This window comes from Streptomyces sp. NPDC088252, from assembly GCF_044740965.1.
Lineage (GTDB): Bacteria > Actinomycetota > Actinomycetes > Streptomycetales > Streptomycetaceae > Streptomyces.
In genome coordinates, this window is sequence record NZ_JBIURS010000011.1 from 224,181 (window position 1) to 279,952 (window position 55,772).

Sequence of the window (55,772 nt, forward strand, 5' to 3'; positions counted from 1 at the left end):
TCCGGTTGTTCGCGAAGGTCGTCTCGCGGTGGGGCGTGGAGTTCTCCGTCGCCGACACCTCGGACGTGGCGGCGGTGCGGGCGGCGATCACCCCGCGCACCAAGGCGATCTGGGTGGAGACCCCGTCCAACCCGCTGCTCGGCATCACCGACATCGCCGCGATCGCCGGTGTGGCCCGCGCGGCGGGCGCGCGCCTGGTCGTCGACAACACCTTCGCCAGCCCCTACCTCCAGCAGCCGCTCGCCCTGGGCGCCGATGTGGTGGTCCACTCCACCACGAAGTACATGGGCGGTCACTCGGACGTCGTGGGCGGCGCGCTGATCGTCAACGACCCGGAACTGGCCGAGGAGTTGGCCTACCACCAGAACGCGATGGGCGCGGTCGCCGGACCGTTCGACGCGTGGCTGGTGCTGCGCGGCATCAAGACCCTCGCGGTCCGCATGGACCGGCACAGCGAGAACGCCACCAAGATCGCCGATCTGTTGACCCGGCACCCCAAGGTCACCCAGGTCCTCTACCCGGGACTCCCCGAGCACCCCGGCCACGAGGTCGCCGCCAAGCAGATGAAGGCCTTCGGCGGCATGGTTTCCTTCCGAGTCGTGGGCGGCGAGGAGGCCGCCGTCCACGTCTGCAACCGGGCCAAGCTGTTCACCCTCGGCGAGTCGCTGGGCGGTGTCGAGTCCCTCGTGGAGCACCCGGGCCGCATGACGCACGCCTCGGCGGCCGGTTCCCCGCTGGAGGTGCCGGCCGACCTCGTCCGGCTGTCCGTCGGCATCGAGTCCGCCGACGACCTGATCGCGGATCTGACACAGGCGCTCGGCTAGGCGCTTTCGTTCGGATCAGGCCGGGTTCGCGTCCCCGGCGCGATGCCGAGTCCTGCCCCGCGAAGGGCCCCGGGTCCCGCCCGGTGGCGGAGCGACCGGGGACGACCGGGCGGGTTCGAGGAATCGGGCCCGCCATCCGATCCGAGGTCACCCGACAGGCTCTCAGGCGTCGACCTTCTCGTCGTCCAGCGATGCCCGGATCTGTTCGCGCAGTTCCGGGCCGTCGGTGTGCTCGTGGACGGAGACCGCGTGCTCGGCCGCGGCCCGTACGACTTCCTCCTCCTCGCCCGAGATGGTGAGCGAGCAGTTCGTGACGCTCGGATACTTGCGGCAGTCGGCGACTTTCCTGGTCATCGCAGCCTCCTCGGCCGGTTGCCCCTGTCGCCCCGTTCCAGGATAGTTCGCCCCGATCCGGCCCTCACCAGCCGTCCAGCGGCGTCGTCTCGGCGGGCGGCACCTGCCACGGCTGCACCCGCACCGCCCACACCGTGAAGGCGAGCACCGCGGCGAACGCCACCAGCAGCGCCAGCCTGCGGGCCAGGCGCCGTCGGCGCAGCAGCCGGCCGCCGCGCCCGGCGGCGCGCCGTGCCAGGTCGGCGGGCACCTGCGGATGCGGGCCGTCCAGCATGCGCCGGACCTCGTCCTCCCGGTTGCCGCCCCGGCTCACGGCGCCGCCTCCAGCGGGCGTTGCGGCCCCCACCGCGCCGTGGGCCGGCGGGTGCCGAGCATCGTGGCCACCGAGCGGTTGCAGATCGCCCGGATCCGTTCCACCGGAAGTCCCAGCAGGGCCGCGGCCTGCTCCTCCGCGACCCCCTCGTACAGCCGCAGCACGAGAACGAGGCGCTCCTGCGGCGTCAGCCGGTCCAGTGGTCCGCCGCGCGGCCTGTGGTGCCGCCAGACCTCGTGGGCGAACCGCACGGCCAGCTCCCGCCGGGTGCGGTCGTAGGGGTCCTCGCCCCGCAGCCGCCCCCACTGCGCGTAGGTGCGGGCCAGTGCGGCCATGAGCATCCGCTGGGCCCGCGGGTTCGCGCCGGGCGGCAGCAGGGGCTCGGCGGTGAGCAGCGTGGCCGTGTGCAGCAGTCGGCCGGCCGCGCCCGCCACGAAGGCCTCGAACTCCTGGGCGCGGCGCCGCTCCCGGCCCGCCTGGCGCTCTCGCACAGTGCTCATCCGAGCCGCTGCGGGGGCTTGCGGTCAAGAGGCGTGCGTCCAGTGGCCCGTGCGGCCTCGGGTGCCGCGCGTCCGCCGGGCGGGAACCAGGGCCTCCTGTCCGGGGCGGCCGGACCCCACTCGCTGATCCGGCCTGGTCCGAACGGAGGACCCTAACCGGCCGGGGGCGTCTGGTGCGTGGCCTGCCGGGCGGCCAGCGCGGCGTTGAACCGGGTGAGCAGCGCGCAGAACGTCTCGCGCTCCTCGGCGGTCCAGTCGTCCGTCACCTGTGTCATGAGCTCGCGCCGGGAACCGCGGACCTCGTCCAGCCGGGCCTGGCCGCGCGGTGACAGCTGGAGCACGACGGCCCGGCCGTCCTCCGGGTGCGAGGTCCGCTTGACCAGGCCGGTGTCGACGAGGGGTGCGACCTGTCGGGTCACGGTCGAGGAATCGATCCCCATGCCCGCGGCCAGTGCCTTGACGCCCATCGGGCCCTCCCGGTCCAGCCGGTTGAGCAGCAGATAGGCGGCCCGGTCCATCGAATTGCGCACCTGGCCGACGCCGCCGAGGCGGGTCTGCTCGGCACGGCGGGCGAATACCGCGACCTGGTGCTGCAGCGCGTCGAGCACGTGGTCGGAATCCGTGGATGCGGGGGTGGCGCCCCCGGAAGGAGACGCAGCTGTCGTCATGTCCTGAGGGGGCATGGCCGGGGGCTCTCTTCGTGCGGTTTCGGATGGGTGGGGGACAGAGTACGCGGCCACGGGGCAACGCGTACCAGCGCTGCACAAACCTGTGGACAACGGCGCAGGACGGGACCGTACGAGGCGTTCGGCGCCCTGCCGAGCTGCAAGACTTACGGTATGAACTTCCGCGCGTCCGGCCACTTTCCTCCGCTGATCCTCGACGACATCCTCGGGGCGCAGAAGATGCTCTCCGGTGTGGCCCGGGTGACCGCCATGGAAGGCAGCCGCCATCTCACGGAGCTCGTGGGCGCGCCGGTCCACTTCAAGTGCGAGAACCTGCAACGGACCGGTTCGTTCAAACTGCGTGGCGCGTACGTGCGGATCGCCGGTCTGTCACCGGTGGAGCGGGCGGCCGGGGTCGTCGCCGCGAGCGCCGGAAACCATGCGCAGGGGGTCGCGCTGGCCTCCGCGCTGCTCGGTGTGCGGTCGACGGTCTTCATGCCGGTCGGGGCACCGCTGCCGAAGGTGGCCGCCACCCGCCAGTACGGGGCGCAGGTCCGGCTGCACGGCCATGTCGTCGACGAGACGCTGGCCGCCGCCCAGGAGTACGCGCACGAGACCGGCGCGGTCTTCATCCATCCCTTCGACCACCCCGACATCATCGCCGGGCAGGGCACGGTCGGCCTGGAGATCCTCGAACAGTGTCCCGAGGTGCGCACCGTCGTCGTCGGGATCGGCGGCGGGGGTCTCGCCGCGGGGATCGCGGTGGCGGTCAAGGCGATCCGGCCGGACGTGCGGATCGTCGGCGTGCAGGCGGCCGGTGCGGCCTGCTATCCGCCGTCGCTCGCCGCGGGACACCCGGTGTCGATCGGCCCCCTGCAGACGATGGCGGACGGCATCAAGGTGGGGCGTCCGGGCGATGTGCCGTTCGAGCTGGTCCGGGAGCTGGTCGACGAGGTCCGTACGGTCTCCGAGGACGAGTTGTCGAGTGCGCTGCTGCTCTGCCTGGAGCGGGCGAAGCTGGTGGTGGAACCGGCCGGTGCGAGCCCGGTGGCGGCGCTGCTGAGCGACCCGAAGTCATTCCGCGGGCCGGTGGTCGCGCTCCTGTCGGGCGGCAATGTGGATCCGTTGCTGATGCAGCGGATCCTGACCCACGGCATGGTCGCGGCCGGCCGCTATCTGAGCCTGCGGCTGCGGTTGACCGACCGTCCGGGCTCGCTGGCCACACTGCTGGGCGTGCTCTCGGTGGTCGACGCCAATGTGCTCGACATCGGCCATGTGCGGACCGATCCCCGGCTCGGGCTCACCGAGGTGGAGGTGGAGCTGCAGCTGGAGACGAAGGGGCCGGAGCACTGCGAGGAGGTCTCGGCGGCGCTGCGGGACGCGGGCTATCTGGTGATGAGCTGAGCTCGTCCACCGCGTCGGGGCGAAGGCGCCGCCCGGCCCTCGCGGGTGTGTGCGCCGCACATGCGTGTGTGGGATGCCGCACACGCGGGGGAGCCCCCGGCCCGTCGAATTCGCCGTCGGGCCGGGGGCTCCCCCGCGTCAGTGGGGTGCGGTGTCAGCCCGTGTAGGGCTTCGCCGCGAGGATCTTCACGGTGGCGGTCTTGCCGTTCGGCAGCTCGTACTCGGCGTTCTCGCCCATCTTCTTGCCGTTCACGCCGGTGCCGAGCGGCGACTGCGGGGAGAACGTCTCGATGTTCGAGCTCGCGTACTCGCGGGAGGCGAGCAGGAAGGTCATCGTGTCGTCCGGGTCGTCGTCGAAGGCGATCGTCACAACCATGCCGGGCTCGACCACGCCGTCGTCGGCAGGCGCCTCGCCGACCTTCGCGTGCTCCAGGAGCTGGGTGAGCTGGCGCACCCGCAACTCCATCTTGCCCTGCTCCTCCTTGGCCGCGTGGTACCCGCCATTCTCCCGGAGGTCACCCTCCTCACGGGCCGCCGCGATCTTTACGGAGATTTCCGTGCGCGCGGGACCAGACAGGTACTCCAGCTCGGCCTTGAGCTGGTTGTACGCCTCCTGCGTGAGCCAGGTGACGTTTTCGCTGGTCTGGGTCACAGGGTGCTCCTCGTCGGTACTGGGAATACAAAGCATCGCCCTACCCGTAAGCATGTGCCCCTACGGGTGGGCGAAACCACGAGCCTAACAATTCCCCAGGAAAAGGGGGAGAAGGTTTACCGCCGGCACTGCGTTTGCGCAGGTCAGCGGCATCAACAGCGATTCGGTTCCGGCGTGCGGCGGTCAGCGCGCCGCCCCGCCGCCGTCAGTGCGCGGCGCCGCCGTCGTCGGTGCAGCCCAGCAGCTCGACGTTGGTCGCCCTGGATGTCGTGCGCAGCGACAGGACGCGGTCGACACGATCCGTGGGGTCGTCGAAGCGGAAGTCCTTGCGGGCCACTTCGCTGCCGTCCTCGTGCTGCGAGCGGAGGGTGCAGTAGCCCTTGGTGTCCTTGCCCTTGCGCACTTCCAGGTGCACATCGACCCGCTGGTCCGAGACGACCTCGAACTTGATCACCTCGGCGCTGAGGCCCTGGCCGCCGACGTAGTCGTAACCGATCCAGCCGATCACGCCGAGGAGAGCGACGCCCAGCACCGAACCGATGATCTTGAGCTTGCGGTCCGCGCGCTGATCGGCGGAGCGGCCGTAGCGGTTCTCCGGAAGCGCTTCGCGCACCGCGGTCATGATCGTTCCTCCCGTACCGGGGATCGAGGAATTTTCCGCCCCCCGGTTCGGTCACTATAGAAGCCTGCCTCCCGCCTATCGACCGCCACCCCACACCGGCGCCGCTTCGCGACGCACCACTCAATGGCGACCAATCACTGAGGATCGAGTCTTGACTGAGCAGCTGCGACTGATGGCCGTTCACGCCCACCCCGACGACGAGTCGAGCAAGGGCGCGGCCACGATGGCCAAGTATGTGTCCGAGGGGGTGGACGTGCTGGTCGTGACCTGCACGGGCGGCGAGCGCGGCTCCATCCTCAATCCGAAGCTCCAGGGCGACGCCTACATCGAGGAGAACATCCACGAGGTGCGCAGGAAGGAGATGGACGAGGCCCGGGAGATCCTGGGCGTGGGGCAGGAGTGGCTCGGCTTCGTCGACTCGGGTCTGCCCGAGGGCGACCCGTTGCCGCCGCTGCCCGAGGGCTGCTTCGCACTGGAGGACGAGGAGAAGGCGGCGGGGCGTCTCGTCCGCAGCATCCGCGCCCACCGGCCGCAGGTCATCACGACGTACGACGAGAACGGCGGGTACCCGCACCCCGACCACATCATGACCCACAAGATCTCGATGATCGCGTTCGACGGCGCGGCGGACACCGAGACCTTCCCCGAGTCGGAGTTCGGCCCGGCCTGGCAGCCGCAGAAGCTCTACTACAACCAGGGCTTCAACCGGCCCCGCACGGTGGCGCTCCACGAGGCACTGCTCGCCCGTGGACTGGAGTCCCCGTACGGCGAGTGGCTGAAGCGCTGGAAGGAGTTCGAGCGCGACGAGCGCACGCTGACCACGCACGTTCCGTGCGCGGATTTCTTCGAGATCCGCGACAAGGCGCTGATCGCGCACGCGACGCAGATCGACCCCGACGGCGGCTGGTTCCGCGTTCCGATGGAGATCCAGAAGGAGGTCTGGCCGACCGAGGAGTACGAGCTGGCGAAGTCTCTCGTCGATACCTCCCTCCCCGAGAGCGACCTCTTCGCGGGCATCCGCGACAATGCCTGATATGTACGCGACCCAGGCACTGACCCATCTCGTCCCTCTCGCCAAGGAGGTCGACGACAACAAGGTGACTCCCGGCGTTCTCGGCTTCATCGTCTTCGCGGCGCTCGCCGGCGGCGTGTGGCTGCTGATGAAGTCCATGAACCGGCACATGGGCAAGGTCGACTTCGTGGAGGCCCCGGATCCGGAGGCGGTGCCCGACGCCGCCGTGGGAGCGGGTTCCGCGAAGCGGAAGTAGGCGACCGGCGCCCCCGGGGGCCCGGTGGCCGCCCTTCCCCGGGGCGGTCGCCGGGCCCCCGGTGGCGCCCGGTTCCCGGACGGTCACCGAAGGGGCTGAGGACGAGGCGGCGTCCGGTGTGCCGTCATGCCCTCGGCGGGACCGCCACGCCCATGACCTCCCGCGCATGGCGTGTCGGCGTCATGCCCAGGCGCCACGCCTGCCAGCCGTCCTCCAGGTCCACGCCGCGGTTCAGCACCACGGTGAACGCCTCCGCGCAGTCCTCCAGCTTCCCGTCGCGCGTCGGGTGACCGGCCCGGAGCAGGTCGGCCAGTTCCTGCTGGGCCACCACCGAGCCCACCTCACTGCCCCCCGGTGACGCGTAGGGCAGCAGCGTGCAGCGCAGGAAGCGGGCCCAGTCCGCGCCCCGCGTGTCGCCGTAGGAGTCGAACAGCTCCGCCGCCTCGCCGCACAGCTCCAGCGCCTGCGGGGCGCGGTTGTTGCCCGCGTCGATCAGGGCCAGCTCCAGACAGGTCCAGGCCTCGCCGTGGGCGACCCCGATGCGCCGGAAGTCCGCGCGGGCGTCCATCAGGAGCTGCCGGGCGAAGCCGGAGTTGCGCAGGTTCCCGGTCTGGGCGGCACGCTGGTCGCGGGTGACCCGGCCCGAGTGGTGCCGGGCGCACGCCAGCCCGTACACGTCCCGCATCCGGGAGAACATGGTGCGCGCCCGCTCCAGCTGCCGCACCGCCTGGTCGGTGTCGCCGTTCTCCTCCAGGGCCTGGCCCAGGTAGTACAGCGTCCACGCCTCGCCGCGCGCGTCCTCGTTGTCGCGGTGGCGGGCCAGGGCCAGGTGGAGCTCCTCGGCCGCCGCGGCCGGGTCGCCGTCGAGCAGCCGGGCTCGGGCCAGCTGGGTCAGTGCCCAGGCCTCGCCGCGCTCGTCACGGGTGCGGCTGTACAGATCCAGGGCCGTGCGCAGGGCGTCCTTCGCCCGGTCCACGTCGCCCATCCGCAGCAGGGTCTGGCCCAGCTGGAACTGCGTCCAGGCCTCGCCGTGCAGCGACTCGCCCTCACGGTGCAGGATCAGCGCGGAGTCCAGGAGGGTCAGCGCCTCCACCAGACGGGCCCGGTCACGTTCGACGGCGGCCAGGGCATGCAGCGACCAGGCCCGGTCCTCGGCCTGCTCGTCGGAGGACTGGAGCTCGATCGCCTCCCGCAGCCGGGCCGCCGCCTCGGTCAGGTTGCCCTGGTGGTGCAGGGTGATGCCGAGCGAGCAGAGCGCCAGCGCCGTGCCCGCCTCGTTCTGCGCCTCGCGGTACAGCCCGACCACCGACGACAGCGTGGTGCGCGCCTTGTCCAGCTCGCCGAGCTGACGGGCCGCGATGCCGGTGCGCCACTGCACGGACCGCTCCAGCAGCCCCTTGTCCACGGCCTGCGTCAGCTCGCTGATCTCACCCAGCCGGTAGAGGTCGCCGCGCAGCAGGCAGTAGTCGCAGAGCGCGCCCAGCAGATCCAGTACGGCCCCCTGGTCGACGCCCTCCGCGTGCCGCAGCGCCGAGGTGATGAAACTCGACTCGTCGTCCAGCCAGCGCAGCGCCGAGTCCAGCGAACCGAACCCGTGCGAGCCGAACTGTCCGGCCCGGGTCGACATCTTGCCGTCCACCATGCGGATCACGGCACCGGCCAGGTCCGCGTAGTTCCGGATCAGCCGCTCCTGGGCCGCGGTCCGGTCCGCCGCCACCTCCTCGTCCCGCAGCCGGGCCAGGGCGAAGCCCCGTACGAGATCGTGCAGCCGGTAGCGCGAGCCCCGTACATGGTCCAGGAGACCGGCTCCGGCCAGGTCCGTCAGCAGCCGCTCGGCCTCCTGCTCGTCGGTCGAGAGCAGCGCGGCCGCCGCCGCGGCGCCGAGGCTCGCCCGCCCGGCCAGCGCGAGCCGGCGCAGCAGCCGCCGAGCCTGTTCGGACTGGTCGGTGTAGCGCAGCCACAGCGCGCGCTCGACCGGCGCGACCGGCCCGTACGCGGCGAGATCGGTGGCGAGGGCGCTGCGGGTGCGCGGCCCGAGCGAGGAGCCCGCTATGCGCAGCGCCAGCGGCAGCCCGCCGCACAGCTCGGCGACGGTGTCCGTCGACCGGGAGTCGTACGGGCCCGCCTCCTCCGCCTCGGCCGCCTCGCGCAGCAGTTCCTCCGCTCCCGCCGTGTGCAGCGCGCCGACCGGCAGCTGATGGACCCGGGCCGGGATGTCGGCGGGCAGCTCCAGGGGTTCGCGCGAGGTGACGAGGACGAGGCTGTCGGAACGCTCGGGGACCAGGGTGCGGACCTGGGCCGCGTCGCCGGCGTCGTCGAGGACGATCGTCACCGGGGTGCCGGTCAGGTGCTGGTGGTACAGCTCGCTCAGCCGCCGCACCTGCTGCTCGGCGGAGGCCCTCTCACGGAACAGCAGCTGCTCGCGGGGCGCGCCCAGCCGGTTCAGCAGATGGAGCAGCGCGTCCCGGGTGGGCAGCGGCGCCTCCCCGGCCACGTCGCCGCGCAGGTCCACCACGCAGGCGCCCCGGAACTGGTCCTTCAGGCTGTGCGCCGCCCGTACCGCGAGTGTGGTGCGTCCGGCGCCGGGCGCACCGTGCAGGACCACGACCGTCGGTTTGGTCTCCGTCGACGCGCGGGCCTCGCGCACCCACTGCGCGATCTGCGCCAGCTCGGCCCGCCGCCCGGCGAACGGCCCCTTCGCTGCGGGCAGATGGCCGAACGACTGCTCCAGGAGCGCGCGCATGCGGGCCGCGGCGCTGCGGTCCCCGCCCCGCAGCTGCGGGGCGGTCCGCGACTGCGCGGGGACCTTCTTCGCCGGTGTGCGGGACGAGGGGTTGAGCATGCGCTGCTGGTCGAGGAACGGGCGGATGCCCCGCACCTCCAGCGCCGCCAGCCACTGCAGCCGCAGCTGTTCGGCGCCACCGGGCTGTCCGAGCGCACCCGCCCGCCGGTGGGCGGCGGGCCAGTGCGAGGCGGTGACCTTGGCGACCGTCGCCGTGGCCCCCGCGACCGCGACGACGGCGCCCGCGCCGAGGGCCGGCCCCGTCGCCGTACCGAACGCGACGTCCGCGCCGACGGCGGCGACCGCGGCAACTCCGGTGACCAGCAGAGGAGTTCCCAGGGCCGCCCGGCTGAACCGCCGTGACAGCGGCTGCTGTCCGGCCTCCGCCGCGTCCAGCGCCCGCAGATACGCGGCGTACTCGTCGTCCGCGCCCGCCGCCAGGGAATCGAGCGCGGCCCGTCCGCGCGACATCAGCGTTGCGGCGTCGGCCCGCCCGCCCGATCGCCGTACCTCTTCCTCAACGGCGCGTACCAACAGCCGTTCGGCTTCAGCCCGATGGCTGTCCCGCATGTGCGTCCCCCTCCGGATACGACGATTGCAGCTGCCTCGGCCGACAGCGCCGCCCAGTCTCCTGCGTACGGCGCGTCAGCGCGAGAGAGTGAGGCGATCCGTCGGGCCTGAGAGAGGATGTGGGTATGCCGAATCGCCTGGACCGTGAGACTTCCCCGTACCTCCTCCAGCATGCCGACAATCCCGTCGACTGGTGGCCGTGGTCGCCCGAGGTGTTCGAGGAGTCACGCAGGCGGAATGTTCGGGTTCTGCTCCAGCGCTGTCAGATGGCTCTCAGGTCGACAGCGACGGAGAAGGGCGCGGCAGCCTGTTCGACCCGCCAGTGGAAGGGGAGCCTCGGCTACCGCAGTCCCGCCGAATACGAGACCGCCTTGGCAGCCTGACCACCACACCAAAGGTGTCCGTCAAAGCGGAACAAGCTCAACGGTCATCGAGATAGCCCGCCGGTGGCTCGCCTTCGCGGACCGCGAAACGCAGGCTAAGAAGGACGAGGCCCAGAAGGCCCTTGAGGCGGCCCAGCGGCGTGTGAAGAAGCTCGAAGACGACTTTTACGTGTACGGGAAGACGGACGAGGAGCGCTTCGAGGAGCTGAGCGAAGGGCAGCGCGCCGTTATCGACTCCATCACCGCGACCCTTGAGGCGTTGGACGCGCAGGCAGATCTCTCGCCCCTCACACAGGCCGACACTCTGCGTGAGGCGTGGGAAGCGGCGGATATGGCGGACAAGCGGATGCTCCTGAAGTGCGCCCTTGGAAAGAAGGGCATCACGGTCAAGCCGCCGCGCGGCAGGGGGACCACACCCCGATCCTTCAACGGCTCGCGTTCGACTGGCTGTCGAAGTAAGGACACAACCGCCAAGAAGTGAGTTCCGAGCGCAAGGTCGGCCCTTCGGGCCCGGCCTTGTTCTCTTCTCCGAAAGGCAATCTGGTCACCAGTCTCCGAGAGGCAGGTTCACACAGTTGCCGTACCGGCCGCACGAGCGCTGACCCTGCACCCCTCCGCCCCGTTTGTGTGCTGCCGCTGTGGCGCATGAGGGGGACAACGGTTGGGTGCGGAAGGATGGGGGTATGCCCAACCGACTCGCGCAGGCCACGTCCCCGTACCTCCTCCAGCACGCGGACAACCCCGTTGACTGGTGGCCATGGGAGCGCGACGCGTTCGAAGAAGCCCGTCGGCGTGACATCCCCGTGTTCTTGAGTGTCGGCTACAGCGCCTGCCACTGGTGTCACGTCATGGCTCACGAGTCCTTCGAGGACGAGGACACCGCTGCGTACATGAACGAGCACTTCGTGTCCGTCAAGGTGGATCGTGAGGAGCGGCCCGACGTGGACGCCGTCTACATGGAGGCCGTGCAAGCCGCCACGGGGCAGGGCGGCTGGCCCATGTCCGTGTTCATGACGCCTGAGGGGGAGCCCTTCTACCTCGGCACCTACTTCCCCCCAGAGGCTCGCCATGGCATGCCGTCCTTCCATCAGGTACTCCAAGGCGTGCACAACGCCTGGACGAGCCGACGGGACGAGGTGGGAGAAGTCGCGGGGAAGATGACTCGGGACCTTGCCGGCCGGGGGCTGAGCACCGGGGATGCCGGGACGCCCACCGAGGAGATTCAGGCCCTGGCGCTCCTCCAGCTGACCCGGGACATCGACCCCGCGAGCGGCTGGTTCAAGGGAGACACCAAGTTCCCGCCGTCGATGGTGATCGAGTTCCTGTTGCGCCACCACACACGGGCCGGTTCCGCGGCAGCGCTGGAGATGGCAGAAGGGCTGTGCGGCGCGATGGCTCGTTCGAGCCTGTACGACCAGGTGGGAGGCGGGTTCCATCGGTACGTACTCACGCCGAGAATTAGTGGACCTTTGGTACCGCACTTCGAGAAGATGCTCTACGACAATGCGCTGCTCTGCCGCGTCTACGCACACCTGTGGCGGTCGACGGGCTCGGAACTCGCCCGCCGGGTCGCCCTGGAGACCGCCGACTTCATGGTGCGCGAGCTGCGCACGGCGGAGGGCGGTTTCGCCTCCGCGCTCGACGCCGACAGTGAGGACGGAGCCGGCCGGCACGTCGAGGGCGCGTACTACGTGTGGACGCCCGAGCAGTTGAGGGAGGTTCTGGGCGAACAGGACGCGGCCTTCGCCGCCGAGTACTTCGGTGTCACGCAGGAGGGCACGTTCGAGGAGGGCGCCTCGGTCCTCCGGCTCGCACGGACCGGCGCCGCGGTCGACGCGGACCGGGCCGCCGAGGTGCGGGCCAGGCTGCTGGCCGCCCGTGAGCTGCGTCCCCGCCCCGGGCGGGACGACAAGGTGGTCGCCGCCTGGAACGGTCTGGCGATCGCCGCGCTCGCCGAGACGGGGGCGTACTTCGACCGCCCCGACCTGGTCGAACGCGCCACCGAGGCGGCGGATCTGCTGGTCCGGGTCCACATGGGCGACGTCGCCCGGCTGTCCCGCACCTCGAAGGACGGGCGGTCCGGCGGGCACGCCGGGGTCCTGGAGGACTACGGCGATGTCGCGGAGGGCTTTCTCGCCCTGGCCGCGGTCACCGGCGAGGGCGTCTGGCTGGAGTTCGCCGGTTTCCTGCTGGACATCGTGCTTCAGCACTTCACCGGCGAGGGCGGGCAGCTCTACGACACGGCGGACGACGCCGAGCAGCTGATCCGCCGCCCGCAGGACCCCACCGACAGTGCGACCCCGGCGGGCTGGACGGCCGCGGCCGGTGCGCTGCTCTCGTACGCCGCGCACACCGGCTCGGAGGCCCACCGCGCCGCTGCGGAAGGGGCGTTGGGCGTGGTGAAGGCGCTCGGTCCGCGCGTCCCCCGTTTCATCGGCTGGGGGCTCGCGGTCGCCGAGGCGCTGCTCGACGGGCCGCGCGAGGTCGCGGTCGCCGGGCCGGTCGGCGGCGAACTGCACCGTACGGCGCTGCTGGGGCGGGCGCCCGGAGCGGTGGTGGTGGCGGGGGAGACGGCAGGGGCGGAGTTCCCGCTGCTGGCGGACCGGCCGCTGATGGGCGGGGCACCGACGGCGTATGTGTGCAGGCACTTCGTCTGCGATGCGCCGACGACGGACCCGCGGGAGCTGGCGCGGAGCCTCGGATCGAGCCCGTCCGACGACTGAGGACGGAGCCGTCCGACGACTGAGGGCGAAGCCCCGGCTACAGCGTCAGCCCGCCTTCGAGCGTGTCCAGCGCCTGGTTGATCAACACGATCAGGTCGTCCTCCAGATCGTGCTCGCCCCAGTACAGCGTCACCTCGCGCAGCGCCCCCAGCACCGCCGCGATGAACACCCTGACCTCCAGGTCGTCGGGGCTGCGGCCGCTGCGGTCGGCGAGCGCCTGCGCCAGCACCTTCGCCGTGTCCGACATGGTCTCCGTCATCCGTGCCCGGATGGCGGGGACCTCCACCATCAGCCGGGTGCGCTGCCGCAGTTCCTCCTCCTCGCTCGCGAGGAACGCCGTCAGCGCCTTGGCCATGATGAACCGCAGCGACTCAAGCGGCGGTTCGTCGGCCGGCCGGTTGCGCAGCTCGGTCTCCATGATCGGGTCGTACTCGTCGGTGAGGACGATGTCCTCCTTGGTCGCGAAGTACCGGAAGACGGTGCTCGGCGACACCTCGGCCGCCTCGGCGATCTGCTCGATCGTTGTCGCGTCGTACCCCTGCTCGGAGATCAGCCGGTACGTCGCCCGGCGGATCGCGATCCTGGTCCTGAGCTTCTTCCGCTCGCGCAGCCCCATCGCGGGAGGCGTCCCGGGGGCGGAAACGGAAGAGGTACGAGAGGTGGCGGCCATGGTCGCCATTGTCAGGCATCGACGGGCGCTGGGGCCACGTCCGTCCCCTCCCGGGACTCGTTGGGAAGGTACGTCAGGAACGCTCCGACCAGCAGCGACGACACCAGGGATGTGACAGCGACGACGAGCAGCACCACGCTCATGCCGTGCAGATACGCCGCGTCCGCGGAGTCGGCCAGCCGCTGCGCGCCGAGCTTCGCCGCGACGGCATGGGCGGCGACGACCGAGTCCCCGGCCGTGTCGGCCGCGGTGGCGGGTACGCCGGTGGTGTCGAGCCGGCCACTGTACGCACCGGCGAGCAGGCTGCCGAGCAACGCGATCCCGAGGGCGCTGCCCGTCTGCCGCACGGTCATCAGCAGCCCCGACCCGCTGCCCGCACGGTCCGCGGGCAGGGCGGCCAGCGCGGCGTCCATCGCGGGGACGACGGCGAAGCCGAAGCCGACCCCCGCGACGGAGAGCCACAGTGCCGTGAAGCCGTAGCCGCTGTCGATCGTCGTACGGCTGCCGAGGAACGCGGCGAAGGCGAGCACGGCCAGGCCCGCCGTCATCGTGGCGCGCGCCCCGAACCGCTGGGTGACGGGGGCGCCCGTCTTCGCGGCGACGATCAGCCCGCCCATCATCGGCAGCATCCGCACCCCCGTGCCGAAGGCGTCGTGGCCCAGGACCGCCTGGAGGTAGCCGGGCAGGATGAACAGCAGCCCCGACATCACGAACATCACCAGAGTCGCGGCGAGCGTGCTCAGCAGGAACGGCCGCTGCCGCAGCAGGGACATGTCGAGCATCGGGCGCCCGGCGCCGCGTTCCCGTACGACGAGCACGGCGATCAGCGCGACACCGGCGGCCAGCATGCCCAGCACCAGCGGGTCGCCCCAGCCGCGCCCGGGCGCCTCGATGATCGCGTAGATCAGCGTGCCGAGACCGGTCGCGGTCAGGGTGGTGGAGACGGCATCGACCTTCGGGGAAGCCGGGTCGCTGGTCTCCGGGAGCAGGAACACGCAGGCAGCGATGCCGATCGCCACCATTGGGATGTTGATCAGGAAGATCGAGCCCCACCAGAAGTGGTCCAGCAGCCAGCCGCCGAGGATCGGGCCGAGCGGCAGCCCCAGCGCGGAGGCGGCCGAGACGATGCCGATGGCCTTGACCCGGTCCTCGGGCGCGCCGAACAGCGACGGCAGCACGGCCAACGCGAGCGGCATGACGAGCGCCGCACCGATGCCCATGACACAGCGGGCGGTCACGACGGCCGGTACGGCGTCGGCCAGCGATCCGATGAGCGAGCCGATCAGAAAGATGCCGAGGCCGGTGATGAGCATCCGGCGGCGGCCGAACCGGTCCCCGAGCAGTCCGGCCGGGAGCATCAGCGCGGCGAAGACGACGACATAGGCATCGGCCATCCACTGCTGCTCGCCGGTGGTGGCGCCGAGCTGTCCGGCCATGGTCGGCAGCGCCACGTTGAGGATCGTCATGTCGAATCCGAGAACGAGCATGCTCGCGACCAGCGCGCCCAGGGCCCACCAGCGTCGGTTCATGGGAATGCTCCTTTGGGGGTCGATGTCAAATGACAGTAACTCTCAAAAGATTGTTGATGTCAATACGTTGCCCGCGTCGGGGTCCTGACATGGCGAATGGCCGCGGCTTTCGGGCCACGGCCATTGCGGGGGAGGGGGAAGGGGGTGCTCAGCTGTGGTTGTAGGCCACCAGCGAGATGCCGACGTAGTGCACGACGAAGGCCGCCAGGGTCAGCGAGTGGAAGACCTCGTGGAAGCCGAACCATCGCGGTGACGGATTGGGCCGCTTGATGCCGTAGATGACGCCGCCCGCGCTGTAGAGCAGTCCGCCGACGACGACCAGCACCAGCACCGCGATCCCGCCGGTCCGCATGAAGTCCGGCAGGAAGAAGACCGCGGCCCAGCCCATCGCTATGTAGCAGGGCGTGTAGAGCCAGCGCGGCGCGCCGACCCAGAACACCCGGAAGGCGATGCCCGCGGCCGCCGCCGCCCAGACCGCCCACAGGAGCGGCGTCCCGGTCGCCTCGGGGAGCAGGAGAAGGGTCAGTGGGGTATAGGTGCCCGCGATGATCAGGAAGATGTTGGCGTGGTCGAGCCGGCGGAGCACGGCCTCGCCGCGCGGGCCCCAGGTGCCGCGGTGGTAGAGGGCGCTCACGCCGAACAGCAGGCACGCGGTCAGGACGTAGATGCCGCAGGCGATCCGGCCGCGGGCGCTGTCCGTCAGCGCGATCAGCGCGACCCCCGCGACGATCACGGCGGGGAACATCCCGGCGTGCAGCCAGCCACGCATCCGTGGTTTCGGCGGGGCGGTGTCGGACTCGGCTGATTCCATCCCGGCTGGCTCGGGCGCGGCGGCGGCAGCAGTCATTCCCGCATCGTACCTACGGGACCGTAGGTAACGGTCGCGAGTGGTGATGCTCACGTGTGCGGCCCCCTGGACATATGGGTGAAACGGTCGGATGATCAAATGAGTGCGGTCGGCACCGGATGAGCGCCAACGAGATTCGAAGGGGTCGAAGCATCCGGGTCGCAGCCCCCACGGGGCAACTACCAAACAGACACCCTCATCAAGGAGCGATCGTGGCGCGCGACATCGCGGCTCCCCTCACTGCCCCCACCGACCACCAGGAACTCGTTTCCTGGGTGAACGAGATCGCAGCCATCACCCAGCCGGACCGGGTGGTCTGGTGCGACGGCTCCGAGGCCGAGTACGAGCGCCTGTGCGGGGAGCTCGTGGCCAAGGGCACGTTCACGAAGCTGGACGGGACGAAGCGCCCGAACTCGTACTACGCCGCGTCCGACCCGAGCGATGTCGCCCGCGTCGAGGACCGCACGTTCATCTGCTCCGAGAAGGAGGAGGACGCGGGTCCGACGAACCACTGGAAGGCCCCCGCCGAGATGCGGGAGATCTTCACCGGTGAGAAGGGCGTCTTCCGCGGCTCCATGCGCGGTCGCACGATGTACGTCGTGCCGTTCTGCATGGGCCCCGTCGGCTCCCCGCTCTCCGCGATCGGCGTCGAGATCACCGACTCCGCCTACGTCGCCGTCTCGATGCGCACCATGACGCGCATGGGTCAGGCCGTCCTCGACGAGCTGGGCACCGACGGTTTCTTCGTCAAGGCCGTGCACACGCTGGGCGCACCCCTGGAAGAGGGCCAGGAAGACGTTCCGTGGCCGTGCAACAGCACCAAGTACATCTCGCACTTCCCCGAGGACCGCGAGATCTGGTCGTACGGCTCCGGCTACGGCGGCAACGCCCTGCTCGGCAAGAAGTGCTACGCGCTGCGCATCGCCTCCGTCATGGCGCGAGACGAGGGCTGGCTCGCCGAGCACATGCTGATCCTCAAGCTCACGCCGCCGAAGGACGAGGCCGCCGCCCCGACGTACATCGCCGCCGCGTTCCCGAGCGCCTGCGGCAAGACCAACCTCGCCATGCTGGAGCCCACGATCCCGGGCTGGACCGTCGAGACCATCGGTGACGACATCGCCTGGATGCGGTTCGGCGAGGACGGCCGCCTCTACGCGATCAACCCCGAGGCCGGATTCTTCGGCGTCGCGCCCGGCACCGGCGAGCACACCAACGCCAACGCCATGAAGACCATGTGGGGCAACTCCGTCTTCACCAACGTCGCACTCACCGACGACGGCGACGTCTGGTGGGAGGGCATGACGGAGACCGCTCCGGCCCACCTCACCGACTGGAAGGGCAACGACTGGACGCCGGCGTCCGAGACCCCGGCCGCCCACCCCAACGCCCGCTTCACCGTTCCGGCCGGCCAGTGCCCGATCATCGCACCCGAGTGGGAGGACCCGAAGGGCGTGCCGATCTCGGCCATCCTCTTCGGCGGTCGCCGCGCCTCGGCCGTGCCGCTGGTCACCGAGTCCTTCAACTGGCAGCACGGCGTCTTCCTCGGCGCCAACGTGGCCTCCGAGAAGACCGCCGCCGCCGAGGGCAAGGTCGGCGAGCTGCGCCGCGACCCGTTCGCCATGCTGCCGTTCTGCGGCTACAACATGGGCGACTACATGGCCCACTGGGTCAAGGTCGGCGCGGACAAGGCGGACCAGTCGAAGCTTCCGAAGATCTACTACGTGAACTGGTTCCGCAAGAACGAGGCGGGCAAGTTCGTGTGGCCCGGCTTCGGCGAGAACAGTCGCGTCCTGAAGTGGATCGTCGAGCGCCTGAACGGCAGGGCCGAGGGCGTCGAGACCCCGATCGGTGTCCTGCCCGCCAAGGGCGCCCTGGACACCAAGGGCCTGGACCTCTCCGATTCGGACCTGGACTTCCTGCTCAACGTCGACAAGGAGGTCTGGCGCGAGGAGGCGGCGCTGATCCCCGAGCACCTCAACACCTTCGGTGACCACGCGCCGAAGGAGCTGTGGGACGAGTACCGCGCGCTGGTCCGGCGCCTGGGCTGACGCCCCCGGGCGCACCCGCGCGGGTGCGCCCCGCACGCCCCGCGGCCGGGCTCTCGGACATCCGCCCTGACCTGTGGGGTCAACAGCCCGCCGCGGTACGGCCCCCGGAATCCCCTCACGGTTCCGGGGGTCTTCCCATGTTCCGCCCCGTGCTCCGTCCTTTTCCTGCCGGTTTCATGAAGAACAGCCCGGCATCGCCCTGCCCTTGCGCACGGCACCTCCACAAGATCCGATGTCCCTTCACATGCCTCCGGCTCGGTCGGCCGGGGACCAACCGAGCCTGTGGGGGACTCAGTTGAGAAGGAATCAGCACCGCATACGTATCGCGGCGACGCTCGCCGCGCTGACACTCGGCACCGCCGGGCTCACCGCCCTCGCTCCGTCCGCCGCCGTCGCGGCCGACGGCACCGTGCCCGGTGACACCGTGGCCAAGCTGCCGATCTCCTCGTACTCGGCGATGGTCGTCGACTCGGTGCACGAGCGGGTCTACATCACGGACGACCGCCGGAACCCGTACGCGAACCAGGTCCACGTCTACAACTTCCGGGGCCAGAGGGTGGGTTCGCTGCCCACCGCGTCCGCGCCGTCCGGGATGGCCCTGAGCGCGGACAGCGGCACGCTCCACGTCTCGCAGTCCTCGGGCATCCTCGCCTTCGACACCGTGACCCAGGAGCGCACCGGTGTCACGTACACCGCGTACGACGTGCCCTGCCCGCGCGACGTCGCTTTCGCGGGCGGCAAGGAGTGGCACACCGAGACGCCGTACCTCACCACCGAATGCGACAACCGCCAGACCTGGCTGTACGGCACGGCGGGCGACCGGCCCACCAGCACCGGATGGAACGCGACGGGCCGACTGCGGCTGACGAGCGGCCCCGAGGTCCCGGACCGCATCGTGATGGCGCAGGCCCGCAACACCGGCGAGGCCAACCCCTTCCTCACCACGCTCGACGCGAGCGGCGACACGCTCGTGCGCGGCCCGGAACGCCGGTTCGCGGACGCCGGGGGCAAGGGCGCGCTCGACATGAAGGACATGGCCCAGTCCCCCGACGGCCGGTGGATCGCCGTCGCCGACGCCGCCTACGGCACCCGGCTCCTGGACGCCGCCGACCTGTCCGACGCGCCGGCCGGGTACCAGCCGCTGCCCGAGGGGGCGAAGGCGTCCGCCGTCGCCTTCAGCGGCGACGGTATTTACATCGCGCGGGGCGCCGCCGCGACCGGGAGCACGGCCGATCTGCTCGTCCAGCCGGCCGACCCGGCGGCCGGTACCGCCCCGCTGGAGTTCGCTTTCGAGGGCGCGCTCGACGGGGACCGGATCGCGCCGCGCGGACTCGGCTGGTCGAAGGACGGGGCGCACCTCTTCGCGGTCACCACCAGCACGGCCGGCAACGAGTACTGGCTGCATGTCATCCAGCCCCCGGCCGCCCAGTACGACTCCCGCTTCACCGGCGCGCTCTCCACCACCCCGGGACAGCCCGTCGTCGGCGAACCCCTCGGCATCCGGGGCCGGTTGGAGCTGGACGGGCCGGCGCCCACCGAGCCGGTCAGGGTGTCGGCGGTACGGCACGACGCGAACGGCGAGCGCAGGCTCGCCCCCGTCGAGGTCGACGCCGACGGTTCGTTCACCGTTCTCGACGTCCCGTCGCTGGTCGGCGACGCCACCTACACGGTCACCTTCACCGGCGACATCACCCACCGCCCGGCCGAGGAAAGCACCCTCTTTGTCACGGTCGCCAAGGCCCCGACCACCCTTGCGCTCACGGCCCCCGCCGAAGCGACGAAGAGCGGGGGGCTCACGATCACCGGCACCCTGTCGGGCCGGGGCCGCGCCCTCCCCGCCGGGATCACCCTCTCCGTGCAGCGCACCGACAGAAAGGGCACCGGCACGCTGACCTCGGCCGCCGTCGCGGCCGACGGCAGCTTCACGATCAACGACCTGCCCCGGGCCACGGGCCAGGTGACGTACGAGGTCGGCTACGCCGGCGACGCCCTGCACAGCGCGTCGACGGCCTCGGCGACGGTACGGGTCCGCAACTGACGACCACCGTCCCGCTTCCCTGAGCGGCGGTCCGGGGCGTCGCCCGGACCGCCGCCCCATCGCGCTACCCGTTGTGGCCCCGGTCCTCCAGATACCGGGTGTGGGTCTGCTGCCGTCGCGTCTCCGCCTCCCGCAGCGCCGTCGCCAAGGCCTCCGCCTCCCGGTGCAACAGCGCCAGCTGCCGCTCCAGATGACGCTCCGGCGGTTCCGTTCCGGGCGCGATCCGCGTCCACCAGCGGGTCCGTACGAACGTGTCGACCGACTCCGGGATGTCCTGGTGCACGGCGCGCGACAGGGCGTGGACGCCCTCCGGATCGGTGGCCAGTGCCTGGGACACCCAGCCGGGGGCGAGCAACCCCGCCAGCAGCTCCGTCAGTTCGGTGAGCCGGCCGGCCGCGGCGGGCGGCAGCTCCACCTCGTCCAGATACGCCCGCAGGGTCCCGAAGTCGTCCCGCAGCGCGTCCAGCCGGGACGAAGGATCGGGGAAGTCCGGGGCGGGCGGGCGCTCGGGGGGTGCGATCAGCGCGCCCGCGCCGTACAGCCCGGCCACCACCACCGGCCAGTACGCCCCCGCGAGCCCGGTGTAGGTCAGGGCGAGTCCGACGATCCCGCAGGCGCTCCCGGTCAGGTTCTTCCGTGACTCGACGTAGGCCAGGACCCTGTTCGCGGATCTGCCCCGCGCCTCGCCGTCCGGCCTACTGGTAGCCACGGATCTCCTCGAACGCCCCGTCCAGGGAGCCCGGCCCCTGGTCCTTCGTCGCGTCGAAGAGCCGGCCGCCGGTCAGCGTGGCGATCCGGTCCAGCTCGCCCCGGTCCGAGTCGCCGAAGACGACCGGGAAGACCGCAGTGGCCTGCCGCGCGGCGGGCAGCGACCGGTAGTAGGAGGTGAAGCCGTCGGCCGTGGCGCCCGCCGTGTTCTCGCCGTCCGTCATCAGCACCACCGAGGTGAACGCGGACTTCGAGCCGTCGCCGAGATGCTCGTAGGCCGATCGCAGACTCGAATAGATCGCCGTCTCCCCGCTCGCCGTCAGCGCGGCGGTGTCCGCCTCGATCGCCGCCAGGCCCCGCTGCGGATCGGCCGGGTCGACCGTATGCGTACGGACCTGCTTCACGGACGAGCCGAACGGCAGCAGCGTGACCTCCTCCCGCTCCCGGAAGTCCCCGGTCAGCCCGGTCAGCGCCGCCTTCAGCTGCCGAAGCCGCTCCCCCTTCATCGAGCCGGAGGTGTCCAGGACGTACACGGTGCGCGAGGGCCGGCGGAGCTTGTTCTCGTACGAGTGGAGCAGCCCGTCGGCGACCGACCGCGAGCCGGGGAACGGAAGTTCACGGCGTGCCTCGGCGGCGAGCGGTGCGGCGGGCCGTACCGAGGGCACGACCGGGCGGCGGAACGTCTGCCGGGTCAACTGCCGCTGAACGGCCGGGGTGCGGAAGTAGGCCGTCAGCGCGCGCACCGAGTCCTTCGCCTCGGGTGCGGCGGCGGACAGCGTGCTGAGCGGGTAGTCGGCGGTCACCACCCCGTCGCGGGGACGGATCACGGTCAGCCCGGTGCGACGGTCGCGGTTGAGCGAGAGCAGCACCGACTCGTAGTTGATCAGTGCGTCGACCGTGCCGCGCCGGGCGTACGCGGTGGCCAGCCAGCCCGAGGAGCCGGAGGTCAGCCGCTGCCCCGCGAAGAACTCCTTCAGCTTCCCGCTCGCGCCGCGCACATCGGCGTCGGTCAGGGCGGACTGTGCGCCCGAGAGCCCCGAGGCGACCGAAACCAGCGCGGAGAAGCCGGAGTTGGAACGGGCCGGGTCGGTCATTCCATAGGTCAGCCGGCCCTCGGCGACCGCCCGGTGCACCTGCGACCAGGTGACGTCCGAAGGCTTCCAGCCCAGCCGCTGCACGGCGGCCGGGCGGACCCCGAGGGCGACCGGTGAAGCCATCAGCGGGGTCTCCGACGTGATGCGCCGGGCCGCGTCCGGGTGCAGCCGCAGATAGTCGTTCGACGACAGCCACACCGCGTCGTAGGCGCCGTCGGCCTTGCCGGACCCGAGCAGTTCGACGGCGTCGAGCGTGCCGGTCCAGGTGGGCCGCACGGTGATCCCGGTCGCCTTCCGGGCCTGATCCAACAGCGTTTTCATGTCGCTGAGTTCACTGGAGGCGAGGACGCGCAGCGTACCGGGGTGCGGGGCGCCGTCGTCGTTCGTCGGGCCGCCGGACGGTCCGCCGTCCGACGCGGAGCAGGCGGCGAGCGGGCCGAGCGCGGCGACGGCCAGCAGCGAGGCGAACGAGCGCGTGACCCGGCGCCGCAGCCGTCTCAGCCGCCGTCGGGGACGGCCCGTCATCCGAGACCCCCGCCCTCAAGGGCGCCGGCGGCCCGGCTGCGCTCCAAGTGGGCCCCGGCCTGCCGGAGTTCCACGGAGAGCGACTCCACGGTCGCCGCCATCGACTCGGTCGCCTGCACCTTGTACGTGTCGATGGCGTCGAGCGTCCGGTAGATCTGCTGGAACGCCGTGCGCAGCGTCTCCGCGCCCACCGCCGGATCGGCGGCGATGCGCTGGATCTCGCCGCTCTGGCCGGCGAGCATCTCCGCGTTCCCGCGGATCAGGTCCTCGGTCGTGGAGCGCAGCACCTGCACCTGCTCGGTCACCTTGCGCCGGCTCTCCAGCGCCGACGCCAGCATCACGGCGATCCGCAGGGCGGAGACGGTGGTGGTCGCGGCCCGGTCGACGCCCCTGATGAGTTCGTCGTTGTTCCGGCGCACGACATCCATCGCGAGGTACCCCTGCGCGCAGACCGCGAGCTGGGTCAGCAGATCCTGGTGCTTCTGCCGCACGGGGAAGAGCACGTCGGCCCGCAGCGCGTCCGCCTGCACCGGGTCGGTGGCCGCGGTCGCCGCGATGCGCTGCTCGACGGCGCCGTCCAGTGCCTCGGTGAGCACCACGTACTCCTGGAGCTTGCCCATGGTCTCCCAGAGCCGGGTGCGCTCGGTGTGCAGGGCGGCGTTGTCGCGGCGCAGTTCGTCCTGCCCGCCGCGCAGCGATCCCACGATCCTGTTCAGGGTGGACTGGGCGGACGCGTACGTGGCGACGTGGTCGCGGAGCTTGTTGCCGCCCGGGAGCCTGGCCAGGAGCCGACGGGCGCCGCGACCCGGGGTGTCGCGCGGGTCGAGGTCCTCGACCGTGCGGCGCAGCTCGACGAGGGAGGCGCCCACCCGGGTCTGCGCGTCCCCCTCCCCGGAACCGGACAGGGAGCGGACGGTGCGGTCCAGCATCCGGTTGGACTGCTGGGCGGCACCGCGGATGTCGGCCTGCCCGAGGGAGGTGATCTCCCCGATCCGGGTGGAGAACTCGGGCGACCGGGCGTCGACCCCGGCGAGGCCGCCGATGTACTCGGTGGCGCGGCGGGTCATCTCCGCCCGTACCGAATCGTCGACCGGTACGAGACCGGCGGCCTGCTCGGCGCGGACCGGGGCGACCGGCTCCGGCGGGGTGAGGACGAGCGGCGGGGCGGCCTGGTCGGGCGGGGTGAGGGCGGGCGGCTGCGGCTCTTGGGTCATGGGTGGGACCTCCCGGGAGGCGTGGATCGTCAGCCGCGGGTCCGCCGGGCCATCGCGCGCAGCACCGTGGCGGTGGGCACGGGCGCCTGACGGACCCCGGTCAGCTGTTGGTCGATGTAGTCGGTGTGGCCCTTGGTGGCGGCGGTGAACTCGGCCGCGGCACCCTGGGGCCGGAACCCGTGCCGCACGGCGAGCCTGCGCAGCTCCGGGTCGCTGGAGAGCAGTTCGCCCAGCCGCCGGCCGGTGCCGGTCAGCGGGACGAGGGTGTGGTCGCTGGAGACGGTCGTGTCGGGGTAGAGGAGAACCAGGTCCCCGGCCTCCTGCTTCTGCATCAGCAGCGAGGCGACCTGCGACTCGTACACCAGGACCAGCGGATTGCCGACGCCGCTGATGAAGTCCCTGAACGGGGCGTCGCTGCTGGTCTGCTGCGCGCCCTGCACCCGGATCAGCTTCTTCAGCAGCGGCGCGGTGCGGTCGATCGCGGCCTCGTCCGCGGCGACCCGGCCGCCGTCGGCGACGTACGAGGCCGCGGCGAGGTAGAGCGCGCCGGAGTTGGACGAGACGGGATCGGTGCTGGTGATGAAGACCGTACCGGTCAACTCGGCGTGCTTTCCCGAGCCCTTGAGCTGCTGCCAGGACCGGTCCGCCCGCGCGGCCTCGAGGTACGGGCCCATGAGCAGCTTCCCGCCGGCCTTTCCGTTCAGCGTCGCGAGTCCGTTGTCCGCCAGCACCCGAGCGGCGCCGCGGTGCGCGACGACGACCAGCGGCGAGTAGAACGGCCTGAGCGGTCCGCCCTCGACGGAGAACCTGCGCCGCAGCTCGTCGGCCGGGGCCTGCGAGCCGGGGAAGGCGAAGTCATACCCCTTGAGGGGGAGTCGATCCATGGCCCAGGAACCGGACGTCTCCGCCTTGACGGTGAACCCCTTGGCGGCCAGGGCCTTCACCACGTCGGGATCGGCGAAGAACTCGGCCTTCTCCGATCCGATCACTCCACGCACGGTCTTCGTTGCCGTGCTCGTGTCCCCGGTGTCGCGGCCCACTGCGACGGCTACTGCCACTCCGCCGATCAGCAGCACCGCCAGGACGATTCCCACGATGCGTCTCACACCCGAAGCCTGCTCGCGGAAACCCACATTCCAGGCGGAGTTGGGTGGACGGGAGGTGAAGTAAGCATCCCAGTACGCAACGGAGGCGGCACGGGAGCGGGTCGCTCCGGTGTCCTGCCTCCGGGGCACGGATGGGTGGCACCCGGTCCACGCGCCTCGACGGCCCGTGGACCGGGGCCGTCAGAGGGCGCCGACCAGTCGCGACGGGGCGGCGGTGGCGGCGTCGACCGCCGCCGTGTGCGCGTCCATGCGCTCCGCCGCGAGGATCGCGACGGCCGTGTCGGCACGGGACGCGGCCACCACCAGTGCCCGGCCCGCGAGGGCGTGCGCACGGCGGTGGAGCGTGAGCGCGGGTGCATCGGTTCGACCGGCGTGCCGGGCGGGCGGCGCGCCGCGCAGCCTGGCGACCTGCTCGGCGATGCGGTCGCCCGCCACGCCGAGGTCCAGCTCGTCGGTGACCGCGAGAAGCGCGGCCAGGTGTCCGGCGAGCTGGATGTCCAGCTCTTCCTCGCGGGAACGGTGCGGGAAGTCGTCGGCGTGGTCGGCCGGTGTGTGGACCGATTTGGTGCGGATCGGTTCGTACATGGATGGCCTCCTGGTGGTGCTGTGGAACCATCCTAGCTTGGATTCAGTCTAAAGTTGTCCGTAATCGATTCCGAGATGGCTCAGGGAACGACAGGCCACCCGTTACGGCTGCCCGTACCCGTCCAGGAAGTGCGCGATCCGGGTCACCGCGTCCGTCAGATCCTCGGTCGAGGGCAGCGTCACGACGCGGAAGTGATCGGGCTCCGGCCAGTTGAACCCGGTGCCGTGCACGACCATGATCTTTTCGGCCCGCAGCAGGTCGAGGACCATCTGCCGGTCGTCCTTGATCTTGTAGACCTTGGGGTCGAGGCGCGGGAAGAGATACAGCGCCCCCTTCGGCTTCACGCAGGTCACACCCGGAATGGAGGTCAGCAGGTCGTACGCGACATCGCGCTGCTCCAGGATGCGGCCGCCCGGCAGCACCAGCTCGTCGATCGACTGCCGGCCGCCGAGCGCGGTGGCCACGGCGTGCTGCGACGGCATATTGGCGCAGAGCCGCATGTTGGCGAGGATCGTCAGCCCCTCGATGTACGAGGAGGCGTGCGCCTTGGGGCCGCAGACCGCCAGCCAGCCGGACCGGTACCCGGCCACCCGGTAGTTCTTGGAGAGCCCGTTGAAGGTGAGCACCATCAGATCGGGGGCGATCGTCGCGGTCGGGGTGTGGGTCGCTCCGTCGTACAGGATCCGGTCGTAGATCTCGTCGGAGCAGACGACCAGGTTGTGGCGCCGGGCGATCTCCGTCAGCCCGCGCAGCATCTCGTCGTCGTAGACCGCACCCGTCGGATTGTTCGGATTGATGATCACGATCGCCTTGGTGCGGTCGGTGATCCTCCGCTCGATGTCGGCGAGGTCCGGCATCCAGTCGGCCTGCTCGTCGCACCGGTAGTGCACGGCCGTACCGCCGGCCAGCGACACCGACGCGGTCCACAGCGGATAGTCCGGAGCCGGTACGAGGACCTCGTCGCCGTCGTCGAGCAGCGCCTGCATCGACATCTGGATCAGCTCGGAGACGCCGTTGCCCAGGTAGATGTCCTCGACGTCGAGGTCGATCCCCTTGGTCTGGTAGTGCTGCATCACCGCCCGCCGCGCGGACAGCAGCCCCTTCGCGTCGCCGTAACCGTGCGCCCCGGCGAGGTTGCGCAGTATGTCTTCGAGGATCTCGGGCGGGCACTCGAAACCGAACGCGGCAGGGTTGCCGGTGTTGAGCTTGAGGATGCGGTGACCGGCAGCTTCCAGCCGCATCGCCTCCTCCAGCACGGGGCCCCGGATTTCGTAACAGACATTGGCGAGCTTCGTGGACTGGATGACCTGCATGTCTGGGAGCTTACGACCGTGTTTCGCGCGCCGCCCGGCCTTCCGTCCCCGGTTGCCCCACCCGGGTGCTCGGCGCGTCGTCGCCCGACTTCCATAGCCATGCGTCCACCGTCCCCGGACCGTGGGAACGCCGGTGGGGGACGGGGCGGGGCTTGGAAAGGGCCGGAACGGGGACGTGACGGAGACGGACGGGTGAGATGCGCCACGTGAGCGCAAGTGTTCGAGGGGTGAGCGCCGTGAAGAGGGCGCGCCCTGGCCCGTGCGCCCCCGGCCCGTGCGCCCCCGGCCCGTGAGCCCCCGGCCCGTGAGGGAGGCGCGTCCCCGAAGGGGCACACTCCCGTGCTCATCGCGTCACTCGGACAGGCGTGCGCCCCGTGGCGTCACTCCGGCGGTCGTGTGCCCCGGGGCAGCTGGACACCGAAGTCGGCCGCCAGCACGTGGAGCACCCTCGAACGGGATGCCCAGCGCGTGGGCACGGTGCACGGAGCGCAGTACCTCCGCGGTCGGCCGACGTTCCCCGGTCGAGCCGATGCGGGCGAGACAGGCGTCGAGATCGATGCCGGGGCCGGGGCGTCGGCCGTGATCGGCCGCGTGATCGGACGTCATGCGCCGACCGTACGCAAACGGGTGACTCAGCGGACCAGCAGGTCCACCACACCCGTCGTGCTCTCGTTGCCCCGCCCGTCCGCGAGAAGACGTTCCATCAGGGCCAGATACGGGGTCAGCAGCTCGCTGCTGACCCCCTGTTCCTCCGCCGTGCGCAGCAGCGTGGTACTGCCCGCGACCTGCATGGCGAGGTTGGACACGACCCCCCGTGCGTAGTCGCCGTCGGCCAGCTGGGCGGCGGACGCGCGCACGGAGGGCGTCATGGCGACGAGCCAGTCGGCGAGCAGCGGGGCGAGAGTCGTCGGATCGATGTTCTCCTTGCGGACCAGGGCGAACGCGTGGGAGATGCCGGCGAACATCCCGTACATCGCACTCAGCAGCGCCACGTCGTGCAGGGCGGCGAAACCGGCGTCCTCGCCGACGTAGGAGGTGCCGGCCGGTACGGCCAGGACGTCGTGGTGGGCGTCGAAGAGGGGGCGGGAGCCGCTGTAGAAGACGTACGCGCCGGAGCCCGGGGCGCCGATCATCGGCGGGACCGCCATGATCCCGCCGTCCAGGAAACGGGCCCCGCGCTCGCGGGCCCAGGCGGCGCGGGCGCGGGCCTGGGCGGGGGTGGATGTGGTGAGGTCGACCAGATCCTTTCCGGCCAGGTCGACGCCGGTCAGGGTCTCGTCGACCGAGGCGTCGTCGAGCAGGCACACGACGACGAGCCCGCTCGCCGCCACCGCCTCGGCGGCGGTCGGGGCGACGAGGGCCCCTTCTGCGGCGAGCGGTTCGGCCCGGCCCGGCCCGCGGTTCCAGACGGTGAGCGGATGCCCGGCGGCGAGCCAGGCGCGGGCGAGCGCGGTACCCATGGCACCGAGCCCGAGGAGAGTGAGCGGCGACTTCTCGAATGCGTTGTCGGTCATGCCGATTAGGCTTGTCGCAGGCCCGGAAGTGATCAAGTACGCACTTCGAAGTGGGTGGTTACCGCCGGGTGAGCGAGCAGGTGGGAGGGCTGGGCCATGGGGACGGTACGGAGGCCGGGGGCGTACGTCTGCGGGATCGACGCCGCGATGGACGTGATCGGCGGCAAGTGGAAGGTGCTGATCCTCTGGGCGCTCAACGAGCGGGTGTGCCGCTTCGGCGAGCTGCGCAGGATGGTGCCGGGGGTGACGGAGAAGGTGCTCACGTCACATCTGCGGGAGCTTGAGGAGGACGGCATCGTGCACCGGGAGGTGCATGCGGAGGTGCCGCCGCGCGTCGAGTACTCACTGACCCCGCTGGGCTCCGGGCTCAACGAGGCACTGGCGCCGCTCGGCGCCTGGGGAAGGGAGAACATCCTCGTGGACGCCGAGCGGCCGCAGCACTGACGGGCGCCCGCGGTTACGGCCTGGTGCGCGACAGCGAGCGGGCTCCCGGCGTTATGCGACTTCGCCTCCGGCGTTGTCGTCGGTCGACGACGCTCCGCGTCGCCTCCCTCCTCCGCCTCGGATCCGAAGCCGTATGACGCCGCTCGCCGATCCACTCCCCATCGTGCACCAGGCCGTTACGCGCCCTTGTCCTCGGCGAGCGTGTGCGCGACCAGGGCGTTGGCGTGTCCGTGCCCCAAACCGTGTTCGGACTTGAGCCAGTTGACGATCTCCATGTGCTTGGTCAGCGGGGAGGAGCGGATGAGGTCCTTCCACTCCGTGATCGGGCGGCCGTACTTCTTCTCGATCGACGGGAAATAGCTCGCGGGGCCCTTCACGGCATCAGTCATGGCGGGCATTCTGCCATCGTCGGCGGTGACCGTCCGGGCGATATCCGGCGGCCGGGCGGGCCGGACCGTGCTCCCGCCGCCATCGGCCGAGCGCAATCCGAGTGCGGCGGTGGACCGCGCTCCGGCACACTGCGCCGGTGACCGCAGTTCCTTCCCCGTCGCCCCAGGCGCGGGCCCTGAGCCATGTCGCGTCCCGGTCCACGGGCCGGCCGCTCGACCCCGGCCTGCCCCTCACACTGAACTTCCACCCCGACCGGCTGGTGGGCGGTCGGCCGATTCTGGACCGGCTGGCCGAGGACGGTGTGTACCGGTCGCAGTTCGTCACCGGTACCAGCAACGGCGGCCTGACCGCGCACCCGGGCGGCGACCGGTGGCGCTGGGAGAGCCGGATCTTCGGCGGCGCGTACGACGAAGCGCCCGCCGAACAGCGTCCGGTGTACGGCGCGTTGAACTTCCGTCGGAAGGCTGTCGGCGCGGCGCCGAGGTTCGGTTCCTCGTACTTCCGGCTGACCGCGGACACCCTGCCTCGGGCCACGTTCTGCTACCCGGACAGCGCCGCCGAGCCGACGGACTTCGGCGTCGCCTCCGGTACACACCTCATCGAACTGGCCGAGGCCGACGACCGGGACGCGCTCGACGACTACATCGAGGCGCAGATACATGGCCCGGTCGTCCTCGACCGCCATGTCGAGGCCCTGGTGCTGGACCCCGGCTACCGGTCCACGCCGGTCGAGGAGGCGGCCGGCCGGCTCCCCTGCCGCACGGAGTGGCACGAGGGGTTCCGGCTGACCGTAGAGCAGTTGCGGCGCCGTCCCGGCTATCGGGGCGCGGAGATCGTCGAGCTCGGCACCGAGATCGCGCAGGACGGCGTGCTCGACGCGCGCATCATCGGGGACGCCGTCCGCGGCGGCCGGTACGACGCGCAGTCGCTCAAGAGGGTCTGGCACTGCCTCGCCCGCTTCGGCGCCCCGCCGCACCGCCCGGCCGATCCGACCGATCCGGGCACGGATGGTCGGGTCCGGCAGGGCACGCGCTTCCTGACGTGAGTGCTCAAGGCCTGAGAACGGACGGCCCGAATCCGGACGGCCCGGTATCGGGCGGTCCGAGGCCGGGTGGCTGGAAACCTCCCCTTGTGGGGGCCCCTCGCGTACGCCAACATGCGCATGTCAAAACCGAAAGAACTTCGGTCGCAGGGGCCGTTCGGGCCCTGCACAGGTCACTAGAGGGGACCCCCACATGAAGAAGCCTCTCGTCGGCGCGCTTTTCACCGTTCTGCTCCTCGGGACGGGAATCGCACCCGCGACCGCGGCCACCGGCCACGACGCGGCAGCGACCGGCACGGTCAAGGCACAGATCCAGCCCAAGGAACAGATCAAGCCGAAGGCGGTCAACTTCGCCGGGACCGTCGCGCTCAGCAACTGTTCCGGTTCCGTCGTCCGCACGCCCGACTCCCAGCCCAACGACCCCGCGCTCGTGCTCTCCAACGGGCACTGCATGGAGTCGGGTTTCCCGGGACCGGGCGAGGTGGTGTTCGACCAGCCGTCCACCCGTAGCTTCACCCTGCTGAACGCCGCCGGCAGCGGTGTCGGCACCCTGCGGGCGAGCAAGATCGCGTACGGGACGATGACCGACACCGACATATCGGTGTACCAACTCACCCGCACCTACGCGCAGATCGAGAGCAGTTACGGCATCAAGGCGCTGGAGCTGAACACCGCGCACCCCGTCCAGGGCACCGCGATCACTGTCGTCTCCGGCTACTGGAAGCGCACGTACGCCTGCAACGTGGACGGATTCGTCTACCGTCTCAAGGAAGGTTCGTGGACCTGGAAGGACTCGGTCCGCTACACCTCCGCCTGCCAGACCATCGGCGGCACGTCCGGTTCCCCGGTGATCGACAACGCGACCGGCAAGGTCGTCGCCGTCAACAACACCGGCAACGAGGACGGCCAGCGGTGCACGGACAACAATCCGTGCGAGGTCGACGAGAGCGGCAATGTGACGGTGCGCCAGGGCATCAACTACGCCCAGGAGACCTACGGCATCGTGCCGTGCATCGGCACCGGCAACAAGTTCGACCTCAGCCGGCCGGGGTGTGCCCTGCCCAAGCCGTGAGTGTGTGACCCCGTAGTTGCCGCCTTCGCCGCCGCTCGGGCATCGACGGCGGTGACGCGCCGCACCGCGGAGAACCGGATCGCACCGCGCGCGGAAGAGCCCGCCGGATTCCGGCGGGCTCTTCCGTGGTCTCTGCACGGCGTCGCGCCCACGACGTCCGGGCGTGACCGGCCGGACACGGCGCCGGAGCTCGTCGAGCGCGTTGCCCGCGCGCTCGACGACGCGGACGGCATCGGGCGCCGCGACCGCTTCGCGCGGCTCGTCACGGATCCCCTTGCGATACTCGCGCAACGAGCACGCCGGTCGGGATCGCGGGTGACGTCGAGGACGTGCATGCTCTCCGTACCGGACAACTCATCGGTCCGGGCGTACCACGACGCGCCAGGACCACACACGCAGTGACGCGGGAGCACACATGCAGTGACGCGCGAAGCCATCTCCCGGTGCAGGCGCCCGATGCCGCCGGCCCGGGAGGCCTTGCTCCGTCCCGCCCTCGCGCCGCTCCGTGGATCCGGACTCCGCGAGAGGGCTCACCCGGGCTCGTCCGGAGGAGCCAAAAAAATTTCGGGCGGCGATGTCGAGAACCCGTGCCCGGCTTCGTCCCAGCAGTGAACGCGGCCAAGATGGGTCGCACCAGCACCGAGGAGAAACACGATGGCCAAGTACCTGCTGCTCAAGCACTACCGCGGCGCTCCGGCTCCGGTCAACGACGTGTGCATGGACCAGTGGACGCCGGAGGAGATCTCGGCCCACGTGCAGTACATGGAGGACTTCGCGGCCCGGCTTGAGCGGACCGGCGAGTTCGTCGACGGGCAGGCGCTCTCCCCGGAGGGGACGTTCGTGCGGTACGACGGCGAGGGCCGCCCGCCCGTCACCGACGGTCCGTTCGCCGAGACCAAGGACCTCATCGCCGGCTGGATGGTGATCGACGTCGACAGCTACGAGCGCGCCGTCGAGCTGGCCGGGGAGCTGTCCGCCGCCCCTGGGGCGGGCGGGAAGCCGATCCACGAGTGGCTCGAAGTGCGCCCGTTCCTGGCCACGCGGCCCACCATCACGGAGTGACCTCGTCGATGGACGAGGCCCTGCTCCGGAGCCTCACGCCGAGCGTGCTCGGGATCCTCGTCCGCCGCGGAGCCGACTTCGCGGCGGCCGAGGACTCCGTGCAGGACGCGCTGGTCGAGGCGGTCCGCGTCTGGCCGGCCGACCCACCGCGGGACCCGAAGGGCTGGCTGGTCACCGTGGCCTGGCGCCGGTTCCTCGACGCGACCCGGTCGGAGGCCGCCCGCCGCCGGCGTGAGGACCTCGTCGACGAGGAGCCGGAGCCCGGACCCGCACCCGCGGTGGACGACACGCTCCAGCTCTACTTCCTTTGCGCCCACCCGTCGCTGACCCCGTCGTCCGCGGTCGCGCTCACGCTGCGCGCCGTCGGCGGACTGACCACCCGCCAGATCGCACGGGCCTACCTGGTGCCGGAGGCGACCATGGCGCAGCGCATCAGCCGGGCCAAGCGCACCGTCTCGGGCGTGAGGCTCGACCGGCCCGGCGACGTCGCCACCGTGCTGCGCGTCCTCTACCTGGTCTTCAACGAGGGCTACTCCGGCGACGTCGACCTCGCCGCCGAGGCCGTCCGGCTCACCCGGCAGCTCGCGGCCGCGATCGACCACCCCGAGGTGGCGGGGCTGCTCGCCCTCATGCTGCTCCACCACGCCCGGCGCGCCGCCCGGACCGCGCCCGACGGCAGTCTGGTGCCGCTCGCCGAGCAGGACCGCGGCCGGTGGGACACCGGGGCGATCGCCGAGGGCGTCGAGATCCTGCAGGCGGCCCTCGCCCGCGACCGGCTGGGGGAGTTCCAGGCCCAGGCCGCCATCGCGGCACTCCACGCCGACGCGCCCACCGCCGAGGAGACCGACTGGGTGCAGATCGTCGAGTGGTACGACGAGCTCGCGCGCCTCACCGACAGCCCGGTCGTCCGGCTCAACCGCGCGGTGGCCGTCGGCGAGGCCGACGGACCGCGCGCCGGCCTGGCGGCGCTCGCGGCGCTGAACGACTCACTGCCCCGCCACACCGCGGTGGCGGCGTACCTCCACGAGCGCGACGGCGACCTGGTGACGGCGGCACGGCTGTACGCCGAGGCGGCCCGGAAGGCCCCCAACCTCGCCGAGCGCGACCATCTGACGCGCCAGGCCGCCCGGCTCAACGCCCTCGGGCGCGGCTGACGGGTCGCCCGGATCCCGCAGCACCCGCCGGCCGAGTGCGCGGTGCCGCTGGTGCGGGTCATCCGCGGCCGGTGGGCCGCACGCGTGCTGCCGTGCGGCCCGCACCGGCTCACCGGTCGGCGGTGCGGCGGATCGCCGCATCGATCCCGTCGAGCAGCACGCCGAGTCCGACGGTGAACGTCTCCCGCGCCTCGCGTTCCAGGTACGGCATCGCCTCGTCACCGGGAACGGCCGGGGGCGACTGCGGGGCGGACGCCCTCTCCATGGTGCTCAGGCCCGGATAGCGGTCCGCGAAGTCGGGTGCCACCTCGCCCAGCAGCGCCGAGCGGGCGTACCACCACTCCTCGTCCGGCTCGCCCGTCTCCGCCGCCGCCCCTCGTGCCTCGGCGACCGTCCCGGCGCAGCCGCGGAGGAAGTGGGACAGCGTGCCGACCAGCCGCCGCAGGAGGGCGGCGTCGAGCCCGGTGCGGTTCAGGAGGCGTACGAGAGTGTCCAGGGCGGCGTACTCGTGCGGACCGAGGACCGGGCGGGCCTGGGAGACCTGGAGCACCCAGGGGTGGCGGAGGTGGAACGCGAGCGTGTCGTGCGCCCAGTCGGTCAGCGCCGCACGCCAGTCGCCGGTATCGGCGTACTCCGTGGGCAGTTCGGCGTGGACCGCGTCGTACATCAGGTCCAGCAGCTCGCTCTTGCCGGGGACGTACGTGTAGAGCGCCATCGCGGTTCGCCCCAGCCGCTCGCCCACCGCGCGCATCGAGAGCGCGGCCATGCCGTCCTCGTCGGCGACGGCGATCGCGGCGGTCACGATCGCGTCGACGCTCAGCCCCGGTCTGGGACCCGGCGCGGGACCGCGGCGTGGTCGCGGCGGCTGTTCGGCGCGCCACAGCAGGAACATCGAACGGCGGGCATCGCCCTGTCCGGCAAAGACCACCACTTGCGACTCCTTACGCCATAAAGTAACTTCACCAAGGCAATTCCTTATGCCGTAAAGTATCAGTCGCAGAGAGTGGGTGCCGCGATGGGTCAGGCCTTGCCCGTGTCGTACGTACGGGTCCTGGGGGTGGAGCGGATCACCCCGCGGACGGCGCGCGTCGCGTTCACCGGGGACGCGCTGGCGGAACTCCTGGAGGACCGGCCCGACCAGCAGATGAAGCTCTGTTTCCCGAGGGCGGGGCAGGGGGCGCCCCGTCTTCCGGAGCCGGACGCCGACGACATCTACGGCATGCGGTGGTACGAGGCGTACCTCGCGATCCCCGAACCGGAGCGTCCACTGATGCGGAGCTTCACCGTCCGCGCGTACGACCGCCGGAGCGGCGTGATGAGCGTCGACTTCGTGCTCCACGGGGACGACGGACCCGCCGCCCGCTGGGGCCGGGACGCGCGCCCGGGGGACGTCCTCGGCATGGTCGGTCCGTCGTCGGCGTACGCCCGGTCGCTGCCCGCCGCCGACTGGCTGTTGCTGGCCGGGGACGAGACGGCGCTCCCGGCGATCGGGACACTCCTGGAATCCCTCCCGGCCGGGGCACGGGCGGTGGCGTACGTCGAGGTCGCCGACGAGGCGGAGGAGCAGGTGCTCGCATCGCCCGGCGAGGTGACCGTCCACTGGGTGCGCCGGGACCGCGGCGAGCAGCTGGTGGACGCGGTGAGGGGCGCCGCGCTGCCCGCCGGATCCGGCGCGGCGTGGCTGGCCGGTGAGGCCGGGGCGGTACGGGCCCTGCGCCGTCATCTGGTCGAGGAGCGCGGACTGCCCAAGGAGGCCGTGGAGTTCAGCGGGTACTGGCGGGAGCGCCTCACCCAGGACGACGCCCCGACCGAGGAGGACCTGGCCTGGGCGAAGGAGCGGGCGGCGGAGGACCGGGACCCGTCCTAGTGGTCCCGCGGCTCCCGCTTCGACACACTGAGGCCCGCCGCCCGGCGGCGGGCCTCATGAAGGGGCCGCCATCGACCGAGGGAGTCGACGGCCCGGCCTCTCGTGCACCAGGCCGTTACCTCGTCACGGCGTTCAACGCGTTCACGATCCCCCGCCCGTAGAACCCGTTGTGGTTCTTCGGCCCCTTGCACACGGCGTCGATCTTGCCGTCGGAGTCGATGTCGTACGGATCCGTGCACGGCGTGGCGTCGGCCTCGGAGTACAGCAGGGCCTTCACCTGGCCGGCGGTGGCGTGCGGGTGCGTCGACCTGATGAGGGCGGCCACCCCCGCGACGTGCGGGGACGCCATCGACGTGCCCGACTTGTAGGCCCACGTGCCGCCGGGCATCGTGCCGAGGATCCCGGCATCGACGGCCGGCGCGGCCGGGGGCTGGTAGAGGATGGAGTCGCCTCCGGGCGCGGCGACGTCAACGACGTTCAGACCGTAGTTGGAGAACGACGACTTGATGCCCTTCGCGCCGGTCGCGGACACGGTCACCACACCGGGCAGCTGGGGCGGTAGGACCAAGCACTTGTGCGGGTCGATCACGCGGTCGTCCGGCGTGCCGTCGTTCGGGGAGTCGGGGTCGGTGAGGGAGTCCGCGTCCAGGTCGCGGCGCTCGTTGCCCGCGGCCGCGACGTTGACCGTGCCCTTGTGCTCCGCGTACCGCGAGGCCCGGGTGAGGGCGTCGACGAGTGCCCTCTGGTCCGGGTCGTCGAGGCAGTTGAAGTTCCAGGGGTCGGTGTAATAGCTGTTGTTGGTGACGTCCACGTGGTGTTCGGCCGCCCAGACGAAGCCGCAGACCACGGCCTCGGTGTAGATGTAGTCCGCCGGGGTGGACACCTTGATGCCGGCGACCCGCACGCCGGGCGCGACGCCGGTCATGCCGATGCCGTTCTTGGCTGCCGCGATCACACCCGCGACATGCGTGCCGTGGGCGGCGCCCTCCGACGCGCTCGGCCGCCAGGCCCCGTCCGCGGTGTTCGGCTTGCCCGAGACGCAGTTGACGGACGCCTCGCGGTCGAAGTTCGGGGCGAGGTCGGGATGGGTGTCGTCCACGCCGGTGTCGATGACGGCGACCGTGACGTCGCGGCTGCCGAGCGTCCTCTCGTGCGCCTTGTCCGCCTTGATGGCGGGCAAGTCCCACTGCGACGGCTCCAGGGGGTCCTGGCCTTCGGCCGCCTGAGCGCTCGCGACCTCCTCGGCGCTGAGCACCCGCGTCGCGCCGGTCTCGGTCGTCGACTGCGCGGCAAGGGGCGCGTTGCGGGTGACGCCGGCCGACTGCACGCCCGGAACCCTGCGGACGGTCCGGGCGAAGTCGCGGTTCGAGGAGTGGACGACGATCACGCCGATCTGGTCGTACGAGATCAGGATGGTGCCGCCCGCGTCGGCGACGGCCTTCTTCACCGTCGTGGACGGGCCTTTTCCGGTGGCGACGTTGACGATGTAGCTGAGGGAGGTCGCGTCGGCCGCCGTGGCCGTCGGGACCGCCTCGGCAGCCGACGCCGTGACGTCGGGCAGGATGGCGAGGGCGGTCGCCATGACCATCCCCAGCGGAAGGGCGACGAGGCGACGGGAGCACGTGCGCGGCGCTGTCATAGAGGTCTCCAGTTGGTTCGCGATACGGGTGGTATGACGCGTGCGGAGCCTCAACAAGTTGATCGACGGGGTCACTTGACTGTTCGCAGGGCATTGACGATGCCGAGCCATGGAACCCGTTCACGCGCCTGCCACCCGTGCAGGTCGCGCCCACGACCCGGTCGCCGTTGTGGTCGTAGGGGGCCTTCGGCCCGGATCAGCGGGTGCGGCCCGCTCCCCGAACGGCCCGGCCCGCCAGCACCTGCGTCCGGCGGCCGTCCTCGATGACGAAGCGGCCGTCGATCAGCACGTGCGGGATGCCGACGGGCAACGTACGCGGCTGCTCGAACGTCGAGCCGGCCGCCACCGTCTCCGGGTCGAAGAGGACCAGGTCGGCGCGGTAGCCCTCGCGCACGTGCCCCCGGTCGGCCAGGCGCAGCCGCTTCGCCGGGCGGGAGGTGAGGTGGGCGACGCACTCCTCCAGGGACAGGATGCCCAACTCCCTCACATACCGGCCGAGATACTGCGGGAACGTGCCGTAGGCGCGCGGATGCGGCTTGTCGCCCTGGAGGATGCCGTCGCTGCCGCCGGTGTGCACCCGATGGCGCATGATCTGCCGGACGTTCTCCTCGTGGCCCACGTGCTGGAGGATCGTCGAGCCGAGCCGGTCGTCGACGAGCAGCCGGCGCGCGGTCACCCAGGGCGCCTCGCCCCGCAGCCGGGCGGACTCGGCCACCGTACGGCCGACGTGGTCGGCGAGACCGGGCACGCTGACGCCCGAGATCTCGATGGTGTCCCACTCGATCGGCACGCCGTGGCAGCCGTCCGAGCCCAGCACCTCCAGGTGGTGCCGGATCCGTTCCGCCGTCGCGTCGTCCGCGAGCCGGGCGAGGACGGCCTCGGGCCCGCCCTCGCTCGCCCAGCTCGGCAGCATCGCGACGAGGGTCGTGCAGCCGGGGGTGTACGGGTAGGTGTCCAGCGAGATGTCCGCGCCCGCGTCGAGGGCGTCGTCGAGAAGGGCGAGGAGGTCCGGCGCCCGGCCCTCGTTCACACCGAAGTTCATGGTGGCGTGGGCGAGGTGGAGGGCGCAGCCCGCGTTCCGGGTCAGCCGCACCATCTCCGCGTACGCGTCGAGCGCCCCCGCCCCGTACGAGCGGTGGTGCGGGCAGTAGTAGCCGCCGTGCTCGGCCACCACCCGGCACAGTTCGGTGAGTTCGGCGTCGTCCGCGTACATGCCGGGGGTGTACGTGAGGCCCGAGGACATGCCGACCGCGCCGTCCGCCATTCCCTGGGCGACGAGTTCCTTCATCCGGGTCAGTTCGGCTTCGGTGGCCGGCCGGTCCTCCCAGCCCATCGCGTACATCCGGACCGTGCCCTGCGGGATGAGGTAGGCGGCGTTGACCGCGATGCCCCGGCCGTCGAAGTTGCGGTCCAGCCGGTCCAGGTACTCGCCGACCGTGCGCCAGTCGAAGTCGAGATCCGTGTCCTCGGGCGCACCGCCGTTCCAGCCGGTGATCGCCCTGCGGACCTCCGCGAGCGTCCGGTCGTCGACCGGGGCGTAGGACAGGCCGTCCTGGCCGAGGACTTCGAGCGTGACGCCCTGCGCGGCCTTGGCGCTGTGGTCCGGGTCGCGGAGCAGCGCGAGATCGCTGTGCGCGTGCATGTCGACGAAGCCGGGGGAGAGGGCGAGCCCGTCGGCGTCGAGGGTGCGGCGGGCGGTGGGGCGCGGGCCGGGTGCGTGTTCGGGGTGGATCTCGGCGATCCGGCCGTCGTCGACGGCCACGTCGGCGCGGCGGGCGGGCGTGCCGGTGCCGTCGACGACGAGGGCGTCGCGGATGACCAGGTCCATGAAGTGGGCCGCCTTTCAGCGGAGTCGAGCCCCTTCGGCGTTCGAGGGGCCGGATCCGGGTCCGGGGCCGGAGCCCCGGACCCGGGAAGGGGTCAGAAGAAGGTGCGGATGTAGTCCGTGACCGTGCCGTCCGCCTCCACCAGCGGAATCAGCTGCCACTTGTCGAAGCTCGTGCACGGATGCGACAGGCCCATCCCCACCCAGTCGCCCACTTCCAGCTCCGCGTCCGGCTCCGTGCGCAGCCAGGTGTGCTGGTCCGACAGACCGCTGACCGTGACCCCCGTCGCGGGCCGGACCGTGCCGTCGCGGCCGGACCGGACGACCTGCGCCTGCGGGAGGTCGAGGTCGTACGCCGCGTCCCGCTTGCCCGCGTTGAGGAACGCCTGCTCGGCACAGGGCCGGGAGACGACCTGCGCCCAGAGCCGGAAGGCGGGCTGGAGGGCCCCCTCCTCCGGGACGCGGTTGAACGGGGTGAGGTGGCGGTAGTGGCCGTCGTCGTGCGAGACGTACGCCCCCGAACGCAGCAGCTTGAGCACCGGGGCGGAGAGGTCCGGGATGTCCGCGAACACGTCCGCCACCGCGTCGAACCACGCGCTGCCGCCCGCGCTGATCACGATGCCGTCGGCCCCCGTCGCCGCGAACCGGCCCGCCCGGTCGAGGTCGACGGCCAGCGCGACGAGCCGGCGCAGCCACTCGCGTACCCGCTCGCCGGACGCGTCCGGCACCTCGCCCTCGTAGCCGGCCACGCCCACCAGACGCAGGGTCCCGGTGGTGGCCACCGCGGCGGCGACCGCCGCGCATTCGGCCCCGGTCCGGACGCCGGTCCGGGCGCCCTCGCCCGCGCCCAGCTCCACGACGACGTCGACGGGCCGGGAGGCGCCCGCCGCCCGCAGTGCCTCGTCCATCAGCTCCACGCCGCGCACCGAGTCGACGTAACAGATGAAGCGGAACTCCGGGTCGGCGTCCAGCTCACCGGCGAGCCAGCGCAGGGCCGCCGCGTCGACCAGCTCGTTGGCGAGGAAGATCCGCCGGATCCCGTACGCCCGGTAGACCCGTGCCTGGTGCGGCACGGCGGCGGTGATGCCCCAGGCGCCGTGCGCCAGCTGGCGGTCGAAGAGCTGCGGCGCCATGGAGGTCTTGCCGTGCGGGGCGAAGGCGAGCCCGTGGCGCTCCGCGTACGTCTCCAGGAGCGCGAGGTTGTGCTCGACCGACTCGGCGGACAGTGCGAGCACCGGGGTGGTGAAGCCGCCGGTGAAGAGGTTGCGCCGCTCGGCGGCGAGGGCGCCCACGGTCAGGCCCTCCGCGTCGGGAGGGAGCGCCTTGAAGCGGTGGTCGACCAGCTCGTCGGCAAGTCCGGCCACAGGACGGTCGGCGGCCAAGGGGGCCTCCTCGATCGAAGTAGTCGTTGCAGTATGTGCAACACCCATTGCGTATATCGCTTGACGCTGTCTAACATCCGAGCCGACGCCGGGTCAATGCCGAGAGCCGGCTCCGGCCCTCCCAGAACCGCCGCCCCGCATCACCGAAGTCCACCTACCCCGCGAGGAGCCCCGAGTGTCCGGAACCCCGGCCAGGACCGCCGAGACCGCCACGGCCGCCGAGGTCGTGTGCCTCGGCGAGTCCATGGTGACGTTCCTGCCGTCGCAGCCCGGACGCCTCGCCGACGTACCCTCCTTCGGTCGCGGCATCGGCGGCGCCGAGTCCAACGTCGCCTGCGCGCTCGCCGCGGCCGGGCACCGGACGGCCTGGGTCAGCCGGGTCGGCGCCGACGGATTCGGGGACCACCTCGTGGAGGCGATCACCGGGTACGGGGTCGACACCTCCGCCGTGCGGCGCGATCCCGACCGGCCCACCGGCATCTACTTCCGCACGGCGACGGACCGGGCCACCGAGGTGCACGAGGTCGCCTACTACCGGGCCGGGTCCGCCGCCTCCGCGATGTCCCCGGACAACGTCCCGTACGAGGCGCTGCCCACCACCCGCGTCCTGCACCTGTCCGGCATCACGGCGGCGCTCTCCGCCGACTGCCTGGCCCTGCTCCACGACCTGACGGCGCCCCGGTCCGGCCGCCCGCTGATCTCCTTCGACGTCAACCACCGCCCCGGTCTGTGGCGCGACGCCGACGCCGCCCCCGGCGTCCTCCTGGACCTGGCCCGCCGCTGCGACCTGGTCTTCGTCGGCGAGGACGAGGCGGAGGAGGCGTGGCAGGTGCACGGCGCGGACGCGATCCGCGCGGCGCTGCCCGAACCGGCGGTGCTGGTCGTGAAGCGGGGCGGCGCGGGGGCGACGGTGTTCTCGCGGACCGAGGGGGCCGACACCGTCACCACCGTCCCCGCCCTCCGTGTCGACGTCGTCGCCCCCGTCGGCGCGGGCGACGCCTTCGCCGCCGGGTTCCTCTCCGCCACTCTGCGCGCCCTCCCCGTACGCGACCGCGTCCGGCACGGCCATCTGATGGCCGCCGCCGTCCTCACCGTCCCCGGCGACCTCACCGGGCCTCCGGCCCGCGCGCACGCCGACGCCCTTGCCGCACTGGACGACGAGGCCTGGGGGAGACTTCGTCTCGGCCCCGGGTGGACGGGGCACGACCAGGAGGTACGTACGACGTGAGCGGGCGCGGAGAGCGAACGGACAAGAGGGGCGTCCCGGGCGAGGGCCGGGACGGGAACAGCGAGGCACGCACATGAGTCAGACCGTCGACCGGGCGCTGAGCATCCTGCCGCTGCTCGCCCAGGGACCCGCCGACCTCGGACAGGTCGCCGCACGGCTCGGCGTCCACAAGTCCACCGCGCTGCGCCTGCTCCGTACGCTCCACGAGCACGGACTCGTCTACCGCCAGCAGGACCAGCGCTACCGCCTCGGCGCCCGCCTCTTCGCGCTCGCGCAGGAGGCCGTCGAGAACCTCGACGTACGGGAGATCGCCCACCCCCACCTCGTCGAACTCAACGAGAGCTGCGGCCACACGGTGCATCTCGCGGTGTACGAGGAGCACGAGGTCCTCTACATCGACAAGGTCGAGAGCCGTTACCCGGTCCGGATGTACTCGCGGATCGGCAAGCCCGTCGCGATCACCGTCGCCGCCGTGGCCAAGCTGCTCCTCGCCGACCTCACCGAGCCCGAGCGGCGCGCCATCGCCGAGAAGCTCGACTACCCCATGTACACGTCCCGTTCGGTCCCGAACGCCGGTGCCTTCCTCAAGGAACTCGCCGTCGTCCGCGAACAGGGCTGGGCCACCGACCTCGGCGGCCACGAGGAGTCCATCAACTGCATCGGCGCCCCCATCCGGGGCGCCGACGGGCGGGTCGTCGCCGCGATGTCGGTCTCCGCGCCCAATGTCGTCGTCACGGCCGAGGAACTCCTCACCCTGCTCCCCCTGGTGCGCCGCACCGCCGACACCATCAGCCGGGAGTACTCCGGCACCAACCAACCTGAGAGAGCCTGAACAGCCATGACCGAGAAGATCGCCCTCACCCCGAGCACCCACACCACCCCGCCCGCGAAGTTCTCGCACGGGGTGAAGAAGGGGAACATCCTCCAGGTCGCCGGCCAGGTCGGCTTCCTCCCCGCCGTGGAGGGCCAGGCCCCCACCCCCGCCGGTCCGACGCTGCGCGAGCAGACCCTCCAGACCTTCGCCAACGTCAAGGCGATCCTGGAGGAGGGCGGCGCGAGCTGGGACGACGTGATGATGATGCGCGTCTACCTCACGGACGTCGACCACTTCGCCGAGATGAACGAGATCTACAACAGCTACTTCGCCGAGCAGAACCTCAAGGCGGCCCCCGCCGCCCGTACGACGGTCTACGTCGGCCTCCCCAAGGGCCTGCTCATCGAGATCGACGCGCTCGCGGTCCTCGGCTGATCCAGCTGATCCAGTTGCCGCACCCGCTTCACCGCACCACCGCGCACGGCACGGCGCCCCGCACCACCGGAGCGCCGTGCCGCGCTCCCCCCGCAAGGGGGTCCTGAAGATCTCGGCCGGGCTCGCGATGCCTGGCACGCGCATCTGCCGCGTTGCCGAAACGCCCTGATAGCTCCGCTGTGAGGGCACTCCGGCGCCTTGCAGCTGCACGCACCGGACCCCACTCCCTGATCCGGCCAAGATCTCCAGAACCCCCTGCCCGAAATCCCCCTTTGACGACGGAGTCGCCCATGCTGCTCGCCGCCACCCCGCAACCGGCCGAGACACCACCCCACACCGGTGGACTCCTCCTGCTCATCGACGGCACCGCCGGTCTGCTGACCGTCGCCGCCCTCGGCATCGCGCTCCTCCTCTTCCTGATCATCAAGGTCAGGCTGCAGCCCTTCGTCGCGCTGCTCGCCGTCTCCATAGCCGTCGGCCTGGGCGCCGGTCTCTCCGTCACCGAACTCTTCGGCACGGTCCAGAAGTCCGCCGCCGTCTCCGTCATCGAATCCGGCATGGGCGGCATCCTCGGCCACGTCGCGATCATCATCGGCCTCGGTACGATGCTCGGAGCGATCCTCGAAGTCTCCGGCGGGGCCGAGGTGTTGAGCGCCCGCCTGCTGAATCTCTTCGGCGAGAAGCGCGCCCCGCTCGCCATGGGCCTGACCGGTCTCATCTTCGGCATCCCGGTCTTCTTCGACGTCGGCATCTTCGTCCTCGCGCCGATCGTCTACGCCGCCGCCAAACGCCCCCAAGCTCTCGGCTCCGCTCGAGCAGGGGGGACCCCCCGCGGCAAGTCGATCCTGCTCTACGCGATGCCGCTGCTCGCGGGACTGTCGATGACCCACGCCTTCCTGCCGCCGCACCCGGGCCCGGTCGCCGCCGCCGGGCTCTTCCACGTCTCGCTCGGCTGGGTCATCCTGATGGGCGCCGTCGTCGGCATCCCGTCCGTGCTCGCCGCCTGGGGCTACGCCGCCTGGATCGGCAAGCGGATCTTCGTCGACGTCCCGCAGGACATGGTCGACGCCGCCGAGGAGGCCAGGGCCGCGGTCGTCGCCGAACAGCGGGCCGCCGGGGTCACCCCGCGCGAGGAGCCGGTCGCGCTCTCCACCGTGCTCACGATCATCGGTACCCCGCTGGTGCTGATCCTCGCCGCGACGTTCTCCTCCATCGCGCTGGACCCCTCCACTCCCCGCTCCGTCATCGAGTTCTTCGGCAACCCGTTCGTCGCCCTGACGATCGCGCTGCTGCTCGCCTACTACCTGCTGGGCATCCGCCGCGGCTGGTCCCGCAAGTCCCTCGAATCGGTGTCGACCTCCTCCCTCAAGCCGGTCGGCAACATCCTGCTGGTCGTCGGCGCGGGCGGCATCTTCGGCGCCGTCCTCAAGGGCAGCGGCATCGCGGACGCGCTCGCCGACACGTTCAACGACGTCGGTCTGCCGGTCATCCTGCTCGCCTGGCTGATCTCCGTGGTCCTGCGGGTCGCCCAGGGTTCGGCGACGGTCGCGATCGTCACCACTGCGGGCATCGTCGTCCCCCTGGTCGAGGGCCAGGACCTGTCCCAGGCGCATCTGGCCCTGATCATCATGGCGATCTCGGCCGGCTCGATCTTCGCCTCGCACGTCAACGACGGCGGCTTCTGGATGGTGTCGAAGTACTTCGGCATCTCCGAACGCGACACCCTGAAGTCCTGGACCGTCCTGGAGACGGTCCTGTCGGTGGCGGGGTTCGCCGTGGCGGCGCTGCTGAGCCTGGTGATCTAGGGTCCTTCCCCCGTACACGTGCAGCAGCGCCGCCGGGGGAGCGGCGGCGCTGCTGGTCACTGATGCCGGCCGGTGGTTACGGCAGGCCGTGCACGTGCGGGGCCACCGCGTTCGACCAGGCGTTGCCGGACTTGGCGTCCCAGTTGGTCGACCAGGTCATCGCGCCGCGCAGGCCCGGGTAGGTCTTCGAGGGCTTGAAGGTACCGCAGTTGGTGCCGGAGGCCAGGCAGTCCAGGGCCGCGTTCACGACCGAAGGGGCCACATAGCCGCTGCCCGCGCCGCTGGTGGAGGCGGGGACGCCGAGACCGACCTGCGAGGGGTCGAGGCCGCCCTCCAGCTGGATGCAGGCGAGCGCGGTGAGGAAGTCCACCGAACCCTGCGAGTAGACCTTGCCGTCGCAGCCGAGCATCGAACCGCTGTTGTAGTACTGCATGTTGACGACGGTCAGGATGTCCTTGATGTTGAGCGCCGTCTTGAAGTACTCACCCGCGGTGGACTGCATGTCGATGGTCTGCGGGGCCATCGTGATGACGAGGCCGGAGCCCGCCTTCTGCGACAGCGAGCGCAGCGCCTTGGTCATGTAGGTGGAGTTGAGCCCGTTCTCCAGGTCGATGTCGACGCCGTTGAAGCCGTACTCCTGGATGAGCGAGTAGACGGAGTCGGCGAAGTTGGTGGCGGAGGCGTCGCTGTTGACCGCGACGGACCCCTTCTCGCCGCCGACCGAGATGATGACGTTCTTCCCGGCCGCCTGCTTCGCCTTGATGTCGGCCTTGAACTGGTCGACGGTGTAGCCGTTCAGGCCCGCCGTGTCCAGGTTGAAGGTGACGGCGCCCGGCGTGGTCGTGGCGTCGGCGAAGGAGACCGCGATGATGTCGTAGTTCGCCGGTACGTCGCTGAGCTTCTGCACGGTCGCGCCGTTGTTGAAGTTCTGCCAGTAGCCGGTCACCGCGTGCTTGGGCACCGAGGTGCCCGGGTTGGGGTTGCCGCCCCCGTCCTTGGCCGTACGGCCGCTGACCGTGGCGGACTTGACGGACTCTCCGGCCGCGTTGGTGGCGGTGACGGCGAACTGGTACGCCGTGTCGGCGGTCAGACCCGTGATCGTGGCGGAGGTACCGGTGGACGTGGTGGCCTTCGACCCGTCCTTGTAGACGGTGTAGCCGGTCGCGCCGGACACCGCGTTCCAGGACAGGGACACGGAGGAGGACGTGGTCGCGCCGACCGCGAGTCCGGCGGGCGCGCCGGGGATCTCGGGCGTGGGGTCGGTGCCGCCGCCCCCGTCGGGGCCGCTGACCGAGATGTCGTCCGCGTAGTAGGCGGCCTGCCCGTACCAGCCGTGCGTGTACACCGTGACCGAGGTGGTGCTCGGGCCGGTTTTGAAGCTGGTGGTGAGCTGGGTCCAGCCGCTGGAGCCGGGGGACCAGGTCGACACGTCGGTGGTCCCGGTGCCGCTCGCGCCGAGGTACGCGTATCCGCCCTGCACCCAGGAGCTGAGCGTGTACGTCGAGTCGGGCTTCACGGCCACGGTCTGGGTGCACTTCGCGTTGTCCTGGCCGGCCGGGGTGGCCTTGAGCGCGGCGGTGCCGCTGTGCACGGGGGAGGAGACGGTGGTGCCGCTGCCGCCGGAACAGGTCCAGTTGGCGAGCCCCGACTCGAAGCCGGCGTTCTTGGCGACGTTGACGTCGGCGGCCTGTGCGCTGCCGACGAGACCGGTGGCGGTGAGCGCACCGGCCGCGAGGACGGCCATGGCACCGCCGAGGAGCGGGCGGGTGTGGCGACTGCGGGCTCTGCGGCCGCTGGCGGGGGAAGATTCCACTTTGCTGCCTCCGTGGGGGAGTTGGGAGCTGTGCGAGCTACCTCGGGGCGAGCCGGCGGGGTCGACCGGCGTGCCGGGGCTGTCCGGGGAGCGACACGGGGATGACGGGGGAGTGGACGTGAACGACGGTGGCCACCGCTGGCCGATAAACTGGTCCAGACCAATCAAGTTGTCAAGACCTCTGGCAGCGACGGCCGTGGCGGCAGCCCTCGACGGACCGCTCGCCGACGGCCCCGCCACCCGCTCGCGCCCCCCCCGCGGGGGTTCCGGAACCGCCCTGAACGGCAAATGAATTGACGTTTTGTTGACCTCGTGCGGCGCCGTGCGGGTGACGTGATCCAGATGTCCTCACAGTGACGACCCGTCCCCCGCCGGAGCGTCGTGCGGGAGGTACCACGTCCGGTCTGACGTGCGAAGACGAATTTCGGGCCGCAGGTAATCGGAAGATGGATTCGTAACACTCCGCAGTGGTACAGGAGTTAACGATTTTCGATTTGATCCGTTTTAGCACCGGGGTGCGGCCCCACTGTCCCGCAGCTGTTGTCGTACTGGCCTCCGAAAAGTGTTCTCTGCCAGGTAGGACGTGGATAAAGTGCTGATGCAGAACCGCGGAGCAGGAGCGATTGCGGCCTACGTCATGACCGGCGTTTGGCCGGAGCCGAAACGGGGAACAGCGTGCCGACCGCAATAGCAGTGACCAGTGCTGATTTGGTACTACCTCCGACCGACCAGCAGACACCGACGGCTGCCCTGCTGCAGGCTCCCGACGCCCAGGCGCTGGAGATGGCCATCGGTGACATGCACGTGCTGCTCGAACAGCACGGCTACGTCGTCGCCGTCTACCCGACCGGCATCGCGCCCGCCCACGAGCGTCGGCTGTACTCTGTGCGTTCCGTTCTGGAGAGCGACCGCATCGCGCTGCTCAAGGTGGACCTCCCCCCCTTGGGTGTCGCCGTACTCGTGCGTCAGCTGCGCCAGTTGTCCATCTGTGACTTCAGCCCTGGAGTGGTCGCCTCCGCCGCCCGGCTGCTGTCCCACTACATCCACGCGGGCGCCCTGCTGAACTCCGTCACGAAGTTCGACCGGGTGCCGGTCGACCTCAGGACGCACGCCAAGTCCTGGGTGCCCGGCTCCCAGTTCGCCGTGGTCGCGGGCCCGGAACCGCAGCTGGTCAAGGTCGGTCCGAAGGCCGACCCGCCGACCGGCCCGGAATTCGCCACCCACCTGCTGACCGCCAAAGGGCAGTCGCAGTCCGAGTGGGTGAAGCAGACCCTCGCGCCCGCGTGGCAGGTCCAGTCCATTCACGAGGCCGCGCTTCCCTCCGGCTCCCCCGCATGGTGGGGAACCGGGAAACTGGTGGAATTCGCGGCCTATCTGCCAGACATCTCCGTCCTGTACCAATTGGTGTCCTCCGTGCGTCGCGAGAACTGCCACTGGTGCGGAATGGAACTCATCGGTGACCGCTGCGGGTTCTGCTCCTCCCCGCTACCCGCGGCCGAGAACCGAATGCACTCCGCCGGTGTCCTCAGCCAGGGAGCGCTCGCACCACCGCAGTCCTAGCGCTTCCGCTTTCCTCCGTAGACGCCCTCCTGTCCGCTGCCCCACGCATCCGATTCGAACGAGGTTGTCCGGCCCATGAACTCCCGCCAGCGCCGCGGCGTGATACTCCTGCTCCTGTCGGTTCTGTGCGCCTTCGGCGCCTTCGCCGGCGTGCTCTCGGTGATCAGCGACGTCAACACCAAGGTCGGGCCCGAAGTCTCGGCCTACCAGCTGAAGTCCGATGTGGCGCCCTACACCGCCCTGTCGTCCGGGCAGTTCGAGAAGATCTCGATGCCCAAGCGCTGGCTCTCCACCAACGCGGTGACCGACCTCTCCGAGGTGAGCGGCAAAATCGCCGTCACCCAGCTGCGCAAGGGCTCCCTGCTCCAGTCCGACATGATGCAGAAGCGCCCCGCACTGCAGCCCGGGGAACAGGAGATCGCCATCATGATCGACGCCGCCACCGGCGTCGCGGGCAAGATCACCCCCGGTGCCACGGTCAACATCTACGCCACCTTCGCCGGTGAGCGTGACGGCGACCCCTCCCAGTCGAAGGTCATCGTCTCCAACGCCAAGGTGCTGGACGTCGGCAAACTGACGGCCCTGGAGCCCAGCCGCGACGGCAAGTCCAACATGGGCACCGAGGCCGTCCCGATCACCTTCGCGCTCAACACGCTCGACACCCAGCGCATCGCCTACGCCGAGTCCTTCGCGGCTCATGTACGCCTCGCGCTCCTGGCCTCCGGCAGCGACAGCACCATCCGTCCGGGCGACCGCACCTACACGCTCGACAAGGACAAGTGAGGATCGCATGACCACCAGGATCCTCCCGGCCGTCGGTGACGTCGACGCGGCCAGATCCGTCACCACCCTGCTCAGCCAGCTCCCCGACGCGGAACCGGCCGCACCGGTCGGCGACTCGACCCAGCTCATCGACACTCTCGCCCGGCTCGCGGGCGAGTCGCTCGACGAACTGCCCGAGGTCGTGCTGGTCCACGAGCGGATCGGCCCGGTGCCGGCACTGGAACTGATCCGGGAGGTCTCCCTGCGCTTCCCCGCCATCGGGGTCGTGCTGATCACCGCCGACGTCACCCCCGGCCTGTTCGCCTCCGCGATGGAGTCGGGCGCGCGAGGTGTCATCACCCTGCCCCTGAGCTACGAGGAACTGGCCAGCCGGGTCCAGTCCGCCGCCCAGTGGTCCGTCGGCGTCCGCCGCCACCTGAGTACCGGGGCCGATGTCTTCACCGGCCCCGGCGGTACGGTCATCACGGTCAGCGGCGCCAAGGGCGGCGTCGGAGCCACCGTCACCGCCGTACAACTCGCCCTGGCGGCCCAGGCGTCCGGGCGTTCCGTCGCCCTGGTCGACCTGGACCTCCAGGCCGGTGACATCGGCTCGTACCTCGATGTGCAGTTCCGGCGCTCCATCGTCGACCTGTCGGCGATCACCGACATCTCGCCGCGCGTCCTCTCCGACGCCGTGTTCAGCCATGGCACCGGCCTTGCGCTGCTGCTGGCCCCGGGTGAGGGCGAGAGCGCCGAGGAGGTCAGCGACCGCTCGGCCCGGCAGATCGTCAGCGCCCTGCGTTCGCGCTACGAGGTCGTGGTGATCGACTGCGGCAGCCAGCTCCAGGGCGCCAGCGCCGCGGCCATCGAGATGGCCGACACGGCGCTGCTGGTCACCACACCCGATGTGATCGCGGTGCGCGGCGCCAAGCGCCTCGTCCGCATGTGGGACCGGCTCCAGATCCGGAAGGCCGAGGAGACGGTCACCGTCGTCAACCGCTTCATCCGCAACACCGAGATCCAACCGCAGCTGATCGAGAAGATCACCGGCACCAGCACGGCCAACACCGCGATTCCGGCGAACTTCAAGGAACTCCAGGCCGTCGTCGACGCCGGCCGGCTGCACGAACTCGACTCCAAGAGCACGGTCAAACAGGCCCTCTGGGCCCTTGCGGGCGAGCTCGGCGTCGTCAAGGTTCCTGAGAAGGCGGAAAAGAACGGCGCGAAGAGCGGCGCGAAGTTCAAGAACGACCGAGGCTCGATCGGGCGTCGACGCGACCGCGGCAGCGACTCCCGGAACCGGCCGACGACCTAGGGGGCAAGTTGACCAATGGCATTTACCGAGACGAAAGACACGGAGATACAGGGAAGGCGTTACGGTGACGCCGCCCGGGCGCGGGGCGGAATCCGCGTCCGCCTCTTCAGCCGGGGGCGCGACCGCGGCCAGACCGCGATCGAGTTCCTCGGCGTCACACCGCTGATCATCCTGCTGATGATCGCGCTCTGGCAGTGCGCGCTGATCGGCTACACGTTCTCCCTGGCGGGGAACTCGGCGGACGAGACGGCGCACAAGGGGGCCATCTCGCAGGGCCTGCGGTTCACGGAGTGCCGGAAGACGGCCGAGCAGCACCTGCCGAAGGCCTGGCGCAACGGGTTGAAGTCGGTGAAGTGCCGTTCCAAGTCCGGCATGTACACGGCCGAGGTCAAGCTCCAGGTACCGGTCCTGGTGCCCGGCATCCTCAACTGGAAGTTCCCGGTCACCGGCAACGCGGCGTTCCCGATGGAGGGCTGAGCGATGAGCAAGCGCGCGCACACACCCGGCCGGACGGCCGCTACCACCACTCGTCGTGAGCGCGGCCAGGTCGCCATCGAGTATCTGGGCTTCATCCCCCTGCTGCTCCTGGTCGGCCTCCTCGCGATCCAGGCGGGCCTCGCCGCGTACGCCGCCAACCAGGCGGGGACCGGGGCCCGGGCGGGAGCCCGTATGGCCAGCATGTCGACGGGTGGCTGCGACGAGCAGGCAGCCAAGGATGCGATGAGCGGCTGGACCGCCGACCGGGCCGACGTCTACGAGCCCTCCTCCTCCTTCGACGAGGTCACCTGCACCGTCAGCGTCGACGTGCCCAACATCATCCCGGGCGTCCATATCTGGGGTCCGGCCGAACGCAGTTCCACGATGCCCCGCACCTGACCCCTGCGGCGCACGCGCCGCTGCTTCACCAGCGGCTCAACAAGCAAGTCGGAACGAGGAGTTACGGAATGAGTCTGCGGGCACGCATGACCGCCCCCGAGAAGAACGGCGGGGGGCGGGAGGACAGCCACATGGTGGCCACCTACCGCGCCAAGCTGCTCGAAGAGATCGACCTGGCGGAGATGTCCTCGCTCGCCGCCGCAGACCGGCGGGCCCGGCTGGAGCGCGTACTCAGCCACATCATCAGTCGTGAGGGACCGGTCCTCTCGACTGTCGAACGCACCCAGCTGATCCGCCGGGTCGTCGACGAGGCCCTCGGTCTCGGCATTCTCGAACCGCTCCTCGAAGACGCGTCCATCACCGAAATCATGGTGAACGGACCGGACCAGATCTTCGTCGAGCGCAGCGGCAAGGTCGAACAGCTCCCGATGCGCTTCAGTTCGCACGAACAGCTGATGCAGACCATCGAGCGCATCGTCTCGACCGTCAACCGCCGCGTCGACGAGTCGAACCCCATGGTTGACGCGCGTCTACCCAGTGGTGAGCGTGTCAACGTGATCATCCCGCCGCTGTCGCTGAGCGGTGCGACGCTCACCATCCGACGGTTCCCGAGGGCCTTCACGCTCCAAGAGATGATCAACGTCGGCTCGCTCGACGAGCAGATGCTGATCCTGCTCTCCGGACTCGTCCAGGCCAAGCTGAACGTCATCGTCTCCGGTGCCACCGGTACCGGGAAGACGACACTCCTCAACGCGCTCTCCGGCCTCATCCCCGACAGCGAGCGCATCGTCACCATCGAGGACTCCGCGGAGCTCCAGCTCCAGCAGAGCCACGTGATCCGGTTGGAGTCCCGCCCGGCGAACGTCGAGGGGAAGGGCCAGATCACCATCCGTGACCTGGTCCGCAACTCCCTGCGTATGCGCCCCGACCGCATCGTCGTTGGTGAGGTCCGTGGCGGTGAATCGCTCGACATGCTCCAGGCGATGTCGACCGGTCACGACGGCTCGCTCGCCACGGTCCACGCCAACAACGCCGAGGACGCGCTCATGCGTCTGCAGACTCTGGCCTCGATGTCAGAGATCAAGATCCCGTTCGAAGCACTGCACGATCAGATCAACAGCGCCGTCGACGTCATCGTCCAGCTCACCCGTCACGCCGACGGCTCCCGAAAGATCACGGAGATCGCCGTCCTCGACTCGCACGGCCGCGATCCCTACCGCATCGTGACCGTCGCCCGGTTCGACGCCCAGCCGATGGACGCCGACGGGCGGATCAACGGCGAGTTCAACTACCTCCCGCTCCCGCGCAAGATCGCCGAGCGTCTCTACATGGCCAGCCAGCCCATCCCGCAGGCCTTCGGGGTCGCCGAATCCGCCGAACAGCTCGCCACCCGAGAGGCCAACTAGGACCGCGCCATGACGAATCTCCCTCTTCTCACGATCGGCGTCACGCTGCTCGCCGGTGTCACCGGCGTCGCGGGTCTGCACGCCTACAGCGGCGGCAAGGCCGACCGGGACGCCCTGGTGGACCGCCTCTCCCACACCGGCCACATCCCGGAAGCCGGGCGCCGCCGCCGCTTCCGAGGGCTCGACAGCAGGCTGCGCAAGACCGGCCTGGGCCGGAAGCTCGAACTGAAGCTGGCCGCCACCGGCCTCGACATCACACCGGGCGAATTCTTCGTCTACGCGCTTGCCGCCATGGCCGGCCTCTGGATGATCGCCTCGTCCCTGCTCGCCAGCTTCTTCGGCCCGGTGGCCGCCCTCATCGGTCTCTGGGGCACCAACGCCTTCCTGAACTGGCAGCGGACCAAGCGCACCGAGCGCTTCATCAACCAGCTCCCCGAGCTCGCCCGTATCCTCGCCAACGCCACCCAGGCCGGCCTCGCGCTGCGTACGTCCATCAGCATGGCGGCCGACGAGATGGAGGACCCGGCGGGCGAGGAACTGTCCCGGGTCTCCCGACGCCTCGCCGTCGGCGAACCCCTCGAAGACGCGATGAGCGAACTGACCGACCGGCTGCCGTCCCGTGAACTCGTCGTTCTCGTCACGACCCTCGTCCTGTCCAACCGGGCCGGCGGTACGGTCGTCAGCTCCCTGCGCAACCTCACCGAGACCCTGGAGGAGCGCAAGGAGACCCGGCGCGAGGTCAAGACCCAGCTCTCCCAGGTCACCGTCACCGCCTATGCCGTCCCGATGTTCGGCCTGGGCGCCATGCTCCTGATGAACGCGGTCATGCCCGGCGCCCTCGACCGTATGACCGGCGCCTTCATCGGGCAGGCCGCGGTGATCATCTCCATCGCCCTGTACGCGATCGGATTCATCGTGATCCGCCGCATGTCCCGGATCGACGTCTGATGGGCGGGGCGTACATGGACCTGCTGCTCGCCGGGGTCATGGGTCTGGCGGTCTACGGGATCATCGCCGGCATCCGCATGTACCGGCGCGACGCGAAACTCCCCGGCGACCTCGCGATCGCCCTGGAGGTCGGTTCCACCCGCACCAGTGCGGTCGGCTCAGGCATCGACCGGCTGGGCATGCGCTGGGCCCCCATGGTGCTGCGGATGATGGGCCCCAAGGCCGTCAACAAGAAGCGCCGCCAGATCGACCTGGCTGGCAACCCGGGTGGCCTGACCATCGACCGCTACGCAGCCCGCCGCGCCGTCTACGGCGGCCTCGGCGCGCTCGGCGCCTTCACGATGCTCATGCGCGGCCAGATCTTCCTCGCTCTGCTGCTGATCGCCTTCGGCCTCTTCTGGGTCGAGGTCGGCATCTGGTCGGCGGTCCGCGTCCGCCGCGACCATATCGACCGGACGCTGCCCGACTTCCTCGACGTCCTGGCTGTCGTTGTCTCGGCAGGCCTCGGCTTCCGCCAGGCGCTGGGACGCGTCGCCGAGAAGTACGAGGGCCCGTGGGCCGACGAACTTCGCATCACCCTGCGCCAGATGGACATGGGCGTCAGCCGCCGCGAGGCCTTCGAGCAGCTGCGCAAGCGCAATGACTCGGAGCAGGTCGCCATGTTCGTGACCACGCTCCAGCAGGGCGAGGAGCTCGGTGCGCCGATCGTCGAGACGCTGATCCAGATCGCCAACGACATGCGCCGTACCGACGCCCAGAACGCCCGCCGGAAGGCGGCCAGGGCCGTTCCCAAGGCGACCTTTGCGGTCACGACCTTCCTGCTTCCCGGAACGCTGGTGCTGCTGACGGTCGGCTTTGTCTACGGAGCCAACATCGACTTCGGCTTCCTCGCGGGCGGATGATGTGAACGAGGCGGACGGTGGACAGATCGGTCGGAGGGAGGTGACAGGCTCATGTCGTTCCAACTCGGCAGCATCCATTCCGGACTGAATGCGGAGGTACGTCAGGCGATCGCCGATCCCGGATCCCGCCCGGCTTTCGCCATCCAGCTGAATGCGCTCCAGGCGATGTGTCGGCAGGTCTTCGGATTCCGGCTCGCCATGATCGCCATCGCCACCCCGTTCGCGCTCGGCCACACCGCCTCGGGCCTGGCCTCCTGGTTGATCGGCTCCGCCATTCTCGTCACGTTCATGGGCTCGTACGTCCTGTTCCGCGACTGGGAACGCTTCGGTCCCGTCCTGTTGCGCCACTCCTGGTTGCTCGGCATAGACGCCTTCTTCGGCGCCCTTCTTCTCGTCACCGCCGGTCCCGAGTCCACCCTCGCGTACGTCACCGTGTGCACCCCGCTGCTGGCCGGACTCGTCTCCGGCTGGCGAGGCGCGGCGGTGTTCGCTGCGCTCCAGACAGTCATCGTCCTCGGCGTGTACAACACCGACCCGAAGCTGCAACCCGCCGATGCCACGGCGGTCCTCCTCCCCGGCTTCTGCATCATCGCGGGCGCCGTCGGAGTCACCCTGCGCAACCTGCTTCTCCGCTTCGGTACGGCCAGCCAAGCCCTCACGGAGACCCGGGCCCGTCTCGCGGTCAGTGAGGCCGTGGAGGGCGAACGCACCCGCCTCGCTCGGGAGATGCACGACTCGGTCGCCAAGACCCTGCACGGCCTCGCGCTGGCCGCCGACGGCCTGGCCGGCTCGTCCGACCGCATGGACCCGCTCACCGTCAAACACCAGGCCGAACTGGTCGCCCGCGCCGCCCGCCGCGCCGCCGCCGAATCCCGGGAACTCCTTTCGGACCTGCGACGCGAGTCCGGGCTGGACGGCGGAGTGGACGTCGTACGCGAACTACGGGCCCGCGCCGCCGACTTCACGCAACGTCACGCGCTCACGGCCACCTTCCGCCTTCTCAACGAGACACCGGTCCCCAACGTCCCGCAGGCGGTCGCGCGCCAGCTGCTCACCGTCGCCTCCGAAGCGATGGAGAACGCCCACCGCCATGCCCAACCCACCTACCTCGTCGTACTGGTCGGCGTGAAGGGCGATGTCCTGCGCGTCAGCGTGTACGACGACGGGCGCGGCCTGCCCGCAGGTACCACGCTCGACGACCTTCGGCACGCCGGGCACTTCGGCCTCGTCGGCATGGTCGAACGGGCGGCGTCCATCGGCGCCCGCATCCGTATCGGAAAGGGCCAGGCGGCCAAGGGCACCGAAGTACGCCTGGAACTCCCGATCGCCGCTCTCAGTACTGCGCCCGCTCCAGACGCACTACCAGTGAACTGATCAGCTCAGTACCACCCCACCCTCACCCCCCCATAGAACCCTGAGAGGAGGTCGCAGATGCCGGACGATGTCTCCCGCGCGTCGGGCCAGAACTGGGCCGCACAGAATCACGCCTCCCAGCACACGTCCTCGCACGTCACCCCGCTCAACTCGGAACCGAGCTCCCACGCGTTCCCGGTTCCCGCTCCCGTCTCCCAGCAGTCCGCGGCATCCGAGTCCCTGCCTCCCTTCCCGGGGCCTCCGCCGGCGCCCGTCCCCGGCGCCCTTCGGGTTGTCGTCGCCGACGACAACCCAGTGGTCCGGGCCGGCCTGGGCGTCCTGCTCTCCGGCCGGGACGATATCGAGGTCGTGGCCGAGGCCACGGACGGCCGCCAGGCATATGACAAGGCCGTCACACACCGCCCG

Annotated in this window: 52 protein-coding genes and 1 pseudogene (2 of these 53 cut by a window edge); 29 read left to right on the forward strand and 24 right to left on the reverse strand. The window is 70.8% G+C overall.

Features of this window, described 5'->3' with window-relative positions; genetic code table 11:
* Nucleotides 1-824 carry the 3' portion of a cystathionine gamma-synthase gene (locus tag ACIOHC_RS23835; RefSeq protein ID WP_351080388.1) on the forward strand. 322 nt of this gene lie to the left of the window's left edge, so 824 of the gene's 1,146 nt are visible here — the last part of the coding sequence; its start codon lies off the left edge, out of view; its stop codon occupies nt 822-824.
* Nucleotides 825-986: 162 nt separating this feature from the next.
* On the opposite strand, the gene ACIOHC_RS23840 is transcribed toward ACIOHC_RS23835, so the two are convergent.
* The 4 genes from ACIOHC_RS23840 to ACIOHC_RS23855 form a co-directional block, all read right to left on the reverse strand.
* Nucleotides 987-1,178, reverse strand: coding sequence for a DUF1059 domain-containing protein (locus ACIOHC_RS23840; protein ID WP_351080386.1), 192 nt, complete (start codon nt 1,176-1,178; stop codon nt 987-989).
* Nucleotides 1,179-1,242: 64 nt separating this feature from the next.
* Nucleotides 1,243-1,491, reverse strand: a complete 249-nt coding sequence (locus tag ACIOHC_RS23845; RefSeq protein ID WP_351080385.1) for a hypothetical protein — start codon at nt 1,489-1,491, stop codon at nt 1,243-1,245.
* Nucleotides 1,488-1,982, reverse strand: coding sequence for a sigma factor-like helix-turn-helix DNA-binding protein (locus tag ACIOHC_RS23850; RefSeq protein WP_351080405.1), 495 nt, complete (start codon nt 1,980-1,982; stop codon nt 1,488-1,490). Before ACIOHC_RS23850 ends, ACIOHC_RS23845 begins: the two co-directional genes overlap by 4 nt.
* Before the next feature lie 161 nt (nt 1,983-2,143).
* Nucleotides 2,144-2,674 (reverse strand): MarR family transcriptional regulator, encoded by a 531-nt coding sequence (locus tag ACIOHC_RS23855; RefSeq protein WP_351080383.1) that lies wholly within the window; start codon nt 2,672-2,674, stop codon nt 2,144-2,146.
* A 156-nt stretch (nt 2,675-2,830) separates the two neighbouring features.
* On the opposite strand from ACIOHC_RS23855, the gene ilvA reads away from it, so the two are divergent.
* The gene (ilvA, locus tag ACIOHC_RS23860; protein WP_351080381.1) at nt 2,831-4,060 is read left to right on the forward strand and encodes a threonine ammonia-lyase; all 1,230 of its coding nucleotides are present in this window, start codon (nt 2,831-2,833) and stop codon (nt 4,058-4,060) included.
* Nucleotides 4,061-4,214: 154 nt separating this feature from the next.
* Here the strand turns inward: ilvA and greA are convergent, their stop codons facing one another.
* Entirely contained in the window at nt 4,215-4,712 is a 498-nt protein-coding gene (gene greA, locus ACIOHC_RS23865; RefSeq protein ID WP_351080379.1) for a transcription elongation factor GreA, read from the reverse strand.
* 205 nt (nt 4,713-4,917) lie between these two features.
* The gene (locus ACIOHC_RS23870) at nt 4,918-5,334 is read right to left on the reverse strand and encodes a DUF4307 domain-containing protein (RefSeq protein WP_401843862.1); all 417 of its coding nucleotides are present in this window, start codon (nt 5,332-5,334) and stop codon (nt 4,918-4,920) included.
* A 151-nt stretch (nt 5,335-5,485) separates the two neighbouring features.
* On the opposite strand from ACIOHC_RS23870, the gene mca reads away from it, so the two are divergent.
* Nucleotides 5,486-6,367 carry a mycothiol conjugate amidase Mca gene (gene mca / locus ACIOHC_RS23875; RefSeq protein ID WP_351080375.1) on the forward strand — a complete coding sequence of 294 codons (882 nt, stop codon included), beginning with the start codon at nt 5,486-5,488 and terminating at the stop codon, nt 6,365-6,367.
* 1 nt (nt 6,368) lies between these two features.
* Nucleotides 6,369-6,602 carry a hypothetical protein gene (locus ACIOHC_RS23880; RefSeq protein ID WP_351080374.1) on the forward strand — a complete coding sequence of 78 codons (234 nt, stop codon included), beginning with the start codon at nt 6,369-6,371 and terminating at the stop codon, nt 6,600-6,602.
* A gap of 124 nt (nt 6,603-6,726) precedes the next feature.
* On the opposite strand, the gene ACIOHC_RS23885 is transcribed toward ACIOHC_RS23880, so the two are convergent.
* On the reverse strand, nt 6,727-9,954 hold the full coding sequence (locus ACIOHC_RS23885; protein WP_401843864.1) for a tetratricopeptide repeat protein: 3,228 nt from the start codon (nt 9,952-9,954) through the stop codon (nt 6,727-6,729).
* Between the two features lie 125 nt (nt 9,955-10,079).
* On the opposite strand from ACIOHC_RS23885, the pseudogene ACIOHC_RS23890 reads away from it, so the two are divergent.
* The 3 genes and pseudogenes from ACIOHC_RS23890 to ACIOHC_RS23900 form a co-directional block, all read left to right on the forward strand.
* Nucleotides 10,080-10,208: pseudogene (locus ACIOHC_RS23890) on the forward strand (DUF255 domain-containing protein); the annotation flags it as partial.
* Between the two features lie 271 nt (nt 10,209-10,479).
* Nucleotides 10,480-10,818 carry a hypothetical protein gene (locus ACIOHC_RS23895; RefSeq protein WP_401843866.1) on the forward strand — a complete coding sequence of 113 codons (339 nt, stop codon included), beginning with the start codon at nt 10,480-10,482 and terminating at the stop codon, nt 10,816-10,818.
* 202 nt (nt 10,819-11,020) lie between these two features.
* Nucleotides 11,021-13,060: a thioredoxin domain-containing protein gene (locus ACIOHC_RS23900; protein WP_401843867.1), complete on the forward strand. Its 2,040-nt coding sequence runs from the start codon at nt 11,021-11,023 to the stop codon at nt 13,058-13,060.
* Between the two features lie 37 nt (nt 13,061-13,097).
* Here ACIOHC_RS23900 and ACIOHC_RS23905 read toward each other — a convergent pair whose 3' ends face one another.
* From ACIOHC_RS23905 to ACIOHC_RS23915, 3 genes are all read right to left on the reverse strand, one after another.
* Complete coding sequence (locus tag ACIOHC_RS23905) at nt 13,098-13,730, reverse strand: TetR/AcrR family transcriptional regulator (RefSeq protein ID WP_401843869.1); 633 nt, start codon at nt 13,728-13,730, stop codon at nt 13,098-13,100.
* A gap of 11 nt (nt 13,731-13,741) precedes the next feature.
* A complete protein-coding gene (locus tag ACIOHC_RS23910; protein ID WP_401843872.1) occupies nt 13,742-15,259 on the reverse strand; it encodes an MFS transporter in 1,518 nt (505 codons plus the stop codon).
* A gap of 148 nt (nt 15,260-15,407) precedes the next feature.
* Nucleotides 15,408-16,106 (reverse strand): hemolysin III family protein, encoded by a 699-nt coding sequence (locus tag ACIOHC_RS23915; RefSeq protein ID WP_351080362.1) that lies wholly within the window; start codon nt 16,104-16,106, stop codon nt 15,408-15,410.
* 212 nt (nt 16,107-16,318) lie between these two features.
* Here ACIOHC_RS23915 and ACIOHC_RS23920 point away from each other — a divergent pair, with 212 nt between their 5' ends.
* Both ACIOHC_RS23920 and ACIOHC_RS23925 read left to right on the forward strand, forming a co-directional pair.
* A complete protein-coding gene (locus ACIOHC_RS23920) occupies nt 16,319-18,154 on the forward strand; it encodes a phosphoenolpyruvate carboxykinase (GTP) (protein ID WP_351080361.1) in 1,836 nt (611 codons plus the stop codon).
* 295 nt (nt 18,155-18,449) lie between these two features.
* Complete coding sequence (locus tag ACIOHC_RS23925) at nt 18,450-20,192, forward strand: Ig-like domain repeat protein (RefSeq protein WP_401843875.1); 1,743 nt, start codon at nt 18,450-18,452, stop codon at nt 20,190-20,192.
* Between the two features lie 64 nt (nt 20,193-20,256).
* Here ACIOHC_RS23925 and ACIOHC_RS23930 read toward each other — a convergent pair whose 3' ends face one another.
* The 8 genes from ACIOHC_RS23930 to ACIOHC_RS23965 all read right to left on the reverse strand — a co-directional run bounded on the left by ACIOHC_RS23930 (nt 20,257) and on the right by ACIOHC_RS23965 (nt 28,252).
* Nucleotides 20,257-20,901: a hypothetical protein gene (locus ACIOHC_RS23930; RefSeq protein WP_389637938.1), complete on the reverse strand. Its 645-nt coding sequence runs from the start codon at nt 20,899-20,901 to the stop codon at nt 20,257-20,259.
* On the reverse strand, nt 20,888-22,519 hold the full coding sequence (locus tag ACIOHC_RS23935; protein WP_401843878.1) for a substrate-binding domain-containing protein: 1,632 nt from the start codon (nt 22,517-22,519) through the stop codon (nt 20,888-20,890). The genes ACIOHC_RS23930 and ACIOHC_RS23935 overlap by 14 nt, the downstream gene beginning before the upstream one ends.
* On the reverse strand, nt 22,516-23,733 hold the full coding sequence (locus ACIOHC_RS23940; protein WP_351080355.1) for a toxic anion resistance protein: 1,218 nt from the start codon (nt 23,731-23,733) through the stop codon (nt 22,516-22,518). Before ACIOHC_RS23940 ends, ACIOHC_RS23935 begins: the two co-directional genes overlap by 4 nt.
* Nucleotides 23,734-23,762: 29 nt before the next feature.
* Nucleotides 23,763-24,866 carry a hypothetical protein gene (locus ACIOHC_RS23945; RefSeq protein ID WP_389637939.1) on the reverse strand — a complete coding sequence of 368 codons (1,104 nt, stop codon included), beginning with the start codon at nt 24,864-24,866 and terminating at the stop codon, nt 23,763-23,765.
* Between the two features lie 153 nt (nt 24,867-25,019).
* On the reverse strand, nt 25,020-25,424 hold the full coding sequence (locus ACIOHC_RS23950) for a hypothetical protein (RefSeq protein ID WP_351080353.1): 405 nt from the start codon (nt 25,422-25,424) through the stop codon (nt 25,020-25,022).
* 102 nt (nt 25,425-25,526) lie between these two features.
* Nucleotides 25,527-26,738, reverse strand: a complete 1,212-nt coding sequence (locus tag ACIOHC_RS23955; RefSeq protein ID WP_351080351.1) for a pyridoxal phosphate-dependent aminotransferase — start codon at nt 26,736-26,738, stop codon at nt 25,527-25,529.
* 351 nt (nt 26,739-27,089) lie between these two features.
* A complete protein-coding gene (locus tag ACIOHC_RS23960) occupies nt 27,090-27,344 on the reverse strand; it encodes a hypothetical protein (RefSeq protein ID WP_351080407.1) in 255 nt (84 codons plus the stop codon).
* A gap of 26 nt (nt 27,345-27,370) precedes the next feature.
* Nucleotides 27,371-28,252, reverse strand: a complete 882-nt coding sequence (locus tag ACIOHC_RS23965; RefSeq protein WP_389637941.1) for an NAD(P)-dependent oxidoreductase — start codon at nt 28,250-28,252, stop codon at nt 27,371-27,373.
* Nucleotides 28,253-28,348: 96 nt separating this feature from the next.
* On the opposite strand from ACIOHC_RS23965, the gene ACIOHC_RS23970 reads away from it, so the two are divergent.
* Nucleotides 28,349-28,696, forward strand: a complete 348-nt coding sequence (locus ACIOHC_RS23970) for a helix-turn-helix domain-containing protein (RefSeq protein ID WP_365689398.1) — start codon at nt 28,349-28,351, stop codon at nt 28,694-28,696.
* 176 nt (nt 28,697-28,872) lie between these two features.
* On the opposite strand, the gene ACIOHC_RS23975 is transcribed toward ACIOHC_RS23970, so the two are convergent.
* Nucleotides 28,873-29,085 carry a DUF4287 domain-containing protein gene (locus ACIOHC_RS23975; protein WP_351080345.1) on the reverse strand — a complete coding sequence of 71 codons (213 nt, stop codon included), beginning with the start codon at nt 29,083-29,085 and terminating at the stop codon, nt 28,873-28,875.
* Between the two features lie 137 nt (nt 29,086-29,222).
* Here ACIOHC_RS23975 and ACIOHC_RS23980 point away from each other — a divergent pair, with 137 nt between their 5' ends.
* The 4 genes from ACIOHC_RS23980 (at nt 29,223) to ACIOHC_RS23995 (ending at nt 33,416) form a co-directional block, all read left to right on the forward strand.
* Nucleotides 29,223-30,131, forward strand: a complete 909-nt coding sequence (locus ACIOHC_RS23980) for a DUF3626 domain-containing protein (protein WP_365689396.1) — start codon at nt 29,223-29,225, stop codon at nt 30,129-30,131.
* 190 nt (nt 30,132-30,321) lie between these two features.
* Nucleotides 30,322-31,200, forward strand: a complete 879-nt coding sequence (locus ACIOHC_RS23985; protein WP_351080341.1) for a serine protease — start codon at nt 30,322-30,324, stop codon at nt 31,198-31,200.
* A 654-nt stretch (nt 31,201-31,854) separates the two neighbouring features.
* A complete protein-coding gene (locus ACIOHC_RS23990; protein WP_351080340.1) occupies nt 31,855-32,262 on the forward strand; it encodes a YciI family protein in 408 nt (135 codons plus the stop codon).
* A gap of 8 nt (nt 32,263-32,270) precedes the next feature.
* Complete coding sequence (locus ACIOHC_RS23995) at nt 32,271-33,416, forward strand: DUF6596 domain-containing protein (RefSeq protein WP_365689418.1); 1,146 nt, start codon at nt 32,271-32,273, stop codon at nt 33,414-33,416.
* 109 nt (nt 33,417-33,525) lie between these two features.
* Here ACIOHC_RS23995 and ACIOHC_RS24000 read toward each other — a convergent pair whose 3' ends face one another.
* Nucleotides 33,526-34,347 (reverse strand): TetR/AcrR family transcriptional regulator C-terminal domain-containing protein, encoded by an 822-nt coding sequence (locus ACIOHC_RS24000; protein ID WP_401843885.1) that lies wholly within the window; start codon nt 34,345-34,347, stop codon nt 33,526-33,528.
* Nucleotides 34,348-34,431: 84 nt separating this feature from the next.
* Here ACIOHC_RS24000 and ACIOHC_RS24005 point away from each other — a divergent pair, with 84 nt between their 5' ends.
* Entirely contained in the window at nt 34,432-35,283 is an 852-nt protein-coding gene (locus tag ACIOHC_RS24005) for a siderophore-interacting protein (RefSeq protein ID WP_365689392.1), read from the forward strand.
* Nucleotides 35,284-35,398: 115 nt separating this feature from the next.
* Here ACIOHC_RS24005 and ACIOHC_RS24010 read toward each other — a convergent pair whose 3' ends face one another.
* The 3 genes from ACIOHC_RS24010 to ACIOHC_RS24020 form a co-directional block, all read right to left on the reverse strand.
* Nucleotides 35,399-36,922, reverse strand: a complete 1,524-nt coding sequence (locus ACIOHC_RS24010) for a S8 family serine peptidase (RefSeq protein WP_351080335.1) — start codon at nt 36,920-36,922, stop codon at nt 35,399-35,401.
* 196 nt (nt 36,923-37,118) lie between these two features.
* Nucleotides 37,119-38,750, reverse strand: coding sequence for an amidohydrolase family protein (locus ACIOHC_RS24015; protein WP_401843889.1), 1,632 nt, complete (start codon nt 38,748-38,750; stop codon nt 37,119-37,121).
* Between the two features lie 92 nt (nt 38,751-38,842).
* A complete protein-coding gene (locus ACIOHC_RS24020) occupies nt 38,843-40,177 on the reverse strand; it encodes an amino acid deaminase (RefSeq protein ID WP_401843891.1) in 1,335 nt (444 codons plus the stop codon).
* A gap of 127 nt (nt 40,178-40,304) precedes the next feature.
* Between ACIOHC_RS24020 and ACIOHC_RS24025 the strand changes: the two genes are divergently transcribed.
* The 4 genes from ACIOHC_RS24025 to ACIOHC_RS24040 all read left to right on the forward strand — a co-directional run bounded on the left by ACIOHC_RS24025 (nt 40,305) and on the right by ACIOHC_RS24040 (nt 44,411).
* Complete coding sequence (locus ACIOHC_RS24025; protein ID WP_351080330.1) at nt 40,305-41,357, forward strand: sugar kinase; 1,053 nt, start codon at nt 40,305-40,307, stop codon at nt 41,355-41,357.
* 73 nt (nt 41,358-41,430) lie between these two features.
* On the forward strand, nt 41,431-42,189 hold the full coding sequence (locus ACIOHC_RS24030) for an IclR family transcriptional regulator (RefSeq protein ID WP_365689388.1): 759 nt from the start codon (nt 41,431-41,433) through the stop codon (nt 42,187-42,189).
* A gap of 6 nt (nt 42,190-42,195) precedes the next feature.
* A complete protein-coding gene (locus tag ACIOHC_RS24035; RefSeq protein WP_189545226.1) occupies nt 42,196-42,606 on the forward strand; it encodes a RidA family protein in 411 nt (136 codons plus the stop codon).
* Between the two features lie 290 nt (nt 42,607-42,896).
* Nucleotides 42,897-44,411 (forward strand): gluconate:H+ symporter, encoded by a 1,515-nt coding sequence (locus tag ACIOHC_RS24040; RefSeq protein ID WP_351080325.1) that lies wholly within the window; start codon nt 42,897-42,899, stop codon nt 44,409-44,411.
* Nucleotides 44,412-44,487: 76 nt separating this feature from the next.
* Here the strand turns inward: ACIOHC_RS24040 and ACIOHC_RS24045 are convergent, their stop codons facing one another.
* Complete coding sequence (locus ACIOHC_RS24045; RefSeq protein ID WP_389637945.1) at nt 44,488-46,224, reverse strand: chitinase; 1,737 nt, start codon at nt 46,222-46,224, stop codon at nt 44,488-44,490.
* A 693-nt stretch (nt 46,225-46,917) separates the two neighbouring features.
* Here ACIOHC_RS24045 and ACIOHC_RS24050 point away from each other — a divergent pair.
* From ACIOHC_RS24050 to ACIOHC_RS24095, 10 genes are all read left to right on the forward strand, one after another.
* Entirely contained in the window at nt 46,918-47,784 is an 867-nt protein-coding gene (locus ACIOHC_RS24050; protein ID WP_351080324.1) for a hypothetical protein, read from the forward strand.
* 75 nt (nt 47,785-47,859) lie between these two features.
* Complete coding sequence (gene cpaB / locus ACIOHC_RS24055) at nt 47,860-48,567, forward strand: Flp pilus assembly protein CpaB (RefSeq protein ID WP_401843897.1); 708 nt, start codon at nt 47,860-47,862, stop codon at nt 48,565-48,567.
* A 7-nt stretch (nt 48,568-48,574) separates the two neighbouring features.
* A complete protein-coding gene (locus tag ACIOHC_RS24060; protein ID WP_351080320.1) occupies nt 48,575-49,861 on the forward strand; it encodes an AAA family ATPase in 1,287 nt (428 codons plus the stop codon).
* 15 nt (nt 49,862-49,876) lie between these two features.
* On the forward strand, nt 49,877-50,338 hold the full coding sequence (locus tag ACIOHC_RS24065; protein WP_401843900.1) for a TadE family protein: 462 nt from the start codon (nt 49,877-49,879) through the stop codon (nt 50,336-50,338).
* Nucleotides 50,339-50,341: 3 nt separating this feature from the next.
* The gene (locus ACIOHC_RS24070; RefSeq protein WP_401843902.1) at nt 50,342-50,737 is read left to right on the forward strand and encodes a TadE/TadG family type IV pilus assembly protein; all 396 of its coding nucleotides are present in this window, start codon (nt 50,342-50,344) and stop codon (nt 50,735-50,737) included.
* Nucleotides 50,738-50,805: 68 nt separating this feature from the next.
* On the forward strand, nt 50,806-52,143 hold the full coding sequence (locus tag ACIOHC_RS24075; RefSeq protein WP_382947604.1) for a CpaF family protein: 1,338 nt from the start codon (nt 50,806-50,808) through the stop codon (nt 52,141-52,143).
* 9 nt (nt 52,144-52,152) lie between these two features.
* Entirely contained in the window at nt 52,153-53,091 is a 939-nt protein-coding gene (locus ACIOHC_RS24080) for a type II secretion system F family protein (RefSeq protein ID WP_401843904.1), read from the forward strand.
* A gap of 14 nt (nt 53,092-53,105) precedes the next feature.
* Entirely contained in the window at nt 53,106-53,993 is an 888-nt protein-coding gene (locus ACIOHC_RS24085) for a DUF5936 domain-containing protein (protein ID WP_401843926.1), read from the forward strand.
* Nucleotides 53,994-54,044: 51 nt separating this feature from the next.
* Complete coding sequence (locus tag ACIOHC_RS24090; protein ID WP_401843907.1) at nt 54,045-55,367, forward strand: sensor histidine kinase; 1,323 nt, start codon at nt 54,045-54,047, stop codon at nt 55,365-55,367.
* 57 nt (nt 55,368-55,424) lie between these two features.
* Nucleotides 55,425-55,772, forward strand: partial view of a response regulator gene (locus tag ACIOHC_RS24095; RefSeq protein ID WP_401843909.1) — the beginning only. 762 nt of this gene lie beyond the right edge of the window; the window shows 348 of its 1,110 coding nt (coding positions 1-348); its start codon is at nt 55,425-55,427; its stop codon lies beyond the right edge, outside the window.

What these genes read in the sequence shown, in the direction of transcription:
- ACIOHC_RS24015 (WP_401843889.1), bottom strand. Translation starts at nt 38,750, where the DNA reads ATGGACCTGGTCATCCGCGACGCCCTCGTCGTCGACGGCACCGGCACG.
- ACIOHC_RS24040 (WP_351080325.1), top strand. Translation starts at nt 42,897, where the DNA reads ATGCTGCTCGCCGCCACCCCGCAACCGGCCGAGACACCACCCCACACC.
- ACIOHC_RS24085 (WP_401843926.1), top strand. Translation starts at nt 53,106, where the DNA reads ATGGACCTGCTGCTCGCCGGGGTCATGGGTCTGGCGGTCTACGGGATC.
- ACIOHC_RS24065 (WP_401843900.1), top strand. Translation starts at nt 49,877, where the DNA reads ATGGCATTTACCGAGACGAAAGACACGGAGATACAGGGAAGGCGTTAC.
- ACIOHC_RS23955 (WP_351080351.1), bottom strand. Translation starts at nt 26,738, where the DNA reads ATGCAGGTCATCCAGTCCACGAAGCTCGCCAATGTCTGTTACGAAATC.
- ACIOHC_RS24030 (WP_365689388.1), top strand. Translation starts at nt 41,431, where the DNA reads ATGAGTCAGACCGTCGACCGGGCGCTGAGCATCCTGCCGCTGCTCGCC.
- ACIOHC_RS24080 (WP_401843904.1), top strand. Translation starts at nt 52,153, where the DNA reads ATGACGAATCTCCCTCTTCTCACGATCGGCGTCACGCTGCTCGCCGGT.
- ACIOHC_RS23900 (WP_401843867.1), top strand. Translation starts at nt 11,021, where the DNA reads ATGCCCAACCGACTCGCGCAGGCCACGTCCCCGTACCTCCTCCAGCAC.
- ACIOHC_RS23975 (WP_351080345.1), bottom strand. Translation starts at nt 29,085, where the DNA reads ATGACTGATGCCGTGAAGGGCCCCGCGAGCTATTTCCCGTCGATCGAG.
- ACIOHC_RS23910 (WP_401843872.1), bottom strand. Translation starts at nt 15,259, where the DNA reads ATGAACCGACGCTGGTGGGCCCTGGGCGCGCTGGTCGCGAGCATGCTC.
- ACIOHC_RS24060 (WP_351080320.1), top strand. Translation starts at nt 48,575, where the DNA reads ATGACCACCAGGATCCTCCCGGCCGTCGGTGACGTCGACGCGGCCAGA.
- ACIOHC_RS23950 (WP_351080353.1), bottom strand. Translation starts at nt 25,424, where the DNA reads ATGTACGAACCGATCCGCACCAAATCGGTCCACACACCGGCCGACCAC.
- ACIOHC_RS23855 (WP_351080383.1), bottom strand. Translation starts at nt 2,674, where the DNA reads ATGCCCCCTCAGGACATGACGACAGCTGCGTCTCCTTCCGGGGGCGCC.
- ACIOHC_RS24005 (WP_365689392.1), top strand. Translation starts at nt 34,432, where the DNA reads ATGGGTCAGGCCTTGCCCGTGTCGTACGTACGGGTCCTGGGGGTGGAG.
- ACIOHC_RS24075 (WP_382947604.1), top strand. Translation starts at nt 50,806, where the DNA reads ATGAGTCTGCGGGCACGCATGACCGCCCCCGAGAAGAACGGCGGGGGG.
- ACIOHC_RS23880 (WP_351080374.1), top strand. Translation starts at nt 6,369, where the DNA reads ATGTACGCGACCCAGGCACTGACCCATCTCGTCCCTCTCGCCAAGGAG.
- ACIOHC_RS23940 (WP_351080355.1), bottom strand. Translation starts at nt 23,733, where the DNA reads ATGACCCAAGAGCCGCAGCCGCCCGCCCTCACCCCGCCCGACCAGGCC.
- ACIOHC_RS23870 (WP_401843862.1), bottom strand. Translation starts at nt 5,334, where the DNA reads ATGACCGCGGTGCGCGAAGCGCTTCCGGAGAACCGCTACGGCCGCTCC.
- ACIOHC_RS23960 (WP_351080407.1), bottom strand. Translation starts at nt 27,344, where the DNA reads ATGACGTCCGATCACGCGGCCGATCACGGCCGACGCCCCGGCCCCGGC.
- ACIOHC_RS24010 (WP_351080335.1), bottom strand. Translation starts at nt 36,922, where the DNA reads ATGACAGCGCCGCGCACGTGCTCCCGTCGCCTCGTCGCCCTTCCGCTG.
- ACIOHC_RS24070 (WP_401843902.1), top strand. Translation starts at nt 50,342, where the DNA reads ATGAGCAAGCGCGCGCACACACCCGGCCGGACGGCCGCTACCACCACT.
- ACIOHC_RS23915 (WP_351080362.1), bottom strand. Translation starts at nt 16,106, where the DNA reads ATGACTGCTGCCGCCGCCGCGCCCGAGCCAGCCGGGATGGAATCAGCC.
- ACIOHC_RS23840 (WP_351080386.1), bottom strand. Translation starts at nt 1,178, where the DNA reads ATGACCAGGAAAGTCGCCGACTGCCGCAAGTATCCGAGCGTCACGAAC.
- ACIOHC_RS23905 (WP_401843869.1), bottom strand. Translation starts at nt 13,730, where the DNA reads ATGGCCGCCACCTCTCGTACCTCTTCCGTTTCCGCCCCCGGGACGCCT.
- ACIOHC_RS23990 (WP_351080340.1), top strand. Translation starts at nt 31,855, where the DNA reads ATGGCCAAGTACCTGCTGCTCAAGCACTACCGCGGCGCTCCGGCTCCG.
- ACIOHC_RS23985 (WP_351080341.1), top strand. Translation starts at nt 30,322, where the DNA reads ATGAAGAAGCCTCTCGTCGGCGCGCTTTTCACCGTTCTGCTCCTCGGG.
- ACIOHC_RS24035 (WP_189545226.1), top strand. Translation starts at nt 42,196, where the DNA reads ATGACCGAGAAGATCGCCCTCACCCCGAGCACCCACACCACCCCGCCC.
- ACIOHC_RS23995 (WP_365689418.1), top strand. Translation starts at nt 32,271, where the DNA reads ATGGACGAGGCCCTGCTCCGGAGCCTCACGCCGAGCGTGCTCGGGATC.
- ACIOHC_RS23965 (WP_389637941.1), bottom strand. Translation starts at nt 28,252, where the DNA reads ATGACCGACAACGCATTCGAGAAGTCGCCGCTCACTCTCCTCGGGCTC.
- ilvA (WP_351080381.1), top strand. Translation starts at nt 2,831, where the DNA reads ATGAACTTCCGCGCGTCCGGCCACTTTCCTCCGCTGATCCTCGACGAC.
- ACIOHC_RS23935 (WP_401843878.1), bottom strand. Translation starts at nt 22,519, where the DNA reads ATGACGGGCCGTCCCCGACGGCGGCTGAGACGGCTGCGGCGCCGGGTC.
- ACIOHC_RS23885 (WP_401843864.1), bottom strand. Translation starts at nt 9,954, where the DNA reads ATGCGGGACAGCCATCGGGCTGAAGCCGAACGGCTGTTGGTACGCGCC.
- ACIOHC_RS23970 (WP_365689398.1), top strand. Translation starts at nt 28,349, where the DNA reads ATGGGGACGGTACGGAGGCCGGGGGCGTACGTCTGCGGGATCGACGCC.
- cpaB (WP_401843897.1), top strand. Translation starts at nt 47,860, where the DNA reads ATGAACTCCCGCCAGCGCCGCGGCGTGATACTCCTGCTCCTGTCGGTT.
- ACIOHC_RS24090 (WP_401843907.1), top strand. Translation starts at nt 54,045, where the DNA reads ATGTCGTTCCAACTCGGCAGCATCCATTCCGGACTGAATGCGGAGGTA.
- ACIOHC_RS24020 (WP_401843891.1), bottom strand. Translation starts at nt 40,177, where the DNA reads ATGGGTGTTGCACATACTGCAACGACTACTTCGATCGAGGAGGCCCCC.